Raw genomic sequence first — 45,194 nt, 5'->3', positions numbered from 1 at the left:
AGCGCGATAAGCGAGCATCGCCGGAAGCTATCCGGTTGCGCAGTTTAGTACGTGAAGCGTATCGATTGAGTGGTGGTTCTGCTGGAGCTAGAACCATATCAGACATCATTTCGAATGATGAGTCTCACGACATTACACTTAGCCGATACCGTGCAGGCAAGCTCATGAAAGAAATGAGTTTGTTCAGTTGTCAGTTGCCAAAACATACTTACAGGAAAGCTACTCAGGAACATGTTGCTATTCCTAACTTACTCGACAGGCAGTTCGCTGTTACTGCACCAAATCAGGTCTGGTGCGGTGATGTCAGCTTTATCTGGACGGGCAACCGCTGGGCTTATCTGGCAGTGGTAATCGACCTGTTTGCCCGCAAGCCAATAGGTTGGGCAATGAGTTATTCGCCTGACAGCAACCTGACCTGTCAGGCACTTACAATGGCATTTGAGTATCGTGGACAGCCAAAGAACGTGATGTTCCATAGCGACCAAGGATGTCACTACACAAGCCGTAAATTCCGTCAGTTAATCTGGCGCTATCGTTTAACGCAAAGCATGAGTCGCAGAGGAAATTGTTGGGACAATAGTCCTATGGAACGCTTCTTCAGAAGCCTTAAAACTGAATGGATCCCAACGACAGGTTACGGGAGCTTTACGAAAGCAAAGCAGAAGATAGGTGAATATATTCATGGCTATTACAGTCGACTGAGACCGCATTCTTACAACGGTGGTTTAACGCCAAATGAATCGGAGAAACGTTACTGGAATAGCTACAACGATGTGGCCAAAATGACTTGACCACTACACTACGTCAACATTTTCAACCGCTGACTTTAATTCCTGACGTAACTGAAGATTTGTAATTTGCTCTAAGCGAAGTTCAGGAACAGTATCTAAAAAATGTAAGGCCTTCAGCGTTACTAATCGCATACCAGAAGCTGCAGTTTCAATAGACAGAACCTGCCAAAGACTAACGAACGGCTCTTCACCAATCACGACTTTGGGCGTTTGCTTTGTCGCTCTCAAAAAATTCAAGCTATCGCCAATGTAAAATTTGCGGCAGGTCAGCAATTGCCGAGTCCCCTTAATGTCAGCAACTGCGATATCATGTCGTTCAGTATCGAAAACTCTCCAGCCTTCTGGTGAATGCGTCGTGGCTCGATAGACAACGCCTCTCCGAATTCGAGTAATAGGATCGAAGCTATGCTCTCTAAATACGAGCCCTCCATAAGGGTTTTCTGGTGCTTCAACTTCCACAAACTCAATACCCGAAACGATTATTGGTGAATGGACGGGTGCACCGATACTTTCCGTCCCTTCATACCAGCGACCGGTTGTTTCACAAAGCCCTATACAATGATTCATTCATCCCTCTGCTGAGTATTCAGTAAATGGCGCGCAGAAAACGTACCAAACCGAGTAATTAGTTCGTGGCTTTCTGACTTTTAATAATAATTTTCAAATCTTCAACAGCCATAGCTGGCATTTCAGAATGCAACATTGCATGGCAGTTTGGACATACGGGGATCAAATCTTCAATAGGGTTAACTTCTCTGCGATTTGAAACTAAAGCTAAATCAACTCTATGGTGGACGTGAATAAAACCTTGGCCCAACGTCCCATACGTTTTTTCAAAATCAAAACCACATACTTGGCATGTCGCACCAAAGTGCTGAATACAAGCTTTGCGGGCAGCAGGATCGCGCTCATGAACAGATAGCTCTATCGTTTTACAGCCGCCCTCATGAAAAACAGGTTGTTGCGAGTCTTTAACTACGTCACTTTCAATTGGGCTAGAAATTCTAAAAGAAGTCCAACCGTAATGCTCTCTCGCGCGCTCCTGAAACTCCACCAGCAGTCTAGCCAAAGCGCGCTGTTTTCCAGAGCCTTGCTGGTTGTAATAGCGAATATGAAGATCTACAGATCTTAGGACGTTTGCAAACTCACGACCTTCCATCAACGCTAAAAAGCGCTCTAAGTAATAACGCGTAGCTGAGTTGCTTATGGTTCTTTGATAGGCTTCGCCCAACGGCATAGCATGTAAGGCGCTTAAATAAAAAGATGCAGAACTTTCTTTAAAACCTAATGAAATGAGTTGTTCGATAGCATCTAACCGTTTGCGCCTACCCGTTCTGATCTCGGCGGCCAAGTCAAAGGCTGGTTCATATTGAGCAGGAGTAATCTTTGCCATAGTTCATCCTTGAATTTTTCAAGCAAGCCAATCAAGCATGATTTAATACCTGCGCTTAGGCTAATCTAGATTGAGAATATCTTTTACTTCTGCCAAATTTCTATGAACTCGTAAGTAAATAATTGCAGCTCTAGACAGCTTTTCTGTATCTCGTACCATACGGCGTAATTTGGCTTTTGCAGCTGGTACATCTTCATTGTTTTTTATTTTTTTAACTTGCCGTTCCACCTCTATACGGACTAAATTTCTGGCTCTAACGATTCTGCTCTCATTGAGGTGAAATATTTCAATGGAGTTTTCAACCTTAGATTTCTGCTCTGCTGTTGCGGCAGGCATAGGTTCTGGCACGCCATCGTTATCAAACCAAAGTAGTTTTTCATCATCCGGATTAAATGGGTCAAGGAAGTAAGGTCGTTCATTACGTAGTTTTATCTTATCCGCAGGAGAAAAGGCTCTATCTTCAGGATTTTCCAGAGGAAACCGACATGCTTTACCACCCTCTGATTCATCAAAAACTCTGCGGCTATTGCAGAACGTACAAGCACACCGATAGTTCTGCCAATCGAATGCTAGCCACCAGTAACCATCATGTTGCTTATCATCTTCGACCTTATTTTTAGGTCTGAAATGATCAACCGGCATATCTGAGCGTATTTCCTCAGCTTCACAATACCAACACTTACGTTTGTATACGTCAGGAAGTAAGTCATAGAAATCACGCCACACTTTTGAAGATGATACTTTTTTAAGAATAGCTTTTCTTGCTGCTTGATCTGGAGCAGCAAGTAAGTCTGTTTTTGCTTGTTCAGCCATATCTCGCCAAGCCTGAGTCAAGCATTCCTCTATCTCGTCCTTACAAATCCAGCGCATTAATGTGCCTCCGTAGTTTTCGAATGGTACTTATCACGGAGGAATTCAAGGTAATCTGGATCATCTGAAGCTAGGTTAAATCCTAAGCTCTCGAGTTCAGAGTTCAGCCTCGATAAATATTGCTCTTCATCTTCAGGTTCACGGCCTTCTTCACGAACAATTTTTTCTTTGGACAAAATTTCTTGAGCTGCAAGAGCATTTCTGGCAGTAAGCTTCTGATTCGTATCATCATCAAGCGTTGTCTGTAAACCAAAGATATCACTACGTAATATAAGGTTGATTCCCATACCCCGTGGGTTTTCAACTGGCATCTTCGCGGTTACTTGATGCTCTTCACCCCGTTTCATCACTTGAACCTGCTCTTTTTTCAGCTCAGCAATCGCAAGTGGATGATGTGTCACCATTAGCAAATGGCTGGTTTCATGGTTTGGTACAAAGTCACGGAGGAACTTCAGATACTTCACGGCCCATGAGGGATTGAGATGCGTATCGGGCTCATCGAGTAAAAATAGGGAGTCTTTACCACCAGTAAATTTGAGCAGGCCCAATACGGTAAGAAGCTGTTGCTCACCTTCACTGAGTTCTCGGAAGGTGAGAGGGTCTTTACTGCTAGTCACATTCACCCGAATACTAACTTCTGAGATGATTTCCGAAAGCAGCGTACTTTCGAGCATTTTAAACAACTCATCAGGGCTAAGATCTTTGGCAAACTCACGTAGTGCTTCTACATCGGGCAAGAATAGGTGGAAGAATTCGTTACGAATATTACTACCAGTCAAAGAGGTATCTTCTTGGCGTGTTACCTTAACCGGTGACAGCGTGTGTTTAATTAGCTCGTCCAAAAAGCGGCGAACAACACCCCGCGCCCCCCAAAACAATTCGCCCTTTTGTTTTGCCCAACCGGGTTGCCGCATCACGAAGTGAATACTGTCTAAACCTTCAATGCCTAAGTGCTCGCACAAGAACGCTTTTTCGGCGCTATCTTGATCCGATAAAAAAAAGGCCAATAGTACAAATTGACTGTGGTGGGGTTTAGCATAGAACAGCGGGCGAATATCGCCCTTTAAATACAACTCATCTTTAAGCAGGCGACGATAAAAATCGGTACGATGTTTCTTAAAGAGATTCTCTAAGCGATCACTGGGGCCAGAATAGTAAGCAAATACATAGTTTGGTAAATATGGGGCTTTCCCTTCCTTATCGCGTTTCACCTTTGAAAACGGAACGGTATTGCCTGAAGATGTCTCACCAAACATGTCTTGTGATACGTCTTCTGCCAACAAGTCGCGCACCTGTATTTGGTATTGCTTAGCGGTAGTGCCACGAGTCGGATCGGCATCAATAGTGATTTCCAGCCATCGTTCACTAGGCTGATTTGGCTTATGGGGTTCTCCAAGCCGATAAATTAACTCGTATGAAAACGGTGGTTCTTCGCCTAAATCAAGGTTCCTAAATATAGCTACTAACGCTTCCAGCACGTTGGATTTACCCGAACCATTGCGCCCCACCACCACTGTCATCAGGTGGTATTCATCAAAGTCCACCTTTACGTTTTCCAAATTTTTAAATCGAGAACGAATGTGTAATTTATCGACTTTCATCGGCTGTCCTTGGCTCGCTATTATTCTTTGGCAGACTTCTGTGCTAGGGCAAACCAGTCCTGTCCATCGTCACCGCGCTGCAACTTCACAATGGTTTTTTCGGAGATGAGCGCCTTACGAATATCCAGAAAGAACTGTTCCAGTTGTTCGGTATCGCAATCACTGGGATATCCCGCAGCGGCTAATAATTGTTGACCACTTAGCGGTTTCCCAGCCGCTTCTAATGCGTCAATGACTTTGATGACCTGCTTACTCATATGACTACCTATCTTTTTTTTTACGGCAGTGCGCTTGGATTTTGGCTGCTTTTTCATTGCCCCGCGCTCGATCTTAATCTTTTCCAACAATGCCTCGGCGCTGTTTTCACCACTAATTAAATCAGGATTAGCTGTACGCCAATCAGCCGTGAGTTCACCACGGAAAGCTTTGGCAAAAATGGACTGAGTAAGGCTATTGACCCGTGCCAGTGCTGCTGCCGCCTTTTTCTCGACGCTGTCGGCAAAGGCAAAGAGCTCTTCTACCCGGCAGACAATTTCGGCTTGTTCATTGACTGGGGGTAAATATACTTCGTGCTCAACAATATCGCTTTTAGTTAAACCGGGAATCAATCCTTTTGCCTTTAAAACGACATCGTCAGCCGATGCTTGAATAGCGAAAAGAATATAGGTGTGGTTCATATTTTCATTCGGAACAAAAGCATAAATATCGCGGCCGATTGCAGCATAACAACCAGGAAATGTAGTTCCTACACCAGCACCTTTTACAGTCACAAATATTGAACCACTTGGAGCAATGCGCTTAGGGTGTTCAGTCCATTTGTGGTGTAATATCTTTCTACCATCCCATTGTTCTGGGCCCGTTACATATGGTTCTCCTTTCCCTTCAAAGTTTACATCTGACTTACTCGGTGATTGCCCTGCAATGATTTTCCCTGCTGTATCCAGGGGCTTTACATTTCCAATTTCTTGCCCTAAAGATGCTCTCCATTCTTCCGTTAACTTTCCGCTGACAGCCGCAGAGAGGACGGATTGGCGAAAGCGTTTTAGAATGTCAGGGATACGCTCAAGGCGGGCTTTGGTGCTTTCGACCTGTGCCAGCAGTGTGTCGAGCTTATCGGCGATGACTTTTTGTTCGGCCAGAGGGGGAAGTGGTACCGGTGACTCACGCAAGATACCTAAAGAGACAAATTTTTGGTTCCCCCCACGCTGGCGCTCTTCCAAATATTTTTGATAAGGCCGTGATTTCAGCCAATAGAATGCGAAACGTCTATTTAATAACTCATCATTTTTTCGAAAAAGGCCAACATTTTTTACACTAAAATTTGTATTCTCAGGAACAACTGCAACATTACCAATAGTCCCTATCATAGAGAACAATAAATCACCCGAACTCACCGCAGAACGTTTCGAAATTTCATGATGATCATCGAAGGAAATAGTTTTTGTATTTGTAAAATCAATAACTCCATCAAGCAAATTTTTTGAAGTTACTAGCGGTACCCCAAACGCAGCTTCTTTGGGTGAATCATGAGTCCCATCACGAATTTCATTGAATGCATAATGGGCAACTTCAACTATCCAATTAGATGGAAATTGAAAGTTCACCCGAACCTTCTCACTTTCGCTTGGATTCAGTGGCATTAACTTACCCATCAACCCCCCCCTTCCAACGCCCTCAACAACGAATCTAGCTCTTTGAGCGCAGCACTCAGTTCAATCTTAGCTTCCTTAGCTAGTACATCTGGTTCAGGTAAGCTGGCGGCATCAACACTGTTTTTATCTTTGAGCCAACTGATATCAAGCGAGTCTTCTTTACTATCGCGGATCCAGTCACGGCTAAAGCAGCGCCAACGGCTATTGAGCAATTTGTCATTATTGAGGTTTTGGTTTTCTTCAACAGAAGTAACATCAACCTCAATGTCTTCGGCGTTAAAGCTGAATTCGCCTTCGGTACGCGGGCTGAGTCCACCAGCATGTTCGCCATAAACCTGTTCAAATGGTGCTAAGTGGTTATCAATAAACGGGGTACGTTTGCCAAAGCTCGGCATATTGGTGCGCAGGTCATACACCCAGACATTTTCGGTGCAGTTTTCTTGCTGATGTTTATCGGTGGCGGAGCCTTTAGTGAAGAAGAGCACGTTGGTTTTGACGCCTTGAGCGTAAAAAATACCAGTCGGTAAACGCAAAATTGTGTGCAGGTTGCACTTGTCCATTAAGTCGCGGCGGATATCGGAGCCCTTACCGGCTTCAAACAATACGTTGTCTGGCAGCACCACTGCGGCGCGGCCTCCGGGTTTAAGGTTGCGGTAAATGTGTTGTAAGAACGCCAACTGCTTGTTGCTGGTATCAAAGGTTAAGTCATCACGGGTAATGCTGGCTTCGCCGCCTTTGCTAGTACCAAACGGCGGGTTTGCCAAAATCACATCGGCCGGTTTAAGGCTTTGGCCGACATTACCGAGTGAGTTGCCTAAATGCACCACACCTTCATCATCACCTTCCATGCCGTGCAGTAAACAGTTCATTAAAGCTAAGCGACGGGTGTTGGGCACTAGCTCCACGCCAACATAGGCGTTGTAACGCTGAAAATCGGTTTGCTTGACCGTTAAATCATCGTATTCAGGCTGCGCTTTAATATATTCATGGGCGGCAATCAAAAAGCCTGCTGTACCTGCTGCTGGGTCCTGAATGTATTCGCCCGGTTGCGGTTTGATACAACGCACCATACTATTAATCAGTACCCGCGGGGTAAAGTATTGCCCAGCGCCGGATTTGGTCTCGCTGGCGTTTTTCTCTAACAGCCCCTCATAAAGATCACCCAAGCCATCGCGCTGGGCGCTAAACCAATCAATTTGGTCGAGGGTTTTAATGATCTGTTCTAAGTGGCGCGGTTCACGTAAACGGGTTTGTGCATCAGCGTAAATGGCACTGATGAGCGCATCATCATGCACTTTCACTTCTTTGGTCTGTTCTAGGTTGTTTGGGTCCAGCACTACACGTTTGCCAGTAGACAGCGCCAATAATATGGCTTTGTAATCATTGAGCAGAGTAATGCCAGATTTACCGTTTAAATCGGTCCAGCGGCAACCCTCTGGCAAAATGTGTTTGTCTAACAGTTCGGCTTCAGTATTCTCGTGCACCATTTTAATAAACAGCAGCAAGACAAGCTCAGTGACATAATCAGAATAGTTAATGCCGTCATCACGGAGGATGTCACAGAGGTTCCAGAGTTTTTGAACGATATCGTTTTGGGTCATGTTGTTCTCTAATTTTGTTGCTGTGGCTTATTCTGCCATGGTGTACGGCGTAATTTGGTTGCTATCACGGGTCATCAATTGCATTAGTTTGGGATGCACAAATAGCTTTTCTTTACCAACGGTGAGTTCTTCTAACACACCGATATCGGCCAACTGTTTTAAATACACTGAGGCGGTTTGGCGTTTGGCAATGTCGCGTTCTACCAAGTTATTGATACGGCAGTAAGGCTGCTCAAAAATGACTTGTACCAGCTCGTGGCTGTATATCTTGGGCAAAGCGGTTCTTACATGCTCGCTGGTCAATTCCATTAACTCGCGCACGGCTGCGATTTTGCCGCAGGTCCAGTTGGCCATTTGCTCAACACCCTTCAACATAAACAGCAACCACGCTTGCCAATCGCCTTCGCGGGTTACTTGATTGAGCAGTCGATAGTAATCGGCTTTATGCTGCACGATATAACGGCTGAGGTATAAAATCGGCAATGTTAGCAATTGCTGTTCAATCAAAAACAGTACATTGAGAATGCGGCCGGTTCTGCCATTACCGTCATAAAATGGATGGATAGCTTCAAACTGATAATGGGCAATCGCCATCTTTATCAGCGGGTCGATATCATCTTCACTATGAATAAACTTTTCCCAATTACTCAGCAGGTCGCGGATTACCGCCTCACCTGCTGGTGGCGTGTAAATCACTTCGCCGGTCGTCTGGTTGCTAATGGTGGTGCCGGGAATGCGACGAATTTCCATCTCGCTATCTTTGAGCGTGCTACAAACTTCTAAAGCGGTGCTTACGCATAACGGGCGCTGCGCCAACTGGCGAAAGCCTTGGTTTAACGCACTACGGTAACGCAGCGCTTCTTTCGTGGCGGGATCTGCGCCGGTGTCTTCTTGCGAATACTGAAACAGCTTATCGGTAGTGGTAACGATGTTTTCAATTTCAGAGCTGTCTTTCGCTTCAAGCAAAGGTAGCAGGTTGATGAGCAAGCCTTGGTTGGGCAATAGCTCGCCCGCTTGTTTTAGTTCAGCAAGGGCTGCACGCGCAGGAATACAGGCTTTGAGTACGGCATGCGTCTCAATGCTTTCAAGCGCTGGTGGCAATGCTGGCAGCGCGTTGTGTGGTTGGTCGGGATGCCATGTCATGTTTAAATCCCTTAAAAAATTCGACACGTATATTATTGGGATGCAGTTTATGTCGATGCTATCGACATATCAAACTTTAATGTCGATAAAAGATTAAAACATCGACACATGATAATCATATGTCGATAGCATCAACATATTAGCTTGCTTCCCAAAGGTGGGATTTAAGTTCATCCAATACGGTGTCTAGCTGATCATCCAAGCGCTTGTTAACCCCTTTAACGCCGCCATCATCACGGAAGCGCTGGTTAACAAACTGCCGATCCAATACCACTTCGTTTTTAAGTTGCTTGGCGAGCTTCTCAAGCCACTTACGCTGTACTGGCGTCCACTGATGTAGCGCATAAATCGACTGCATAGCTGTTGCGACGCGTTGCTCAAATGGGATTAATGCCTCGCCCAGTGCCGCGCGGCGAATATGCCCGACAATGCTGGCTGCTATCTCTTGGTTGGTTTGGTTACGCACGGCCGTTTGCAAATTAGCTTCGGTATAACCGGCTTTATCCAACAGCATCTTGATCTCTTTAAGCTGCTCACGGGTTAGGTCACGAGGTCGATTTACCACGACGGCGAGCGCTGTACTCAAGTTGATTTGCTGATTGATGAATTCTTCAAAGCTCTGCAAATAATCTTCTGGTCGCTGGTGGGCACCATAGCTTTGAGTGCGTTCTTTTAACTCGTCGTCATGTTCAGAGATAATTGGCTGATACTCGGTGCCTAGCAACTGCTTAACCTCTGCTAATTGCTTCAGTAACCCCGCATGCTGATTGATGAACACTGAAGCCTCTTTTGGCCCTAACTGGCGAAGGTGTGTATGCAGATTTTTAGGCTCTACGCCCCACAAGTCTTGGAGTTCACGCAGCTTTTGCCTTAACTCGGGTTTGGCCTCCGCTTTTTTTTCCGCTTTACGCAGAATACGCATGACTTTTTGACCCAGTTGGCTCAAAACAACATCCGCTTGCGTTTCACCTTGCTGTTCACCCGGTGCATTAAGCGCTTGCTCTAAAAGCTCTGGATCAGATAATTCATCAACCAATTGCTCGATGGTCACATTGGGATCTTTCACCAAGGGCTTCATGGTGTTGACGTCACTCAATGCGGCATAGATATCAACAGGGTCGTAAATACGGAAAACGGTTTTACCAATTTCATCGCAACGACGAGTCGCACGCCCGATCATCTGCTCATACAAAATGCGTGATTTAACACGCCGCATAAACACAAGATTGCAGATTTCAGGAACGTTTATGCCGGTAGTAAGCAGATCAACCGTAATGGCAATATTGGGATACCGTTCGTTTTTATAAAGCTTAATTAACTGGGTAACTTTATCGCTTTGCCCGGTGATTTTAGCAACAGCGGCTTGGTTGTAGTCGCCGTTGTACATTTCTTTAAAGGCTTCATTTAGCAAGCGCTCAACCATATCTGCATGCCGGTCGGTGGCACAGAATATCAGTGTTTTTTCATCACCAAACGGGTCGAGTTCTTTGACTAATTCTTCACAAATGACTTTATTAAATTTTTCATTGATGACGCGCCGGTTAAACGCATCGACCTCAAAATTCAATTCGTCTTCCAACTCAGAAGACTCTATTTCCCCCGTATGGGTGTTGATCGAACTTACTGTTTCACCCTTAGCGAATGAAATACCGTTTTGGGTTAATTGGGTCTCATATCTGATAGGCGGCTCATGGTCGATTAACCAATCTGCAGCAACAGCTTCACGGTAAGGATAGGTGAATACGGGTTTACCAAAAATCTCAGATGTATGCTTCGCTGGCGTTGCCGTTAATGCGATTTTTACCGCATCAAAGTAGTCTAAAACTCGTCGATAGCTAGACAGATACTGCGACGCGTCGCGAGTTGCCATCTCACCTTCTGTCATCTCTTGATCGAGCGTGTACCCACGGTGTGCTTCATCGACAATAATGCAGTCAAATTGATCCAATGGTGGCGGATTATCATTCATGAATACCCGTTGAACCATGGCCTGCACAGTGGCAACCTGAATACGCGTTTCCTTCTCGGTCGCCATTTCGCCAAGTTCAGCCATATCATAAATTGCTGCCAACGAGAGATTTTGCTCGAGTGTTACCTCTTTAAAATCCGTCTGAGCCTGATCGCCTAAAGCAAAGCGGTCAACCAAGAACAGAATTCGTTTAAAGCGTTCAGCTTTAAGGAAGCGATAAATCAACCCGATAATGGTTCGGGTTTTACCGGTACCCGTTGCCATAGCGAGTAATGCTGAACGAGCATTTTGACTTATTGCAGATTCAACGGCTTCGATTGCCTGTATTTGATAGTCGCGTAACTTAAGATAACCGAAAGGCTCTTGTTGCAACTTGGCTTGTGCTTCCTCTTTGCTTCTATCAAGCAGATCAAGCAAACCGGTTGGCGTATGGAACGAAGGCAACGCTCGCTTTAAATTACTTGGGTCCCGCACATCTCGAAACCAAGTACCGCATTGCTCAGCTAACTGAGGTACATAAGGTCGGCCATTGCAAGAATATACAAATGGGATCTTATAGTGCCCTTCTTGCTCATCAGCCCAAGCCACTGTCCGACCCGCGAGTTCCCACGGCCAATTAAAATCACCAGCTATTTTAAAACCTCGGCTATAACGCTCTGCTTGCGCAATCTTGCCTGAAACATTGACGTTTTCCCGTTTAGCTTCAACCACAGCGATAGGCGTAAGACCAGCAAAGAGTACATAATCAGCGACGCCGGTTTCTAAAGGCCACTCTGCAATGGCTTTATTTACACCTTTTTCTGGACGCGCATTTTTGGAGTAGCGAATAGTCTCGCTATTGGCATTCCAACCTGCTTCATTTAATTGCTGGTCTATCAATATTCGCGTTAATTGTTCATCAATATCGATGGCTTTACTCGCTTGATAAGCTTTGCGAGTAATCTTGTTACGTTGAGTGCGTTGCGCTTTGTCGTTTTGTTGCTTAGCCTGCTGCTGAATAGCTTTTAACTTGGCTTCATAATCTTGTTTAACCTGCTCAAGCTCTTGTTCATGAAGAGCAGCTTGGGCAGCTAAAGCTCTGGACTCCTGATCCATTGCCAGAGCCAATGCTTCATATTCATCTTTTTCTTGCTGAATAAGCTCATTCAGCTGCTGACTAGAACCTAACTCGATATCGGCCTTTTGCAGCTTAACCTTTAAGCCTTCAATTTCGCTCTGTAATGCTGCTAATTCGGCGCTAGGGTCTTTAGGTGGGACGAATGGACCGGGCTTGAATGCCTTACCGCTCTTACTGAAGGTTTGGTGAAACCAGATTGCTAGTTTTCTTGCGACTATAAGGCCATTAATAGCTTCTTTATGCCTAGTGCGGAACTGATGGTTTGCGATGTTTCCTTCAATACGTAACGTATGAAATAGCTCTCGCACCATAGGTTCGAGTTTTAGGTCACGATTAATACGGTAGAGTAAATCTGCCTGCTTTGTTTTTTCATCAAACTCAATACCAGCAAGAACAGCAATGTGCTGCGCCATTGCTTCACCTAATTGGCGGAGTTTTAGCAACGTAGTATTAGGGTCGCTAGAAAATGCAGCTTCAGCCGCATTGGCTAAATCAACAAACAGTTGGTCGTGCTCGACAAGAAAACCAAAATTTGAGGGTTCATTAGATGATGCCATCAGCCCTGAATCTCCGTTTCAGCTAAAACGGTCCATCTTTTATGTTAGTGGTGAACGTTAGCAAACACCCTAAACTACTAATGGACTTGATTTTAATGGCTCAACAGTATCAGATAGCTACAGCTTGGCAAAGATAGAGCTAATATTTTGAGAAACAACGTCGGTATTATCTCAGCTAAGCTTATGCAATTGGGAGCAGAACCAAGCGTGTTTATTGATGACAGTACCTTAGTTGTCAAAGAGAAGGAATCAACACAGCGGCGTACTTATCGTCGGTTGATTTGAATAGTGAAGAGCCTAGACCATCACCAAACGGTTACTAAAAGGGTTACTAATCCTATATGCCACTCACATCACAAAACATAAGCAACTGAATTATTTAAGTTTATACAAAACATCCAACAAGCAGATCCAGAATATTGAGTAAAGAGTCAATCTTTATGTCAACGTATTCCAGAACGGGACAACAAGACAATAAAAAGCCGGGCTAATGCCCGGCTTTTTACAACCTGATATCCGCTTATTCTGCAGCAGCTTCGGCTTCAACAGCTTCAGCAGCTTCCGGACGACCTACGAGTTCGATATAAGCCATAGGGGCTTTATCACCGGTACGCAGACCACATTTCAGGATACGAGTATATCCACCCTGGCGTTCCAGGTAGCGAGGACCTAACTCGTTAAATAATTTACCTACGACTTCTTCGTCGCGGGTGCGGGCAAATGCCAGACGACGATTTGCAACGCTGTCACTTTTAGCAAGTGTAATCAAAGGTTCAACTACGCGACGCAGTTCTTTTGCCTTCACCAGAGTCGTTACGATAACTTCGTGACGAACCAGTGAGCTAGCCATGTTGCGAAACATGGCCTGGCGGTGGCTGCTGTTGCGGTTAAGTTGACGACCACTCTTACGATGGCGCATGACTTAATCCTTATAACCTAAATCTGTACAAGTCAGAGACTTACAGGTCGTCTGCCAAACTGGCAGGTGGCCAGTTTTCCAGACGCATACCCAAAGAAAGTCCGCGAGAGGCCAAAACGTCCTTGATTTCGGTAAGGGATTTCTTACCCAAGTTAGGGGTTTTAAGCAACTCAACTTCTGTACGTTGTACCAGATCACCGATGTAATGAATCGCTTCGGCTTTCAGACAGTTAGCCGAACGTACAGTGAGCTCTAAATCGTCGACAGGACGCAACAAAATCGGATCGAATTCCGGTTTTTCTTCTTTCTTCTCTGGCTCAGAAACATCGCGCAATTCAACAAATGCATCCAGCTGTTCAGCCAGAATGGTTGCAGAACGACGAATGGCTTCTTCAGGATCGATAGTACCGTTGGTGGTCATATCGATAACCAGTTTATCCAGATCTGTACGCTGTTCAACACGAGTCGCTTCTACGTTATAGGCGATACGTTCAACAGGTGAGAAAGAAGCATCGACCAGTAAACGGCCGATAGGACGATCGTCTTCCTCGGTCTGGGCACGGGCAGATGCCGGCACATAACCACGACCACGTGCAACATTAATACGCATGTTGATGCCGTGGTTACCTGTCAGATGACAGATAACATGGTCAGGATTTACGATTGTCACATCACCGTCATGGGTGATGTCTGCAGCGGTAACAGGGCCTGCGCCGGTTTTGTTCAAGGTGAGCAAAACCTCGTCTTTACCCTCAATGATAACCGCTAACCCTTTCAGGTTAAGCAATATCTCGAGGATATCTTCTTGTACGCCTTCCTTACTGCTGTATTCATGCAGTACACCGTCGATCTCGACTTCGGTAACCGCGCAGCCGGGCATAGACGACAATAGGATGCGCCGCAACGCGTTACCCAGAGTATGACCGAAACCACGCTCCAGCGGCTCCAGTGTTACCTTGGCACGAGTTGGGTTAACCTGCTCGATATCTACGAGACGCGGTTTAAGAAATTCTGTAACAGAACCCTGCATTGTGTCCTCTCTTGTTAGTTAGCCTTACTTAGAGTAAAGCTCGACGATCAGCTGTTCGTTAATTTCCGCAGACAAATCGCTACGTTCTGGAATACGCTTGAAAGCACCTTCCATTTTTGCGCTGTCGACTTCAATCCAGGTAGGCTTTTCGCGTTGACCAGCCACTTCTAAAGCCGCTTTAATACGAGCTTGCTTCTGAGACTTTTCACGCACACTTACCACATCATTCGCAGACACTTTGAATGAAGGAATGTTAACAACACGACCGTTTACCATAATTGACTTATGGCTAACCAGCTGACGTGCTTCTGCACGAGTCGCACCGAAACCCATACGATAAACAACGTTATCCAGACGGGCTTCTAAAAGTTGCAACAAGTTTTCGCCAGTGTTGCCTTTTAAACGTGCAGCTTCTTTGTAATAGTTACGGAACTGTTTTTCCAACACACCGTAAATACGACGAACTTTTTGTTTTTCACGCAGCTGCAAACCATAATCTGACAGACGTGGCTTACGAGCGCCATGCTGTCCAGGGGCTGTTTCCAGCTTACACTTCGAATCGATTGCTCTCACACCGCTTTTCAGGAACAGGTCTGTACCTTCCCTACGGCTGAGCTTGAGCTTGGGACCCAAGTATCTTGCCATGATCTTTCTCCAACTTTCCTAATGAATCGCCATTACACGCGGCGTTTTTTAGGAGGACGACAACCGTTATGAGGGATAGGCGTCACATCAGTGATGTTGGTAATTTTATAACCAACAGCGTTCAGCGCACGGATGGCTGATTCACGACCTGGACCTGGACCCTTCACGAACACTTCAAGGTGTTTAACACCGTAATCCTGAGCAGCAGTACCTGCACGCTCAGCAGCTACCTGAGCGGCAAACGGGGTAGATTTACGTGAACCACGGAAACCTGAACCACCGGCAGTTGCCCAAGCCAAAGCATTACCTTGACGGTCTGTGATAGTTACGATTGTGTTGTTAAAAGACGCATGGATATGAGCCATGCCATCCGCAACCTGTTTACGTACGCGCTTGCGCGGAGAACGTGACGGAACTTTAGCCATTGTCTACCTTCCCGTTACTTCTTAATTGGTTTACGTGGACCTTTGCGGGTACGCGCATTGGTCTTAGTACGTTGCCCACGGACAGGCAGGCTACGACGATGGCGAAGACCACGATAACAACCAAGGTCCATAAGACGCTTGATGTTCATAGAAACTTCGCGTCGTAAGTCACCTTCTACTGAGTATTTGGCAACTTCTTCGCGTAGGGTATCAATTTGAGCGTCGCTCAATTCCTTGATCTTAGCGTCTTCGGCAATGGAGGTAGCCGCGCAAATAGCTTTAGCGCGAGTACGACCGATACCGTAGATAGCAGTCAATGCGATGACTGCATGCTTCTGATCAGGAATGTTAATGCCAGCGATACGGGCCACTATGCACTCCTTAAATTAAAGGCCATCTGTGAAAAGCCCGATAGGATACTCAACAGACGACTAATTTGCAAACAAATTTTAATAGCCAGCCCATAATTGGACTGGCTAAGTTTTATCAGCCTTGACGCTGTTTGTGTTTTGGTTCAACACAAATGACGCGAACAACGCCGTTACGTTTGACGATCTTGCAATTACGGCAGATCTTCTTCACGGAAGCTCGAACTTTCATTTCATCACTCCGTAAAGCTATCTTAACGACCGTAGCGATCGAAATTCGCTTTGGTCACTAGGTTAGCTTTCTTCATCACAGACTCATATTGATGAGACATCATATGGGTCTGAACTTGTGCCATGAAGTCCATGATCACCACTACCATAATCAGTAGTGAGGTACCGCCAAAATAGAACTGTACCTTCCAAGTGATTAACATGAACTCCGGAATTAAACAGATAAAGGTGATGTACAACGCACCGGCCAAAGTCAGGCGGGTCATCACTTTATCAATATAACGCGAAGTCTGTTCGCCGGGACGGATCCCTGGAATGAACGCACCGCTCTTCTTCAGGTTGTCTGCTGTTTCGCGTGGGTTGAATACCAGCGCGGTATAGAAGAAACAGAAGAAGATAATTGCTGCCGCGTATAACAATGAATACAGCGGCTGTCCAGGAGACACGGCCAGAGAGAAATCACTCAACCATGACAGTGCTGGATTTTGTCCGAACCACTGAGCCAGTGTACCCGGGAACAAAATAATACTGGACGCAAAAATGGGTGGAATAACCCCTGCCATGTTCACTTTCAGTGGCAAGTGAGTAGACTGCGCGGCAAACACCTTACGGCCCTGCTGGCGCTTGGCGTAGTTAACGACGATACGACGTTGGCCACGCTCTACAAATACCACGAAATAAGTGACGGCAAAGACAATCACACCTATCAACAGCAACACCAATACGTTCAAGTCGCCTTGACGAGCCTGTTCAGCAGTTTGGCCAATGGCTTTTGGCAAGCCAGCTACAATACCTGCAAAAATCAGGATTGAGATACCGTTACCAATGCCTCGTTCTGTGATCTGTTCACCAAGCCACATCAGGAACATGGTGCCAGTCACGAGGCTGATCACTGCAACAAAGTAGAACCCGAAGCCCAGGTTTACGACCAGGCCAGGTACCAAGTTAGGTAAACCTGTTGCAATACCAATAGATTGGAACGTTGCCAAAATCAATGTGCCCCAGCGCGTATACTGGCTGATTTTCTTACGTCCGGATTCGCCTTCTTTTTTCAATTCAGCAAGTGCCGGATGTACCACAGTCAGTAACTGCATGATGATCGATGCCGAAATGTACGGCATGATCCCCAATGCAAAAATAGACGCGCGGGACAGGGCACCACCCGAGAACATGTTAAACATGCCAAGAATGGTTCCCTTCTGCTGAGCAAACAGCTCTGCCAATACGGCGGCATCAATACCAGGAATTGGCACAAAAGAACCGGCACGAAACACGATAATTGCGCCAATCACGAACAGGAGGCGAGCTTTCAACTCAGAAAGTCCACCTTTCGCGCTTTTTAAATCAAGTCCTGGTTTTGCCATCGACGTATTATTCCTCGATCTTTCCACCGGCAGCTTCAATCGCTGCACGTGCACCTTTGGTAACCTTAAGACCGCGAACGGTCACTGGGCGCTCAATGGTACCTGAAAGAACAATTTTCGCAAACTGGATGTTGCGAGTAATAAGATTCGCATCTTTCAGTGCGTTCAGGTCGACGACATCACCGTTGACTTTTGCCAGTTCGCCAACACGAACTTCAGCAGTTACCATAGCGATACGCGAGGTAAAGCCAAATTTAGGCAAACGGATTTTCAATGGCATCTGACCGCCTTCGAAACCGATGCGGACTTTGCCGCCACTGCGTGATTTCAGACCTTTGTGGCCGCGACCAGCAGTTTTACCTAAACCAGAACCGATACCACGGCCTACACGCTTAGGTGCAGACTTAGCGCCTGCAGCTGGAGATAAAGTATTCAGACGCATTGATTAGTCCTCCACCTTTACCATGTAGTAGACCTTATTGATCATACCGCGGATAGCTGGAGTGTCTTCCAGTTCTACAGTGTGACCAATACGACGCAGACCAAGACCGGTTAAGGTCGCTCTGTGCTTCGGCAAACGACCGATTGCACTTTTGGTCTGTGTTACTTTGATTGTTTTAGTAGCCATGGTTCATTACCCCCGAATTTCGTCAACATTCAGGCCACGCTTGGCTGCGATCTGAGCAGGTGATTTCATATTCACCAGCGCATCAACAGTTGCGCGAACGATGTTGATCGGGTTAGTAGAGCCGTATGCTTTTGACAGAACGTTATGAACGCCTGCTACTTCCAATACGGCACGCATCGCGCCACCGGCAATAATACCAGTACCCTCGGAAGCAGGTTGCATATATACGCGAGAACCAGAGTGACGACCTTTCACCGGATGGTGCAAGGTGCCTTCGTTCAGATCTACGTTAACCATACTACGACGGGCTTTTTCCATTGCTTTTTGAATAGCAGCTGGAACTTCGCGCGCTTTACCGTAGCCAAAGCCGATCTTGCCGTTACCGTCACCCACAACTGTCAGTGCAGTAAAACTGAAGATACGACCACCTTTAACTACTTTAGAAACACGATTGACTGCAATCAGCTTTTCTTGCAGATCGTCTTTCTGCTGAGTTTCTACTTTAGCCATTGTGTAAACCCCTTAGAACTGGAGGCCAGCTTCACGTGCGGCTTCTGCCAAGGCAGCAACACGGCCGTGATACTTGAAACCAGAACGATCGAAAGCCACCACAGTGACACCTTTCTCGATCGCGCGTTCAGCAATAGCTTTGCCTACTGCCTTTGCCGCATCTACGTTGCCAGTATGTTTCAGCTGTTCTTTAACCGCACCTTCGACGGTAGACGCAGCAGCAACCACCTGAGCTTCAGGGTTGATTACCTGAGCGTAAATGTGACGCGGTGTACGATGTACAACCAGACGGTTAACGCCCAGCTCTTGGATCTTCTTGCGGGTGCGAGTGGCACGACGCAAGCGAGAAGTTTTCTTATCCATATCGCGTTACCTTTTACTTCTTCTTAGCCTCTTTACGGCGTACGTTTTCGTCTTCATAGCGAACACCTTTACCCTTGTAAGGTTCTGGTGGACGATAACCACGAATTTCAGCCGCAACCTGACCTACCAGTTCTTTGTCGATGCTTTTCAGCACGATGTCAGTTTGGCTTGGGCATTCAGCTGTAACGCCTGCTGGCAATTTGTGAACCAGTGGATGAGAGAAACCTAATGTCAGGTCCAGGCCGTTGCCGCTTACTTTGGCACGATAACCTACACCTACCAATTTCAGTTTCTTTTCAAAACCTTGAGTTACACCAACAACCATGTTGTGGACCAAGGCACGGGCAGTACCCGCTTGAGCCCACGCATTGGGGTAACCTTCAACAGGACCAAAAGTCACATGTTCATTGTCAATGGTAACGTTAACAGCGCTGTTGATTACTCGAGTCAGAGTGCCCTTACCGCCTTTGACGGTAATGCTCTGGTCGTTCAAAGTCACCTCTACGCCGGCTGGAATAGCGACTGGTGCTTTTGCTACACGAGACATTCCTAGCTCCTTATGCTACGTAGCAGATAACCTCACCACCCATGCCTGCAAGGCGGGCGGCACGATCAGTCATCAGGCCTTTAGAAGTGGACACAATTGCGACACCCAGTCCGCCCATCACTTTTGGCAATTCGTCTTTACCTTTGTAAATACGAAGACCAGGACGGCTTACGCGCTGGATAGTCTCAACAACGGGTTGACCCTGGAAATACTTCAGAGTGATTTCCAGTTCAGGCTTATTGCCTTCGTCTGCTACGGCGTAGTCAGTGATATAACCTTCTTCCTTCAGCACTTTTGCAATCGCAACTTTCAGCTTGGCGGAAGGCATCTTCACAGATACTTTGTTAGCAGCTTGGCCGTTACGGATACGGGTTAACATATCCGCAATAGGATCTTGCATGCTCATATTAGCTTACTCCGTGACTAGGGCTTACCAGCTGGCCTTACGCAGACCAGGAACTTCACCGCGCATGGTGGCTTCACGCAATTTGATACGGCTCAGGCCGAATTTGCGCAGGAAACCATGTGGGCGACCAGTTTGATTACAGCGATTGCGCTGACGCGATGCGCTGGAATCACGTGGTAAAGCTTGCAGCTTCAGGACGGCGTCCCAACGCTCTTCATCAGAAGTAGCTGGGCTTGCGATCAGAGCCTTCAGCGCCGCACGCTTTTCAGCGTACTTGGCCACGAGTTTGGCACGTTTTACTTCACGTGCTTTCATTGATTGTTTTGCCATTACGCTACCCCTTATTTCTTGAATGGGAAGTTAAAAGCGTTCAACAAAGCACGACCTTCTTCGTCAGTGTTCGCTGTGGTAGTGATAACAATATCCATACCGCGAATTTTATCGATTTTATCGTAATCGATTTCTGGGAAGATAATCTGCTCACGTACGCCCATAGCGTAGTTGCCGCGACCGTCAAATGACTTTGCACTCAGACCACGGAAGTCACGAATACGGGGAATAGCGATATCGATCAAACGCTCGAGGAATTCCCACATACGTTCGCCGCGCAGGGTCACTTTACAACCAATAGGGTAGCCTTCACGGATTTTGAAACCAGCAACTGATTTACGAGCAACAGTAACTACTGGTTTTTGACCGGCAATAGCAGTCATATCACGGACAGCATTTTCCATGACCTTTTTATCGGCGACTGCTTCGCCTACACCCATGTTCAGGGTGATTTTCTCAATCCGAGGGACTTGCATGACACTGGCATAACCGAACTTCTTAGTCAGTTCAGCGATAACAGTCTCTTGATACTTATCATGCAGTTTCGCCATCGTTTACTCCGATTACTTAACGAGTTCACTGTTCGATTTAAAGAAACGGACTTTCTTGCCGTCTTCAAACCGGAAACCAACACGATCTCCCTTGCCTGTAGCAGGGTTAAAGATCGCAACATTAGATGCTTGAATCGGCGCTTCTTTTTCAACAATACCACCGGTAACGCCTAACTGTGGGTTAGGTTTCTGATGTTTCTTGATGACATTTACGCCTTCAACAATCAACTTGCCAGTAGGCAGAACCTGGGTAACCTTACCGCGTTTACCCTTGTCTTTACCGGCCAGTACGACTACTTCGTCTTCACGACGGATTTTTGCTGCCATTTTGAAGCTCCTTACAGTACTTCTGGTGCCAGCGACACAATCTTCATGAATTGCTCGGAGCGCAGTTCACGTGTCACAGGGCCAAAGATACGAGTACCAATCGGCTGCAAGTTGCTGTTCAGCAGAACAGCTGCATTCCGATCGAAGCGAATGACAGAACCGTCTGGACGACGTACGCCTTTCTTAGTACGGACTACCACCGCGTTATACACATCACCTTTCTTCGCTTTAGCGCGAGGAATTGCTTCCTTTACAGAAACTTTGATGATGTCGCCGATACCGGCATAACGACGATGAGAGCCACCCAAGACCTTAATACACTGAACTCTGCGCGCGCCGCTGTTACATGCGACATCCAGAGTCGATTGCATTTGGATCATTTTAAGTGCTCCGCTATCGTTACATCACATCCCCACCATGGGGCTATTTTCGCCATTTTTTGACGACGAATCGTTCAAAAATGGCGCGCAAGTATAACACCATTGGAGAAGGATAGATAGTGCTAAAAATACAAACGGCCCCAACGGGGCCGTTTTACGAATGCCTAAATAACTTAGGCCTTGCTCACTACTTCAACCAGTGTCCAAGATTTGCTCTTGGACAGAGGACGACATTCACGAATAGTGACGATATCGCCTTCATTGCACTGGTTTTGTTCGTCATGTGCATGGATCTTAGTAGTACGTTTTACGTACTTACCGTAGATTGGGTGTTTCACCTGACGTTCAACGGCAACAGTGATGGATTTTTCCATTTTGTTGCTGGTTACTTTACCCTGCAAAGTACGGATTTTCTCAGACATTATGCACCTGCCTTAGAAGTAATAATGGTCTTAACGCGCGCGATGTTACGGCGCACCTGCTTCAGCTGGTGTGTTTGTGCCAGCTGGCCAGTGGCGTGTTGCATACGCAGGTTAAACTGCTCACGCAGCAGACCAAGCAATTCAGCGTTCAGTTCTTCAACGCTTTTTTCTCTCAGTTCGCTCGCTTTCATTACATCACCGTCTTAGTTACGAAGGTTGTCTTGATTGGCAACTTAGCAGCAGCAAGCTCGAATGCTTCACGAGCCAAATCTTCTGGTACGCCACCGATTTCATAGAGAACCTTGCCTGGCTGAATCTGGCACACCCAGTATTCAACGTTACCTTTACCTTTACCCATACGCACTTCAAGAGGCTTAGAGGTAATAGGTTTGTCAGGGAAAACCCGGATCCAGATTTGTCCTTGACGCTTGACAGCACGTGTCATAGCACGACGCGCAGCTTCGATCTGGCGAGCAGTCAAACGGCCGCGGCCCACTGCTTTCAGACCGAAGGTACCGAAGCTAACATCGGTACCGTTCGCCAGGCCGCGGTTACGGCCTTTGAACATTTTGCGAAACTTAGTACGTTTAGGTTGCAGCATTACCGGCTCTCCTATTTACCACGAGGTTTGCGCTTAGGTTGCTGCTTCGGTTCCTCTACGGTCTGAGGTACGATGCCGTCCAGAACTTCGCCTTTGAAGATCCAAACTTTAACACCGATCACACCGTAAGTGGTGTGACTTTCAGAGGTAGCGTAATCGATATCAGCACGCAGTGTATGCAGAGGCACACGGCCTTCGCGATACCACTCGGAACGCGCAATCTCAGCGCCGCCCAAACGGCCGCTAACTTCAACTTTGATACCTTTAGCGCCCAGACGCATGGCGTTCTGCACAGCGCGTTTCATGGCGCGGCGGAACATGACACGGCGTTCCAGCTGCTGTGCAATTGAGTCAGCAACCAGTTTACCGTCCAGCTCAGGCTTACGGATCTCAGCGATGTTAATCTGCGCTGGAGCACCGGCGATTTTTGCAACTTCGGTGCGCAACACTTCAACGTCTTCACCCTTCTTGCCAATCACAACGCCTGGACGGGCAGTGTGAATGGTAACGCGGATGCTTTTCGCTGGGCGTTCAATAACAATCTTGGATACTGATGCAGCTTTCAGTTTCTCTTCCAGAAACTTACGCACTTCCCAGTCGCCGTGCAGATTGGCTGCATAGTCAGCCTTATCAGCATACCAGGTAGAGATCCAAGGCTTAGTGATACCCAAACGGATACCATTAGGATGTACTTTCTGTCCCATTGCTCTCTCCTAGCGGTCTGATACAACCACAGTAATGTGGCTGGTACGCTTTATGATACGATCAGCGCGGCCTTTGGCACGTGGCATGATGCGTTTCATCATTGGACCTTCATCAACGAATACCTTACCGACTTTCAATTCATCGATATCGGCGCCTTCGTTGTGCTCGGCGTTAGCAATGGCAGAATCCAGTACTTTCTTGACCAGTACGGCAGCTTTCTTAGGGCTGAAGGTCAGAATTTCCAGCGCTTTTGCCACTGGCAAACCGCGGATCTGATCTGCAACCAAGCGAGCTTTCTGAGGCGACGTACGGGCAAAGCGATGTTTAGCTAAAACTTCCATCTTATTCCTCCCGTATTAACGCTTCTTCGCTTTCTTATCTGCAGCATGGCCGCGATAAGTGCGAGTTGGTGAGAATTCACCAAGTTTGTGGCCGATCATTTCGTCAGTTACGAACACTGGTACGTGCTGACGACCATTATGGACAGCGATGGTCAACCCAATCATTTGTGGGATGATCATAGAGCGGCGAGACCAAGTTTTGATTGGCTTCTTGTCGCCCGCTTCCACCGCTTTCTCTACCTTCTTCAGCAAGTGCAGGTCGATAAATGGACCTTTCTTGAGAGAACGTGGCATGGCGAATCCTCTTAATTACTTGTTACGACGACGTACAATGTACTTGTCAGTGCGTTTATTGTTACGAGTCTTATAACCCTTGGTTGGTACGCCCCATGGTGATACTGGATGACGACCACCAGAAGAACGACCTTCACCACCACCGTGTGGGTGGTCAACAGGGTTCATTGCAACACCGCGTACTGTAGGTCGTACGCCCAGCCAGCGTTTGGCACCAGCTTTACCCAGCTGACGCAGCATGTGTTCTGCATTGCCAACTTCACCCAGTGTTGCGCGACATTCTACAGGCACTTTGCGCATTTCGCCGGAGCGTAAACGCAAGGTGGCATAAGCGCCGTCACGAGCAACTACCTGAGCATAAGCACCGGCGGAACGTGCAATCTGAGCGCCTTTACCAGGCTTCATTTCGATTGCATGCACTACGCTACCTACTGGGATGTTGACCAGTGGCAAAGCGTTACCGGCCTTGATGTCTGCATCAGCGCCAGAAACAACTTTATCGCCAACCTGCATGCCTTTGGCAGCCAGGATGTAACGACGTTCACCGTCTGCATACAGTACCAGTGCGATATTCGCGGTACGGTTTGGATCGTATTCCAGACGCTCAACTTTACCGACGATACCGTCTTTGTTGCGTTTGAAGTCGATCAGACGATAGTGCTGCTTATGACCACCACCGATGTGACGAGTGGTGATACGACCAGTGTTGTTACGACCACCGGTTTTAGATTTCTTTGCCAGCAGACCAGCAAAAGGTTTGCCTTTGTGCAGGTCACTGTTAACAACCTTAACAACGCCACGACGGCCTGGAGAGGTTGGCTTACACTTAACAATTGCCATTTGAATTCTCCTTTGCTTACTCAGCGCCGCCGAGGAAATCGATATCAGCGCCCTCAGCCAGAGTTACATAGGCTTTTTTCCAGTCGCTGCGGCGGCCCATACGAGCACCGTGACGTTTGGTTTTGCCTTTGTTGACCAGAGTGCGAACACCTTCAACTTTGACTTCAAATAGTTTTTCTATGGCAGCTTTGATTTCTGCTTTAGTGGCACTCAGAGCTACACGGAAAACTACAGTGTTATTTTTCTCGGCCACAACAGTACTCTTTTCAGATACGTGCGGAGCCAAAATAACTTTCAGAATACGTTCTTCGCGGATCATGCCAGCATCTCCTCGATTTGCTTCACAGCATCAGCGGTGACAAGCACTTTGTCGAATGCGATCAGGCTTACTGGATCAATACCGGCTACATCACGAACGTCAACCTTGTACAGGTTGCGGGCAGCCAGGAACAGGTTTTCGTCAACTTCAGGAGTGACGATCAACACATCTTCCAGTTCCATTTCTTTCAGCTTGGCTTTCAGCTCTTTGGTTTTAGGAGCTTCAACACCGAATTTCTCAACCACGATCAAGCGTTCTTGACGTACCAGTTCAGACAGAATGCTTTTCAGCGCTCCGCGGTACATCTTTTTGTTAACCTTCTGACCATGATCCTGAGGCTTAGCAGCGAAAGTTACGCCACCACTACGCCAAATAGGGCTTTTCGCGTCGCCTGAACGGGCACGACCAGTGCCTTTCTGACGCCATGGTTTTTTAGCAGTGCCATGAACTTCAGCGCGGGTTTTCTGAGCACGAGTGCCCTGACGCGCGTTAGCGGCATACGCTACAACTACCTGATGAACCAGTGCTTCATTAAAGTCACGGCCGAAGGTAGTTTCGGAAACTTCAAGAGCGCTCTGCGCGTCTTTCAATACCAATTCCATTACTATCTCCTCAGACCTTAAGCTTTAACAGCAGGCTTGATGATCAGGTCGCCGTTGGTGGCGCCTGGAACAGCACCTTTGACCAGCAGCAGATTACGCTCAGCATCTACACGTACTACGTCCAGATTCTGAGTGGTCACGCGCTCGTCGCCCATGTGGCCTGACATTTTCTTGCCTTTGAATACACGACCTGGCGTCTGGTTCTGACCGATAGAACCGTTAGCGCGGTGTGACAAAGAGTTACCGTGAGTCATGTCCTGAGTACGGAAGTTCCAGCGTTTAACACCACCCTGGAAACCTTTACCTTTGGATTGACCGGTAACATCTACTTTCGCTACGTCAGCGAAGATTTCTACTTTAAGCTCAGCACCAACTTCAATGCCTTCGCCTTCACCATCTGCCAGACGCATTTCCCACAAACCACGACCGGCTTCAACGCCTGCCTTAGCAAAGTGGCCAGCTTCTGGTTTAGTGACGCGATTAGCTTTCTTGGTACCTGTAGTAACTTGAAGTGCGCGGTAACCATCGTTTTCCAGGGTTTTTACCTGGGTAACGCGGTTGGCTTCCACTTCAATTACAGTAACAGGGATAGACACGCCATCTTCGGTGAAGATGCGGGTCATACCCACTTTACGACCAATAAGACCGATAGCCATCTCTCAAACCTCTTCTAAGGATCTCAATTAACCCAAGCTAATCTGAACGTCGACACCGGCGGCCAGATCCAGACGCATCAGTGCGTCGACGGTCTTATCAGTAGGCTCAACGATATCAACCAAACGCTTGTGAGTACGGATTTCGTATTGGTCACGAGCATCTTTATTAACGTGCGGAGAGATCAAAACGGTATAACGCTCTTTGCGCGTTGGCAGTGGAATAGGACCACGTACCTGGGCGCCAGTACGTTTAGCAGTTTCAACGATTTCCGCAGTGGACTGATCGATCAAACGATGATCAAACCCTTTTAAGCGGATACGGATTCTTTGGTTCTGCATTGACCAGAGCTCCTAAAATGGACACATAAAAAATCACCCTCTAGCCATTTCCTCTTAGGGAAAGACAGAGCGAGATGATTTAACCGTTCGACTCCCAATCGGAGTCGTTTTTTTGAGTAATTTAAGGTCAACAGACCAAACTACTTAACGCCTAAGCAATTAAGCGAGCGGCCATTATACTCATCCACAGCGGGATTTCAAGGCCGTTGGCGAAGTAATCGACAGACTTTTCTGTCAAAAATTGCGCTGTAGTATACCGATATTTTTGCAGATAGCCAGTATTTATTCACTACGGAGACTGGGCAGGCGCGCCCATTTGGCAACAATAGCGATAACGAATTGATTTACAGGAGTAATGTATTTAAAACTGGAAGGGAGAATTAAAGGCTGAGCGGCATTAGCATTGAAAACAAAAAAGGAAGCCGAAGCTTCCTTTTTCATCAATCTTTCGCTGATTAGGCGATGATTTTCGCTACCACGCCGGCGCCTACTGTGCGGCCACCTTCACGGATCGCAAAACGCAGACCTTCATCCATCGCGATTGGGCAGATCAAGCTTACTACCATCTTGATGTTGTCGCCTGGCATTACCATTTCTACGCCTTCTGGCAGTTCGATGGTACCGGTTACGTCAGTTGTACGGAAGTAGAACTGTGGACGGTAGCCTTTGAAGAATGGAGTGTGACGACCACCTTCATCTTTGCTCAGGACGTATACTTCTGATTCGAACTTGGTGTGTGGAGTGATGGTGCCTGGTTTTGCCAGTACCTGACCACGTTCAACTTCGTCACGTTTGGTACCACGCAGCAGTACACCCACGTTTTCGCCTGCACGACCTTCGTCAAGCAGCTTGCGGAACATTTCAACACCTGTACAGGTGGTCTTGGTGGTGTCGTGGATACCCACGATTTCCACTTCGTCACCTACACGGATGATACCGCGTTCTACACGACCTGTTACTACTGTACCACGACCGGAGATTGAGAATACGTCTTCGATTGGCAGCAGGAATGGATGGTCGATGTCACGTACGGGTTCTGGGATGTATGAATCCAGCGCTTCGGCCAGTTCAACGATCTTCGCTTCCCACTCTGGTTCACCTTCCAGCGCTTTCAGGGCTGAACCCTGGATTACTGGCAGGTCATCGCCTGGGAAGTCGTATTCTGACAGCAGTTCACGCACTTCCATTTCTACCAGTTCCAGCAGCTCTTCATCATCTACCATGTCACATTTGTTCATGAATACGATGATGTAAGGTACGCCTACCTGACGTGACAGCAGGATGTGTTCACGAGTCTGTGGCATTGGGCCGTCGGTAGCGGCTACTACCAGGATGGCGCCGTCCATCTGCGCAGCACCGGTGATCATGTTTTTAACATAGTCAGCGTGCCCTGGGCAGTCTACGTGGGCGTAGTGGCGAGTTGGCGTGTCGTACTCTACGTGAGAGGTGTTGATGGTAATACCACGTTCACGCTCTTCCGGTGCGTTGTCGATTGACGCAAAGTCTTTTGCTTCACCGCCGTAAGTTTTGGCCAACACGTTTGTGATAGCTGCAGTCAGAGTGGTTTTACCATGGTCCACGTGGCCAATGGTACCCACGTTTACGTGGGGTTTACTACGTTCAAATTTAGCTTTAGACACGATATATTCCTTTGTTTCAAATGTGTCAGGCGCGGCCTGACGCAATCAATCAAAATAACAGTTATGCCGTTCCTAAATCAGGTACGAGCTTCGATAACTGCCTTAGCAACATTTTGCGGCGCTTCAGCATACTTCAGGAACTCCATGGAGTAGGAAGCGCGCCCTTGCGTGGCCGAACGCAAATCTGTTGCATAACCAAACATTTCAGCCAATGGCACTACAGCACGGATCAGTTTAATGCCGGCAACCCCATCGTCCATGCCTTCTATCAGGCCTCGACGGCGGTTAAGATCGCCAACCACATCACCCATGTAATCTTCTGGTGTAGTGACTTCAACCTTCATGCAAGGCTCGAGCAACACAGGGTTTGCCAGTAGCGCGCCCTTCTTGAAGCCCATAGAACCTGCAACCTTGAACGCCATTTCGTTCGAGTCCACTTCATGGTACGAACCATCGAACAGCGTGACTTTCACATCCAAAACAGGAAATCCGGCCAGAACGCCATTTTTCATCTGTTCCTGGATACCTTTGTCAACGGCCGGGATGTATTCCTTGGGAACCACACCACCAACGATTGCATTGACAAATTGATAACCGGCACCTTCTTCAATAGGTTCCAGTTTCAACCAGACATGACCAAACTGTCCACGGCCACCCGATTGACGTACAAACTTACCTTCCACTTCCACCGCTTGGCGGATGGTTTCACGGTAAGCTACCTGAGGTTTACCCACGTTACATTCAACGCTGAACTCACGGCGCATACGGTCAATGATAATGTCCAGGTGCAATTCACCCATCCCTGAGATCAGAGTCTGACCTGACTCTTCATCGGTTTCAACCCGGAATGATGGGTCTTCCATTGCCAGCTTTTGCAAGGCAATGCCCATTTTTTCCTGGTCAGCTTTCGAACGGGGTTCGACAGCGATAGTAATAACTGGATCGGGAAACTCCATGCGTTCCAGAATCACTTTATGATCCGGATCACAGAGTGTGTCTCCAGTGGTCACTTCTTTCAGGCCGATAGCCGCCGCAATATCACCGGCACGAACCTCTTTGATCTCTTTACGATCATTGGCATGCATCTGCACGATACGGCCAATGCGTTCGCGTTTTTCCTTGACACTGTTATAAACGGCTGCGCCGGATTCCAGCACCCCGGAGTACACGCGAATAAAGGTCAGAGTGCCAACAAAGGGGTCGGTCGCGATTTTGAATGCCAATGCCGCAAAGGGGGCCTTGTCATCGGAAACACGCTCTACCTCGTTGTCATGCTCATCAAGCCCTTTAATGGGAGGTACATCATTAGGTGCAGGCAAGTATTCAATAACAGCATCAAGCACTGCCTGTACGCCTTTGTTTTTAAAGGCACTACCGCAGGTTGCCAGTACAATCTCATTGTTGATAGTGCGCTGGCGCAACGCTTGTTTGATCTCTGCTTCGGAGAGGTCGCCCTCTTCGAGATATTTGTCCATCAGCTCTTCGGAAGCTTCTGCAGCACTTTCCAACAGATACTCACGCATCTCGGTGGCTTTGGCCAGCAGGTTTTCCGGGATGTCTTCATGGGTATAAGTCATCCCCTGATCCGCTTCATTCCAGTTGATGGCCTTCATTTTGATAAGGTCAATCACCCCGGAGAAGTTCTCTTCAGCACCGATATTCAGCTGAATTGGGACACAGGTAGCGCCGAGACGGGTACGGATCTGTTTGACCACGCGGTCAAAATCCGCCCCTGCACGGTCCATCTTGTTGACAAATACCAGACGGGGAACGTGATATTTATCTGCCTGACGCCATACGGTTTCAGACTGGGGCTCCACACCAGAAGCTCCACAAAATACCACGACAGCGCCATCCAGCACGCGCAACGAACGCTCTACTTCAATGGTAAAATCAACGTGACCTGGGGTATCAATGATATTGACGCGATGCATATCAAACTGAGCATCCATACCACGCCAGAAAGTGGTCACTGCCGCCGAAGTAATGGTGATGCCGCGTTCCTGTTCCTGGACCATCCAGTCAGTCGTCGCTGCGCCATCATGCACTTCGCCAATCTTGTGTGACAGACCGGTGTAGAACAGAATGCGTTCAGTTGTGGTTGTTTTGCCAGCATCAACGTGAGCACAAATACCGATGTTGCGATAACGCTCAATAGGAGTTGTACGAGCCACGATTATACCCTCTCTACCGGAACCGGAGTCCCGGTGTTGCCAGAGAATGCGCGGAACAAAATTCCGCGCACGATATTACCAACGGTAATGAGCAAAGGCTTTGTTGGCTTCTGCCATGCGATGCACGTCTTCGCGCTTCTTAACGGCAGCACCTTTGTTTTCGGATGCGTCCAGCATTTCACCGGCCAGACGCAGAGCCATAGATTTTTCACCACGCTTACGTGCAGCTTCAACCAACCAGCGCATCGCCAGTGCGTTACGACGTACTGGGCGAACTTCACATGGTACCTGGTAAGTAGAACCACCTACACGACGAGATTTAACTTCGACGGCTGGGCGGACGTTATCCAGGGCTGCTTCCAGAAGTACCAGATGGTCTTCGCCTTTTTTCTCAGCGATTACATCCAGTGCTTTGTAGATAATTTTTTCGGCAGTTGATTTTTTGCCGTCTTGCATAATGACGTTGATGAACTTCGCCAGCAACTCACTATTGAATTTTGGATCGGGCAGAATTTTACGCTGACCGACTACGCGACGTCTTGGCATGATATGACTCCGTATGCTTCAGGTTTTTCCAAAACCATAAAATGATTAAAAAAGCTTGGCCTTACTTAACGGAATACCATTAAGACTTAGGACGCTTGGCTCCGTACTTAGAACGACCCTGACGACGAGCGCTGATACCAGCACAGTCCAGAGCGCCACGTACAGTGTGGTAACGCACACCAGGCAAGTCTTTAACACGACCACCACGGATCAGAATTACGCTGTGTTCCTGCAGGTTGTGGCCTTCGCCGCCGATATATGAAGTCACTTCAAAACCGTTGGTCAAACGCACACGTGCGACTTTACGCAGTGCAGAGTTTGGTTTTTTTGGTGTAGTGGTGTACACACGGGTACAAACACCACGTTTTTGTGGGCACGCATTCAGCGCGGGTACCGCAGTCTTTTCGACTTTGGGTGCGCGAGGCTTACGTACCAACTGGTTTACAGTTGCCATGTATAGCTCCAATTTAGTTGATTAACTCAACGTATGGGTGTGAAAAATCTATATCCCACAAGAGTGGGACGCGAAATTTTAGAAAGGTCGGGCTCAGCTGTCAAGAAATAGCCAACCATGTACGACATTTCATCAAAAAAGGCGCCCTGAGGCGCCTTTTTGTCTCGGTTTTTTCGATTATTCCTGTGAACCTGCAAGATTCAACAAATCGGCCAGGTTTTGCTCGGCTTCGCTGGCACTGATACCAGGCGCTTCCTGAGCAACATCGCCTTTTGTTTGCACTCGGCTCTTGTGGTAAGCGTAACCGGTACCGGCCGGGATCAAGCGACCAACGATGACGTTTTCCTTCAAGCCACGCAGATCGTCCTTCTTGCCACCCACGGCGGCTTCTGTCAGCACGCGTGTGGTTTCCTGGAACGATGCAGCAGAAATAAAGGATTCTGTTGCCAAAGATGCTTTGGTAATACCCAACAATTCCCGTTCGAACTTGGCTGGACGTTTGCCTTCGGCTTCCAGTTCACGGTTAATGATTTTAACCCGTGAAACTTCCGCTTGTTCGCCCACCAACAGATCAGAATCGCCTGCCTCAGTGATGATGCATTTACGCAGCATCTGACGGATGATGACTTCGATATGCTTATCGTTGATCTTCACCCCTTGCAAACGATATACGTCCTGAACTTCGTTGACGATATAGTTGGCAACGTTACGAATGCCGCGCAGACGCAGAATGTCGTGAGCCGCTTCTGGACCGTCGGCGATAACTTCACCGCGTTCGACTTTTTCACCTTCGAACACGTTCAGGTTACGCCATTTAGGGATCATCTCTTCGTATGCGTCACCACCATCGGCCGGCGTGATCACCAGACGACGCTTGCCTTTGGTTTCCTTACCGAAGGAGATGGTACCCGTGATTTCAGCCAGAATGGCCGGTTCTTTAGGCTTACGCGCTTCGAACAGGTCGGCAACACGTGGCAGACCACCGGTAATGTCACGGGTTTTGGATGATTCCTGTGGAATACGCGCCAGCGCGTCACCCACGTTGATTTTGGCGTTGTCATCCAAGCTTACAATCGCATGACCCGGCAGGAAGTACTGTGCAGGCACTTCGGTACCAGGAATGGTCAGCTCTTGCCCATGATCGTCTACCAGACGCACGGCAGGACGCATGTCTTTACCGGCGGATGGACGCTGTACCACATCCATCACCACAATGGAGGACAGACCGGTCAGTTCGTCGGTTTGACGCTGAATGGTCACGCCATCAATCATGTCAACGAACTGCACGTAACCCTGCACTTCGGTAATGATTGGGTGAGTATGCGGATCCCAGTTGGCAATAATCTGCCCGGGCTCAATGGCGGCACCTTCATGTTTTTCCAGTACCGTACCATAAGGCACTTTGTAGCGTTCTTTCTCACGACCCAGCTCATCCACGATGGCCAGTTCGGAAGAACGGGAAACGATAACCAGTTTACCTTCGGTGTTCACAACGTGTTTGGCGTTGTGCAGTTTCAAGGTACCGGCATTTTTGGTCTGGATGTTGTTTTCTGCAGAAGCCCTGGATGCAGCACCACCGATGTGGAAGGTACGCATGGTCAGCTGTGTACCGGGTTCACCGATTGACTGGGCAGCAACAACCCCGATGGCTTCACCCTGGTTGATGATATGACCACGGGCCAAATCACGGCCATAACAGTGGGCACACACACCAAAGTCGGTATCACAGGTGATAACGGAGCGCACTTTCACTTCGTCCACGCTGGCTTCTTCCAGCTTGCGACACCAGGCTTCGTCCAGCAGGGTGTTACGTGGCGCCAGAACGTCTTCTGTGCCCGGATAGTAAACATCTTCTGCAACCACACGACCCAGTACCCGCTCACGCAATGGTTCAACCACGTCACCGCCTTCAATCAGCGGTTTCATGACCAAGCCTTCGTGGGTGCCGCAATCGTCTTCAATCACGACCAGATCCTGTGCCACGTCAACCAGACGACGGGTCAGATAACCGGAGTTTGCCGTTTTCAGTGCGGTATCCGCCAGACCTTTACGAGCACCGTGGGTGGAGATGAAGTACTGCAGTACGTTCAGACCTTCACGGAAGTTCGCCACGATGGGCGTTTCGATGATGGAGCCATCAGGCTTGGCCATCAGGCCACGCATACCCGCCAACTGACGGATCTGGGCGGCACTACCACGCGCACCGGAGTCGGCCATCATGTAAATGCTGTTAAAGGATGACTGTTCTTCCTCTTCGCCGTTACGGTTAATAACCGTTTCGGTGGACAGGTTTTTCATCATCGCTTTGGACACTTTTTCGTTACAGCTGGCCCAGATGTCGATGACCTTGTTGTAACGTTCACCGGCAGTCACCAGACCAGACTGGAACTGCTCCTGGATTTCCAGCACTTCAGCTTCGGCATCGGCAACCAGCTTGGCTTTTTCATGTGGGATCTGCATGTCGTTGATGCCCACGGAAGAACCGGAAATGGTCGCGTAACGGTAACCGGTATACATCAGCTGGTCAGCAAAGATAACGGTATCTTTCAGGCCCAGACGGCGATAACACAGGTTCAGCAGCTTGGCGATCTGCTTTTTACCCATGTTCTGGTTAACCACTTCAAATGGCAGCCCTGCTGGCAGGATGGTTGACAGCAAGGAGCGGCCCACAGTGGTATCCACAATGCGGCGTACAGGCTTTTTCTCACCGTTTTCATCAATCAGGGTTTCGGTAATGCGCACTTTCACCCGGGCATGCAGTTCAGCCACACCGGTGCGGTAAGCTTTTTCCGCTTCAGCCACATCACGGAACGCCATCCCTTCACCGCGGCCATTCACGCGCTCACGGCTCATGTAGTAAAGGCCCAATACCACGTCCTGTGAAGGTACGATAATGGGTTCACCGTTGGCAGGCGACAGGATGTTGTTGGTAGACATCATCAGCGCGCGGGCTTCCAGCTGGGCTTCCAGTGTCAGCGGTACGTGTACCGCCATCTGGTCACCGTCGAAGTCGGCGTTGAATGCGGTACATACCAGCGGGTGCAGGCGGATTGCCTTACCTTCAATCAGTACGGGTTCAAACGCCTGGATACCCAAGCGGTGCAGTGTTGGTGCACGGTTGAGCATGACCGGATGTTCACGGATAACTTCATCCAGTACGTCCCATACTTCCGGTACTTCACGCTCTACCATCTTCTTGGCAGCTTTGATGGTGGTGGCCAGGCCACGAGCTTCCAGCTTGCCATAGATGAAAGGCTTGAACAGTTCCAGTGCCATTTTCTTTGGCAGACCGCACTGGTGCAAACGCAGGGTTGGGCCCACAGTAATAACTGAACGGCCGGAGTAGTCCACACGTTTACCCAGCAGGTTCTGACGGAAACGGCCCTGCTTACCCTTGATCATGTCAGCCAGGGATTTCAGCGGGCGCTTGTTGGAGCCGGTAATGGCACGGCCACGACGGCCGTTATCCAGCAGCGCATCCACAGATTCCTGCAGCATGCGTTTTTCGTTGCGGACGATGATATCCGGCGCTGCCAGATCCAACAGACGTTTCAGACGGTTGTTACGGTTGATCACCCGGCGGTACAAGTCGTTCAAATCCGAGGTGGCAAAACGGCCACCGTCCAGTGGTACCAATGGACGCAGATCCGGTGGCAACACAGGCAGTACTTTCAGGATCATCCACTCCGGCTTGTTGCCGGAAGTGTAGAAGGCTTCCATCAGTTTCAGACGCTTGGTCACTTTCTTGCGACGGGTTTCTGAATTGATGGATGGCAGCTCTTCACGCATTTCGCCGATTTCTTTTTCAAGATCGATGGCTTTCAGCAGTTCCAATACCGCTTCGGCACCCATCTTGGCTTCGAATTCGTCACCGTATTCTTCCAGGGCATCCAGGTAGTTTTCTTCGGTCAGCATCTGACCGCGCTCAAGGCTGGTCATGCCAGGCTCAATCACGACGAAAGATTCAAAATACAGAACCCGTTCGATGTCGCGCAGGGTCATGTCCAGCATCAAGCCGATACGGCTTGGCAGGGACTTGAGGAACCAGATGTGGGCAACAGGGGAAGCCAGTTCAATATGACCCATACGTTCACGACGCACTTTGGTCTGGGTGACTTCCACGCCACATTTTTCACAGATCACACCGCGATGCTTCAAACGTTTGTATTTACCACACAAACATTCGTAATCTTTTACCGGGCCAAAAATACGGGCACAGAACAGACCTTCACGCTCAGGCTTAAAGGTGCGGTAGTTGATAGTTTCTGGCTTTTTCACTTCGCCATACGACCAGGAACGGATCAAGTCAGGCGATGCGAGGCCAATCTTGATGCCTTCGAACTCTTCGGTCTTACTTTGCTGTTTCAGAAACTTTAATAAGTCTTTCACGTTTCTCTCCTGAAGGAGTTAAACCGGGTACCCCGCGATGCTGCGGGGCACCAATTTCTAGCCAAACACAGTCGTACTGCGCCTTACTCTTGATCCAGCTCGATATTGATACCGAGAGAACGGATCTCCTTCAGCAATACGTTGAAGGATTCAGGCATGCCTGGTTGCATCTGGTGGTTGCCATCAACGATGTTCTTGTACATCTGGGTACGACCGTTGACGTCATCAGACTTCACTGTGAGCATTTCCTGCAGCGTATAAGCAGCGCCATACGCTTCCAGGGCCCACACTTCCATCTCACCGAAACGCTGACCACCGAACTGGGCTTTACCCCCCAGCGGCTGCTGGGTAACCAGGCTGTAAGAACCGGTAGAACGCGCATGCATTTTATCGTCTACCAAGTGGTTCAATTTCAGCATGTACATGTAGCCCACGGTTACCGGACGTTCGAATGCGTTACCAGTAAGACCATCAAACAGGGTTCTCTGACCGGAAGTTGGCAAGCCTGCCAGCTCCAGCATGTCTTTGATTTCCCGTTCTTCAGCGCCGTCAAATGCAGGTGTGGCAGTTGGCAGACCCAGCTTCAGGTGGCTGGCCAGACGCATCACTTCATCATCGCTAAAGGAGTCGATATCCACTTTCTGCTGGATACCGTCACCCAAGGCGTAAACCTTCTTGATGTAATCGCGCAGCTCTGCCACTTCGCGCTGTTCTTCCAACATGGTATTGATGCGGTTACCAATACCCTTGGCAGCAGCACCCAAGTGCACTTCCAGTACCTGACCGATGTTCATACGTGAAGGTACGCCCAGTGGGTTCAGTACGATGTCCATGGGCACGCCATGTTCGTCGTATGGCATATCTTCGATAGGACAGATCTTGGAGACCACACCCTTGTTACCGTGACGACCCGCCATTTTGTCACCAGGCTGGATGGTACGTTTAACCGCCAGGTAAACCTTGACGATTTTCAGTACGCCCGGCGCCAAATCATCACCCTGGGTGATTTTGCGGCGTTTGATTTCGAATTTCTTGTCGAAGTCGGCTTTCAGGGCTTCGTGCTGTTCAGCCAGCTGTTCCAGCTCGGTTTGCTTGGCTTCGTCATCAATCACCTGTACCAGCAAATCCTTGCGTGGCAGTTCGGCCAATTTGGCTTCGCTGACGCCGGCATTCAGCAACAGGTTGTAGGCACGGCTCAATACGCCTTCTTCAAGGATCTTGAACTCTTCGGTCAGGTCCTTGCGGGCCTGAGCAATGTGCATTTCTTCGATTTCGATAGCACGTTTGTCTTTTTCGACCCCATCACGGGTGAACACCTGCACGTCGATGACGGTCCCTTTAACGGAATTGGGCACACGCAGTGAGCTGTCTTTCACGTCAGAGGCTTTTTCACCGAAAATCGCCCGCAGCAGTTTTTCTTCCGGCGTCAGCTGGGTTTCACCCTTAGGTGTCACTTTACCCACCAGAATGTCGCCGCCTTTGACTTCAGCACCAATGTAAACGATACCGGACTCATCCAGTTTGGAGAGTGCGGATTCGCCTACGTTTGGAATGTCGGCGGTGATTTCTTCGCTGCCCAGTTTGGTATCACGGGCAATACAGGACAGTTCCTGAATGTGAATGGTGGTAAAGCGGTCTTGCTGTGCCACACGTTCAGAGATCAGGATGGAGTCTTCATAGTTGTAACCGTTCCAGGTCATGAACGCGACGCGCATGTTCTGGCCCAGTGCCAGTTCACCCAAGTCGGTTGACGGACCGTCAGCCAGTACATCACCACGGGTCACCGGTTCACCCAAATGGCAGCATGGGCGTTGGTTGATGCAGGTGTTCTGGTTGGAGCGGGTATATTTGGTCAGGTTGTAAATGTCGATGCCCGCTTCCCCAGGAAGCAGCTCTTCTTCATTCACTTTAATCACGATGCGGCTGGCATCAACGTAATCCACCACACCACCACGCTTGGCGGCAACAACCACACCGGAGTCCACGGCCAGGGTACGTTCAATACCGGTACCTACCAGTGGTTTTTCAGACAGCAATGTAGGCACGGCCTGACGCTGCATGTTCGCACCCATCAAGGCACGGTTCGCGTCATCGTGTTCCAAGAATGGGATCAAGGATGCAGCAACAGAGATGATCTGCTGTGGCGATACGTCCATATACTGGATATCTGACACGCGCATGAAGGTGGATTCGCCTTTATGACGGCAAGCCACCTGCTCGTTCAGAATGCGGCCATCTTCATCCAGGTCGATGTTTGCCTGCGCAACCACATAACGACCTTCTTCAATGGCGGACAGGTATTCCACTTCGTCGGTTACCACGCCATCCACCACTTTACGGTATGGGGTTTCCAGGAAACCGTAAGCGTTGGTACGGGCAAAGGTGGACAATGAGTTGATCAGACCGATGTTTGGACCTTCAGGGGTCTCAATCGGGCACAAACGACCATAGTGGGTTGGGTGTACGTCACGTACTTCAAAGCCGGCACGTTCACGGGTCAAACCACCGGGGCCAAGGGCTGAAATACGGCGTTTATGGGTAACTTCAGACAACGGGTTGTTCTGATCCATAAACTGTGACAGCTGTGAAGAACCGAAAAATTCTTTCACGGCAGCAGAGATAGGCTTGGCGTTGATCAGATCCTGTGGCATCAGTTCGTTCAAATCGCCCAAAGACAGACGTTCACGCACTGCGCGCTCAACCCGCACCAGACCTACACGGAACTGGTTTTCAGCCATTTCGCCCACGCTGCGGATACGACGGTTGCCCAAGTGGTCAATGTCATCCACATCATCAAAACCGTTACGGATTTCAATGATTTTTTTCATGACCGCAACGATGTCACCCTTGCTCAGAATGCCGGAGCCTTCGTTCTCGTCGATATCCAGACGACGGTTGAACTTCATACGACCCACTTTGGACAGGTCATAACGTTCTTCACTGAAGAACAGGTTCTGGAACAGGGCTTCTGCCGCATCCTTGGTTGGTGGCTCGCCAGGACGCATCATGCGATAGATTTCGACCAGCGCTTCCATCCGGTTGGTGGTGGAGTCAATGCGCAGGGTATCTGACATGTATGCACCGTGATCCAGCTCGTTCACGTACAGAGTGCTGATGTCCTTGATGCCGGCCTGAGACAGGTTGGCCAGGGCTTCCAGTGTCAGTTCATCGTTGGCAGCCAGCAATACTTCGCCAGTATCCGGGTCGATGTAATCTTGTGCGGCCAATTTGCCCACAATGTAATCAACCGGGACTTCCAGTTCGGTGGTATTGGTTTTTTCCAGCTGTTTGATGTGGCGGGCAGTGATACGACGACCCTTTTCCACCAACAGGTTGCCGGCAGAATCCTTGATGTCGTAACTGGCGGTTTCGCCACGCAGGCGTTCCGGTACCAGTTTCATTTCCAGCGCATCGTGCTTGATGCTGAAATCCACGCGATCAAAGAAGGTATCCAGAACTTCCTGGGTAGACATGTCCAATGCGCGCAGCAAAATGGTGGCAGGCAGCTTGCGGCGACGGTCAATACGGACAAACAGCGCATCTTTCGGATCAAACTCGAAATCCAGCCATGAGCCACGGTAAGGAATGATACGCGCGTTATACAGCACTTTACCGGAAGAGTGGGTCTTGCCGCGGTCGTGGTCGAAGAACACGCCTGGGCTACGGTGCAACTGGGATACAATCACACGTTCGGTACCATTGATCACAAAGGTACCGTTTTCAGTCATCAGGGGGATATCCCCCATGTAGACTTCTTGTTCTTTAATGTCTTTAACAGTACCGGCGGCGGCTTCACGATCAAACAGCACCAGGCGCAATTTAACGCGCAACGGGGCGGAGAAGGTAACACCGCGGATTTGACATTCTTTTACATCGAATACAGGTTCGCCCAGCTTGTAGCTGACATACTGCAGTTCGGAATTACCAGAAAAGCTCTTAATCGGGAAAACGCTGCGGAAAGCGGCTTCTAAGCCACGCTCACCGGTGGGATCTTGATCGGTGAACTTCTTGAATGAATCTAACTGAATCGCCAACAAGTAAGGGATGTCCAGTACCTGAGGACGCTTACCGAAGTTTTTGCGAATACGCTTCTTTTCAGAATAGGAGTAAACCATGGGTTTCCTCTGTTTGCGAGATGTGACCAAGACTGAACCAACTCTGAGGTTAATCCAGCACGTTTGCCCATCACCGATTGCTACAAGAACCTAACCAATAATCACTGCTAGGAACTGCATTTTACGAATGATTTCACGGTGAAAAAATCATCGGCGCCTACAGCGCAAAAAAGGCCGACGGTCAAAAAACCGCCAGCCTACATCCGGGCATTACACCCGAATGGTAGTAAGTTCAGTTAACTTACTTGATCTCTACAGTAGCGCCAGCTGCTTCAAGATCAGCTTTCAGAGCTTCAGCTTCTTCTTTAGAGATAGCTTCTTTAACTGCTACAGGTGCAGATTCAGCCATTGCTTTGGCTTCTTTCAGACCCAGACCAGTTGCGCCACGAACAGCCTTAATTACGGCTACTTTGTTGTCGCCGTGAGAAGTCATAACCACGTCGAACTCGGTCTTTTCTTCAGCAGCAGCAGCGCCTTCACCGGCACCACCGGCAACAACGGCAGCAGCGGCAGAAACGCCGAACTTTTCTTCCATTGCTTCGATCAGTTCAACAACTTCCATTACAGACATTTCTGCAAAGGCTTCAAGGATTTGGTCTTTAGTGATAGACATAAGAAATATTTCCTATTGTTCTGAATTCAATTCGTTTAAGCAGCAAACCTGTAATTAGGCCGCTTCTTGTTTTTGATCGCGCAGCGCGGCCAGGGTACGAACAAACTTGCCAGCAGATGCTTCTTTCAGAGTCATCATCAACTGAGCCAGTGCTTCTTCGTAAGTCGGCAGTTTTGCCAAACGATCAATGTCAGCTGCGGGGATGAATTCCCCTTCAAAAGCTGCACCCTTCACTTCAAATAATGCTTGCTCTTTCGCGAAGTCTTTTAACAGACGAGCGGCAGCACCTGGGTGCTCGTTAGAGAAAGCAATCAAAGTTGGGCCAGTGAATACTTCGCCAAGGCACTCAAAAGAGGTACCTTCTACAGCGCGACGAGCCAGAGTGTTACGTACAACACGCAAAAACACACCGTTGTCACGAGCAGCTTTACGCAAAGCAGTCATGGCGCCTACAGTCACACCGCGAGAATCCGCGACAACTGCAGACAGTGCACCTTTGGCAGCTTCGTTGACTTCAGCAACAATCGCTTTTTTGTCTTCGAGTCTTAATGCCATTGGGCTTTACTCCTGGATTCTACCCGGGGAAATTCCCCAGTATTTACCTTACTGAACAGTTTCCCATTCAGTGACTTACGGTGCAGATAATCCAGCAGAACAAATCTATCTGGGGCCTGACACCGTCTACGCAGGAAATTAAGTTTCTCAATTACCTAAGAGACACCTGCGGTCTTGGACGGAAACCCGGAAAACCGGGTTCCAACCCACAAAGTGCGCGCATTATAGGCTAATGCACGCATTTTGTAAAATTAAGCAGCGGTAGTTGTATCCAGAGTGTTCTGGTCAACAGCCACACCCGCACCCATGGTGGTAGATACGGTGATTTTCTTGATGAACACGCCTTTGGCTGCAGCAGGCTTGGCCTTTTTCAGCGCAATCAGCAGTGCTTCAAGGTTTTCTTTCAGCTTCACAGGTTCAAAGTCAGCTTTACCGATAGTGGTATGGATAATACCGTTCTTATCGTTACGATAGCGAACCTGACCGGCTTTGGCGTTCTTAACCGCTTCAGCAACGTTAGGCGTCACTGTACCGGTTTTAGGGTTAGGCATCAGGCCGCGGGGGCCCAGGATCTGACCTAACTGACCTACTACGCGCATCGCATCTGGAGAAGCGATAACCACGTCGAAGTTCATTTCACCTGCTTTTACCTGGGCAGCCAGCTCTTCCATGCCTACCAGTTCAGCACCGGCAGCTTTGGCGGCTTCAACGTTAGCACCCTGGGTAAATACAGCAACGCGAACGTCACGACCAGTACCGTGAGGCAGTACGATAGCACCACGTACGTTCTGGTCTGATTTACGAGGATCAACGCCCAAGTTTACGGCAACGTCCACACTTTCAACGAATTTGGCAGTGGCCAGCTCTTGCAGCAGTGCCAGTGCTTCATTGATTTCGTATGCTTTGGTAGCTTCCACTTTTTCGCGGATAACGCGCATGCGCTTAGTCAACTTTGCCATTGTATTAGTCCTCTACTACCAAACCCATGGAACGAGCAGTACCTTCGATTGAGCGAGTCATCGCTTCAATGTCAGCACCAGTCATATCGGCAGCTTTAGTTTCAGCAATTTCCTGAACCTGAGCGCGCTTGATAGTACCCACTTTCTGAGTATTAGGACGACCTGAACCTGATTTCAGGCCAGCAGCTTTCTTCAGCAAGAAAGAAGCTGGAGGAGTCTTGGTTTCGAAAGTGAATGAACGGTCATTGTAGACAGTGATGATCACTGGAATCGGCATGCCTTTTTCGAACTTTTCAGTACGAGCGTTAAATGCCTTACAGAATTCCATGATATTCACACCTTTCTGACCCAAAGCTGGACCAACTGGTGGTGAAGGGTTGGCAGCACCGGCTGCTACCTGGAGCTTAATATAAGCTTCAATTTTCTTAGCCATCTGAATTTCCTCAGTGTGGGTTCAAACGCCCGAGCGACATGCGCAGGCTCCCCGAAAACAACGGGTGCGGATTATATAAAAATCCACACCCGTTGCCAAACGGATTTTGTTGTAAATTTAATCAGCTTTTCTCAACCTGATTAAAATCAAGTTCCACCGGAGTGGAACGGCCGAAGATCATCACAGAGACTTTTACGCGGCTCTTGTCATAATCCACTTCTTCAACGGTGCCGTTGAAGTCGGCAAACGGCCCATCAATCACGCGAACCACTTCACCGGGCTCGTACATGACGCGATGGGTCGGAGAATCGGTAGTTTCCTGCAAGCGACGCAGAATGGCGTCAGCCTCTTTGTCGGAGATGGGAGCTGGGCGATCGGATGTACCACCAATAAAGCCCATTACCCGGGGAATGCTTTTTACCAAGTGCCAGGATTCATCGTTCATTTCCATTTGCACTAACACATAACCCGGGAAGAACTTGCGTTCGCTTTTGCGACGCTGGCCGCCACGCATTTCCACCACTTCTTCGGTAGGCACCAGTACTTCACCGAAGTACTTTTCCATGCCATGCATCTTGATATATTCGATCAGAGACTTGCAGACCCGGCCTTCATAACCAGAAAAAGCCTGAACGACATACCACCTTTTTTTAGCTTCATTCGCTTCTGTCATGAGAAAGCCTATATGCCAGTAATAAGGTTGACAATTTTTAGTAGAGCCGCATCCAGGCCCCACAGGATAATGGCTAACACCCCAGTTGCTACCAGTACGATAAAGGTAGTATTCAGCGCTTCCTGACGGGATGGCCACACCACTTTACGGACTTCGATTTGGGATTCTTTGGCAAACGCCAGTGCCTGCTTACCCTTAATTGTTTGCAATGCTACAAAGCCGGCAATGGCAAACAGCACGATCACGCCGAGAGCTCTTACCACTACGCTGGCATCGCTGTAATAGTGGTTGCCGACAATGGCAACTGCCAGCAGCACAATAGTGATCACCCACTTAAGAATATCCAGAGAGTTACCCTGGTTTTCGGTATTTGTTGTCATCGGTTCATTCCGTTACTCATTGCGACCCGAGCAGAAGGGCCTGTCAGAATTCACTAAGCCCTGTTAGGCCCTCAAGATCATCATCTGAGAACCGCCTTTTTAGGCTCAAAAAATCGGCCATAGATTGTATGCTTTATCCCTTATCCGATCAAGGCGCTGGGGCTTGCATCTTGCAAAATCCATGGGGGGCAACAAAACAAAAAAGGAAGCCGAAGCTTCCTTTTTCATCAATCTTTCGCTGATTAGGCGATGATTTTCGCTACCACGCCGGCGCCTACTGTGCGGCCACCTTCACGGATCGCAAAACGCAGACCTTCATCCATCGCGATTGGGCAGATCAAGCTTACTACCATCTTGATGTTGTCGCCTGGCATTACCATTTCTACGCCTTCTGGCAGTTCGATGGTACCGGTTACGTCAGTTGTACGGAAGTAGAACTGTGGACGGTAGCCTTTGAAGAATGGAGTGTGACGACCACCTTCATCTTTGCTCAGGACGTATACTTCTGATTCGAACTTGGTGTGTGGAGTGATGGTGCCTGGTTTTGCCAGTACCTGACCACGTTCAACTTCGTCACGTTTGGTACCACGCAGCAGTACACCCACGTTTTCGCCTGCACGACCTTCGTCAAGCAGCTTGCGGAACATTTCAACACCTGTACAGGTGGTCTTGGTGGTGTCGTGGATACCCACGATTTCCACTTCGTCACCTACACGGATGATACCGCGTTCTACACGACCTGTTACTACTGTACCACGACCGGAGATTGAGAATACGTCTTCGATTGGCAGCAGGAATGGATGGTCGATGTCACGTACGGGTTCTGGGATGTATGAATCCAGCGCTTCGGCCAGTTCAACGATCTTCGCTTCCCACTCTGGTTCACCTTCCAGCGCTTTCAGGGCTGAACCCTGGATTACTGGCAGGTCATCGCCTGGGAAGTCGTATTCTGACAGCAGTTCACGCACTTCCATTTCTACCAGTTCCAGCAGCTCTTCATCATCTACCATGTCACATTTGTTCATGAATACGATGATGTAAGGTACGCCTACCTGACGTGACAGCAGGATGTGTTCACGAGTCTGTGGCATTGGGCCGTCGGTAGCGGCTACTACCAGGATGGCGCCGTCCATCTGCGCAGCACCGGTGATCATGTTTTTAACATAGTCAGCGTGCCCTGGGCAGTCTACGTGGGCGTAGTGGCGAGTTGGCGTGTCGTACTCTACGTGAGAGGTGTTGATGGTAATACCACGTTCACGCTCTTCCGGTGCGTTGTCGATTGACGCAAAGTCTTTTGCTTCACCGCCGTAAGTTTTGGCCAACACGTTTGTGATAGCTGCAGTCAGAGTGGTTTTACCATGGTCCACGTGGCCAATGGTACCCACGTTTACGTGGGGTTTACTACGTTCAAATTTAGCTTTAGACA

At 48.6% G+C, this 45,194-nt stretch carries 51 protein-coding genes; 1 reads left to right on the top strand and 50 read right to left on the bottom strand.

Annotated elements, in window-relative coordinates; genetic code table 11:
• On the top strand, positions 1-791 hold a 791-nt coding region (locus ACIDEJ_RS14765; RefSeq protein WP_411988826.1), incomplete at its 5' end, for an IS3 family transposase.
• A 3-nt stretch (positions 792-794) separates the two neighbouring features.
• Here the strand turns inward: ACIDEJ_RS14765 and ACIDEJ_RS14760 are convergent.
• The 50 genes from ACIDEJ_RS14760 to tuf (ACIDEJ_RS14515) all read right to left on the bottom strand — a co-directional run.
• Positions 795-1,358, bottom strand: coding sequence for a hypothetical protein (locus tag ACIDEJ_RS14760; RefSeq protein WP_411988825.1), 564 nt, complete (start codon positions 1,356-1,358; stop codon positions 795-797).
• A gap of 58 nt (positions 1,359-1,416) precedes the next feature.
• Positions 1,417-2,184, bottom strand: coding sequence for an HNH endonuclease (locus ACIDEJ_RS14755; RefSeq protein ID WP_411988824.1), 768 nt, complete (start codon positions 2,182-2,184; stop codon positions 1,417-1,419).
• A gap of 60 nt (positions 2,185-2,244) precedes the next feature.
• Positions 2,245-2,997, bottom strand: coding sequence for an HNH endonuclease family protein (locus ACIDEJ_RS14750; RefSeq protein WP_411988823.1), 753 nt, complete (start codon positions 2,995-2,997; stop codon positions 2,245-2,247).
• A gap of 56 nt (positions 2,998-3,053) precedes the next feature.
• Positions 3,054-4,655 carry an AAA family ATPase gene (locus ACIDEJ_RS14745; protein ID WP_411988822.1) on the bottom strand — a complete coding sequence of 534 codons (1,602 nt, stop codon included), beginning with the start codon at positions 4,653-4,655 and terminating at the stop codon, positions 3,054-3,056.
• A 20-nt stretch (positions 4,656-4,675) separates the two neighbouring features.
• Positions 4,676-6,307: a restriction endonuclease subunit S gene (locus ACIDEJ_RS14740; RefSeq protein ID WP_411988821.1), complete on the bottom strand. Its 1,632-nt coding sequence runs from the start codon at positions 6,305-6,307 to the stop codon at positions 4,676-4,678.
• Positions 6,307-7,908 carry a class I SAM-dependent DNA methyltransferase gene (locus ACIDEJ_RS14735; RefSeq protein ID WP_411988820.1) on the bottom strand — a complete coding sequence of 534 codons (1,602 nt, stop codon included), beginning with the start codon at positions 7,906-7,908 and terminating at the stop codon, positions 6,307-6,309. The genes ACIDEJ_RS14740 and ACIDEJ_RS14735 overlap by 1 nt, the downstream gene beginning before the upstream one ends.
• 27 nt (positions 7,909-7,935) lie before the next feature.
• Positions 7,936-9,051: a protein adenylyltransferase Fic gene (fic, locus tag ACIDEJ_RS14730; RefSeq protein ID WP_411988819.1), complete on the bottom strand. Its 1,116-nt coding sequence runs from the start codon at positions 9,049-9,051 to the stop codon at positions 7,936-7,938.
• A gap of 139 nt (positions 9,052-9,190) precedes the next feature.
• A complete protein-coding gene (gene hsdR / locus ACIDEJ_RS14725; RefSeq protein WP_411988818.1) occupies positions 9,191-12,694 on the bottom strand; it encodes a type I restriction-modification system endonuclease in 3,504 nt (1,167 codons plus the stop codon).
• Positions 12,695-13,214: 520 nt separating this feature from the next.
• Positions 13,215-13,613 carry a 50S ribosomal protein L17 gene (rplQ, locus tag ACIDEJ_RS14720; RefSeq protein WP_411988817.1) on the bottom strand — a complete coding sequence of 133 codons (399 nt, stop codon included), beginning with the start codon at positions 13,611-13,613 and terminating at the stop codon, positions 13,215-13,217.
• Positions 13,614-13,653: 40 nt separating this feature from the next.
• The gene (locus tag ACIDEJ_RS14715; protein ID WP_411988816.1) at positions 13,654-14,643 is read right to left on the bottom strand and encodes a DNA-directed RNA polymerase subunit alpha; all 990 of its coding nucleotides are present in this window, start codon (positions 14,641-14,643) and stop codon (positions 13,654-13,656) included.
• A gap of 24 nt (positions 14,644-14,667) precedes the next feature.
• On the bottom strand, positions 14,668-15,288 hold the full coding sequence (rpsD, locus tag ACIDEJ_RS14710) for a 30S ribosomal protein S4 (RefSeq protein ID WP_133040254.1): 621 nt from the start codon (positions 15,286-15,288) through the stop codon (positions 14,668-14,670).
• A gap of 32 nt (positions 15,289-15,320) precedes the next feature.
• Positions 15,321-15,713 (bottom strand): 30S ribosomal protein S11, encoded by a 393-nt coding sequence (gene rpsK, locus ACIDEJ_RS14705; protein ID WP_133040253.1) that lies wholly within the window; start codon positions 15,711-15,713, stop codon positions 15,321-15,323.
• A 14-nt stretch (positions 15,714-15,727) separates the two neighbouring features.
• Positions 15,728-16,084, bottom strand: coding sequence for a 30S ribosomal protein S13 (gene rpsM / locus ACIDEJ_RS14700; protein WP_212595122.1), 357 nt, complete (start codon positions 16,082-16,084; stop codon positions 15,728-15,730).
• Between the two features lie 115 nt (positions 16,085-16,199).
• The gene (rpmJ, locus tag ACIDEJ_RS14695; protein WP_088332570.1) at positions 16,200-16,313 is read right to left on the bottom strand and encodes a 50S ribosomal protein L36; all 114 of its coding nucleotides are present in this window, start codon (positions 16,311-16,313) and stop codon (positions 16,200-16,202) included.
• Between the two features lie 22 nt (positions 16,314-16,335).
• Complete coding sequence (gene secY / locus ACIDEJ_RS14690) at positions 16,336-17,676, bottom strand: preprotein translocase subunit SecY (RefSeq protein ID WP_411988815.1); 1,341 nt, start codon at positions 17,674-17,676, stop codon at positions 16,336-16,338.
• A gap of 7 nt (positions 17,677-17,683) precedes the next feature.
• Complete coding sequence (gene rplO, locus ACIDEJ_RS14685; protein WP_411988814.1) at positions 17,684-18,118, bottom strand: 50S ribosomal protein L15; 435 nt, start codon at positions 18,116-18,118, stop codon at positions 17,684-17,686.
• Between the two features lie 3 nt (positions 18,119-18,121).
• Positions 18,122-18,304, bottom strand: a complete 183-nt coding sequence (gene rpmD, locus ACIDEJ_RS14680; RefSeq protein ID WP_213682957.1) for a 50S ribosomal protein L30 — start codon at positions 18,302-18,304, stop codon at positions 18,122-18,124.
• A 6-nt stretch (positions 18,305-18,310) separates the two neighbouring features.
• Entirely contained in the window at positions 18,311-18,814 is a 504-nt protein-coding gene (gene rpsE, locus ACIDEJ_RS14675; protein ID WP_411988813.1) for a 30S ribosomal protein S5, read from the bottom strand.
• A gap of 12 nt (positions 18,815-18,826) precedes the next feature.
• Complete coding sequence (gene rplR, locus ACIDEJ_RS14670; protein WP_411988812.1) at positions 18,827-19,177, bottom strand: 50S ribosomal protein L18; 351 nt, start codon at positions 19,175-19,177, stop codon at positions 18,827-18,829.
• A gap of 13 nt (positions 19,178-19,190) precedes the next feature.
• Positions 19,191-19,724: a 50S ribosomal protein L6 gene (gene rplF / locus ACIDEJ_RS14665; RefSeq protein WP_411988811.1), complete on the bottom strand. Its 534-nt coding sequence runs from the start codon at positions 19,722-19,724 to the stop codon at positions 19,191-19,193.
• A gap of 10 nt (positions 19,725-19,734) precedes the next feature.
• Complete coding sequence (gene rpsH, locus ACIDEJ_RS14660; RefSeq protein ID WP_411988810.1) at positions 19,735-20,130, bottom strand: 30S ribosomal protein S8; 396 nt, start codon at positions 20,128-20,130, stop codon at positions 19,735-19,737.
• Positions 20,131-20,154: 24 nt separating this feature from the next.
• Positions 20,155-20,460: a 30S ribosomal protein S14 gene (gene rpsN / locus ACIDEJ_RS14655; protein ID WP_411988809.1), complete on the bottom strand. Its 306-nt coding sequence runs from the start codon at positions 20,458-20,460 to the stop codon at positions 20,155-20,157.
• An 11-nt stretch (positions 20,461-20,471) separates the two neighbouring features.
• A complete protein-coding gene (gene rplE / locus ACIDEJ_RS14650; protein WP_411988808.1) occupies positions 20,472-21,011 on the bottom strand; it encodes a 50S ribosomal protein L5 in 540 nt (179 codons plus the stop codon).
• Between the two features lie 12 nt (positions 21,012-21,023).
• Positions 21,024-21,338 (bottom strand): 50S ribosomal protein L24, encoded by a 315-nt coding sequence (gene rplX, locus ACIDEJ_RS14645; protein ID WP_275484246.1) that lies wholly within the window; start codon positions 21,336-21,338, stop codon positions 21,024-21,026.
• 11 nt (positions 21,339-21,349) lie between these two features.
• Positions 21,350-21,718, bottom strand: a complete 369-nt coding sequence (gene rplN, locus ACIDEJ_RS14640) for a 50S ribosomal protein L14 (protein WP_411988807.1) — start codon at positions 21,716-21,718, stop codon at positions 21,350-21,352.
• Positions 21,719-21,891: 173 nt separating this feature from the next.
• Positions 21,892-22,140: a 30S ribosomal protein S17 gene (gene rpsQ, locus ACIDEJ_RS14635; protein ID WP_411988806.1), complete on the bottom strand. Its 249-nt coding sequence runs from the start codon at positions 22,138-22,140 to the stop codon at positions 21,892-21,894.
• A complete protein-coding gene (gene rpmC, locus ACIDEJ_RS14630; protein WP_011758342.1) occupies positions 22,140-22,331 on the bottom strand; it encodes a 50S ribosomal protein L29 in 192 nt (63 codons plus the stop codon). The genes rpsQ and rpmC overlap by 1 nt, the downstream gene beginning before the upstream one ends.
• Entirely contained in the window at positions 22,331-22,741 is a 411-nt protein-coding gene (rplP, locus tag ACIDEJ_RS14625) for a 50S ribosomal protein L16 (RefSeq protein ID WP_411988805.1), read from the bottom strand. Before rplP ends, rpmC begins: the two co-directional genes overlap by 1 nt.
• Positions 22,742-22,752: 11 nt before the next feature.
• Positions 22,753-23,445 carry a 30S ribosomal protein S3 gene (rpsC, locus tag ACIDEJ_RS14620; protein WP_411988804.1) on the bottom strand — a complete coding sequence of 231 codons (693 nt, stop codon included), beginning with the start codon at positions 23,443-23,445 and terminating at the stop codon, positions 22,753-22,755.
• Positions 23,446-23,454: 9 nt separating this feature from the next.
• Positions 23,455-23,787: a 50S ribosomal protein L22 gene (rplV, locus tag ACIDEJ_RS14615; protein ID WP_411988803.1), complete on the bottom strand. Its 333-nt coding sequence runs from the start codon at positions 23,785-23,787 to the stop codon at positions 23,455-23,457.
• 15 nt (positions 23,788-23,802) lie between these two features.
• The gene (rpsS, locus tag ACIDEJ_RS14610) at positions 23,803-24,081 is read right to left on the bottom strand and encodes a 30S ribosomal protein S19 (protein ID WP_011758338.1); all 279 of its coding nucleotides are present in this window, start codon (positions 24,079-24,081) and stop codon (positions 23,803-23,805) included.
• Between the two features lie 15 nt (positions 24,082-24,096).
• Positions 24,097-24,921 carry a 50S ribosomal protein L2 gene (rplB, locus tag ACIDEJ_RS14605; RefSeq protein ID WP_411988802.1) on the bottom strand — a complete coding sequence of 275 codons (825 nt, stop codon included), beginning with the start codon at positions 24,919-24,921 and terminating at the stop codon, positions 24,097-24,099.
• Between the two features lie 16 nt (positions 24,922-24,937).
• Positions 24,938-25,240 (bottom strand): 50S ribosomal protein L23, encoded by a 303-nt coding sequence (rplW, locus tag ACIDEJ_RS14600; protein WP_411988801.1) that lies wholly within the window; start codon positions 25,238-25,240, stop codon positions 24,938-24,940.
• Positions 25,237-25,842 (bottom strand): 50S ribosomal protein L4, encoded by a 606-nt coding sequence (gene rplD / locus ACIDEJ_RS14595; protein WP_411988800.1) that lies wholly within the window; start codon positions 25,840-25,842, stop codon positions 25,237-25,239. Before rplD ends, rplW begins: the two co-directional genes overlap by 4 nt.
• A 17-nt stretch (positions 25,843-25,859) precedes the next feature.
• The gene (gene rplC, locus ACIDEJ_RS14590) at positions 25,860-26,498 is read right to left on the bottom strand and encodes a 50S ribosomal protein L3 (protein ID WP_411988799.1); all 639 of its coding nucleotides are present in this window, start codon (positions 26,496-26,498) and stop codon (positions 25,860-25,862) included.
• Positions 26,499-26,525: 27 nt separating this feature from the next.
• Positions 26,526-26,837 (bottom strand): 30S ribosomal protein S10, encoded by a 312-nt coding sequence (rpsJ, locus tag ACIDEJ_RS14585; protein ID WP_133040234.1) that lies wholly within the window; start codon positions 26,835-26,837, stop codon positions 26,526-26,528.
• 282 nt (positions 26,838-27,119) lie between these two features.
• A complete protein-coding gene (locus ACIDEJ_RS14580; protein ID WP_411988798.1) occupies positions 27,120-27,278 on the bottom strand; it encodes a hypothetical protein in 159 nt (52 codons plus the stop codon).
• Between the two features lie 14 nt (positions 27,279-27,292).
• Positions 27,293-28,477, bottom strand: coding sequence for an elongation factor Tu (gene tuf / locus ACIDEJ_RS14575; RefSeq protein ID WP_411988797.1), 1,185 nt, complete (start codon positions 28,475-28,477; stop codon positions 27,293-27,295).
• 77 nt (positions 28,478-28,554) lie between these two features.
• Positions 28,555-30,651 (bottom strand): elongation factor G, encoded by a 2,097-nt coding sequence (fusA, locus tag ACIDEJ_RS14570; protein ID WP_411988796.1) that lies wholly within the window; start codon positions 30,649-30,651, stop codon positions 28,555-28,557.
• Between the two features lie 75 nt (positions 30,652-30,726).
• Positions 30,727-31,197 carry a 30S ribosomal protein S7 gene (gene rpsG / locus ACIDEJ_RS14565; RefSeq protein ID WP_212595101.1) on the bottom strand — a complete coding sequence of 157 codons (471 nt, stop codon included), beginning with the start codon at positions 31,195-31,197 and terminating at the stop codon, positions 30,727-30,729.
• Positions 31,198-31,276: 79 nt separating this feature from the next.
• Positions 31,277-31,651, bottom strand: coding sequence for a 30S ribosomal protein S12 (rpsL, locus tag ACIDEJ_RS14560; RefSeq protein ID WP_133040231.1), 375 nt, complete (start codon positions 31,649-31,651; stop codon positions 31,277-31,279).
• A gap of 177 nt (positions 31,652-31,828) precedes the next feature.
• Entirely contained in the window at positions 31,829-36,040 is a 4,212-nt protein-coding gene (gene rpoC / locus ACIDEJ_RS14555) for a DNA-directed RNA polymerase subunit beta' (protein ID WP_411988795.1), read from the bottom strand.
• Between the two features lie 83 nt (positions 36,041-36,123).
• The gene (gene rpoB / locus ACIDEJ_RS14550) at positions 36,124-40,155 is read right to left on the bottom strand and encodes a DNA-directed RNA polymerase subunit beta (protein WP_411988794.1); all 4,032 of its coding nucleotides are present in this window, start codon (positions 40,153-40,155) and stop codon (positions 36,124-36,126) included.
• Positions 40,156-40,396: 241 nt separating this feature from the next.
• Positions 40,397-40,768: a 50S ribosomal protein L7/L12 gene (rplL, locus tag ACIDEJ_RS14545; RefSeq protein ID WP_411988793.1), complete on the bottom strand. Its 372-nt coding sequence runs from the start codon at positions 40,766-40,768 to the stop codon at positions 40,397-40,399.
• Between the two features lie 54 nt (positions 40,769-40,822).
• Entirely contained in the window at positions 40,823-41,323 is a 501-nt protein-coding gene (rplJ, locus tag ACIDEJ_RS14540) for a 50S ribosomal protein L10 (RefSeq protein ID WP_411988792.1), read from the bottom strand.
• A 251-nt stretch (positions 41,324-41,574) separates the two neighbouring features.
• A complete protein-coding gene (gene rplA, locus ACIDEJ_RS14535) occupies positions 41,575-42,282 on the bottom strand; it encodes a 50S ribosomal protein L1 (RefSeq protein ID WP_411988791.1) in 708 nt (235 codons plus the stop codon).
• A 4-nt stretch (positions 42,283-42,286) separates the two neighbouring features.
• Positions 42,287-42,715: a 50S ribosomal protein L11 gene (rplK, locus tag ACIDEJ_RS14530; RefSeq protein ID WP_411988790.1), complete on the bottom strand. Its 429-nt coding sequence runs from the start codon at positions 42,713-42,715 to the stop codon at positions 42,287-42,289.
• 121 nt (positions 42,716-42,836) lie between these two features.
• Positions 42,837-43,388, bottom strand: coding sequence for a transcription termination/antitermination protein NusG (gene nusG, locus ACIDEJ_RS14525; protein ID WP_411988789.1), 552 nt, complete (start codon positions 43,386-43,388; stop codon positions 42,837-42,839).
• 8 nt (positions 43,389-43,396) lie between these two features.
• On the bottom strand, positions 43,397-43,768 hold the full coding sequence (secE, locus tag ACIDEJ_RS14520) for a preprotein translocase subunit SecE (protein ID WP_411988788.1): 372 nt from the start codon (positions 43,766-43,768) through the stop codon (positions 43,397-43,399).
• 242 nt (positions 43,769-44,010) lie between these two features.
• Positions 44,011-45,194: elongation factor Tu (gene tuf / locus ACIDEJ_RS14515; RefSeq protein WP_411988787.1), on the bottom strand; the 1,184-nt coding region annotated here is incomplete at its 5' end.

The organism is Shewanella mytili, from assembly GCF_046765975.1.
Taxonomy (GTDB): Bacteria; Pseudomonadota; Gammaproteobacteria; order Enterobacterales; family Shewanellaceae; genus Shewanella; species Shewanella mytili.
The sequence above is the reverse complement of the archived record's forward strand: the minus strand, read 5'-3'. Positions and strand labels throughout refer to the sequence as shown.

Bases quoted from the DNA above. Each gene is read 5' to 3' on its own strand.
- ACIDEJ_RS14760 (WP_411988825.1), bottom strand. From the start codon at position 1,358: ATGAATCATTGTATAGGGCTTTGTGAAACAACCGGTCGCTGGTATGAA.
- ACIDEJ_RS14755 (WP_411988824.1), bottom strand. From the start codon at position 2,184: ATGGCAAAGATTACTCCTGCTCAATATGAACCAGCCTTTGACTTGGCC.
- ACIDEJ_RS14750 (WP_411988823.1), bottom strand. From the start codon at position 2,997: ATGGCTGAACAAGCAAAAACAGACTTACTTGCTGCTCCAGATCAAGCA.
- ACIDEJ_RS14745 (WP_411988822.1), bottom strand. From the start codon at position 4,655: ATGAAAGTCGATAAATTACACATTCGTTCTCGATTTAAAAATTTGGAA.
- ACIDEJ_RS14740 (WP_411988821.1), bottom strand. From the start codon at position 6,307: ATGGGTAAGTTAATGCCACTGAATCCAAGCGAAAGTGAGAAGGTTCGG.
- ACIDEJ_RS14735 (WP_411988820.1), bottom strand. From the start codon at position 7,908: ATGACCCAAAACGATATCGTTCAAAAACTCTGGAACCTCTGTGACATC.
- fic (WP_411988819.1), bottom strand. From the start codon at position 9,051: ATGACATGGCATCCCGACCAACCACACAACGCGCTGCCAGCATTGCCA.
- hsdR (WP_411988818.1), bottom strand. From the start codon at position 12,694: ATGGCATCATCTAATGAACCCTCAAATTTTGGTTTTCTTGTCGAGCAC.
- rplQ (WP_411988817.1), bottom strand. From the start codon at position 13,613: ATGCGCCATCGTAAGAGTGGTCGTCAACTTAACCGCAACAGCAGCCAC.
- ACIDEJ_RS14715 (WP_411988816.1), bottom strand. From the start codon at position 14,643: ATGCAGGGTTCTGTTACAGAATTTCTTAAACCGCGTCTCGTAGATATC.
- rpsD (WP_133040254.1), bottom strand. From the start codon at position 15,288: ATGGCAAGATACTTGGGTCCCAAGCTCAAGCTCAGCCGTAGGGAAGGT.
- rpsK (WP_133040253.1), bottom strand. From the start codon at position 15,713: ATGGCTAAAGTTCCGTCACGTTCTCCGCGCAAGCGCGTACGTAAACAG.
- rpmJ (WP_088332570.1), bottom strand. From the start codon at position 16,313: ATGAAAGTTCGAGCTTCCGTGAAGAAGATCTGCCGTAATTGCAAGATC.
- secY (WP_411988815.1), bottom strand. From the start codon at position 17,676: ATGGCAAAACCAGGACTTGATTTAAAAAGCGCGAAAGGTGGACTTTCT.
- rplO (WP_411988814.1), bottom strand. From the start codon at position 18,118: ATGCGTCTGAATACTTTATCTCCAGCTGCAGGCGCTAAGTCTGCACCT.
- rpmD (WP_213682957.1), bottom strand. From the start codon at position 18,304: ATGGCTACTAAAACAATCAAAGTAACACAGACCAAAAGTGCAATCGGT.
- rpsE (WP_411988813.1), bottom strand. From the start codon at position 18,814: ATGGCTAAAGTAGAAACTCAGCAGAAAGACGATCTGCAAGAAAAGCTG.
- rplR (WP_411988812.1), bottom strand. From the start codon at position 19,177: ATGGATAAGAAAACTTCTCGCTTGCGTCGTGCCACTCGCACCCGCAAG.
- rplF (WP_411988811.1), bottom strand. From the start codon at position 19,724: ATGTCTCGTGTAGCAAAAGCACCAGTCGCTATTCCAGCCGGCGTAGAG.
- rpsH (WP_411988810.1), bottom strand. From the start codon at position 20,130: ATGAGCATGCAAGATCCTATTGCGGATATGTTAACCCGTATCCGTAAC.
- rpsN (WP_411988809.1), bottom strand. From the start codon at position 20,460: ATGGCAAAACAATCAATGAAAGCACGTGAAGTAAAACGTGCCAAACTC.
- rplE (WP_411988808.1), bottom strand. From the start codon at position 21,011: ATGGCGAAACTGCATGATAAGTATCAAGAGACTGTTATCGCTGAACTG.
- rplX (WP_275484246.1), bottom strand. From the start codon at position 21,338: ATGGCAGCAAAAATCCGTCGTGAAGACGAAGTAGTCGTACTGGCCGGT.
- rplN (WP_411988807.1), bottom strand. From the start codon at position 21,718: ATGATCCAAATGCAATCGACTCTGGATGTCGCATGTAACAGCGGCGCG.
- rpsQ (WP_411988806.1), bottom strand. From the start codon at position 22,140: ATGTCTGAGAAAATCCGTACTTTGCAGGGTAAAGTAACCAGCAACAAA.
- rpmC (WP_011758342.1), bottom strand. From the start codon at position 22,331: ATGAAAGCGAGCGAACTGAGAGAAAAAAGCGTTGAAGAACTGAACGCT.
- rplP (WP_411988805.1), bottom strand. From the start codon at position 22,741: ATGCTGCAACCTAAACGTACTAAGTTTCGCAAAATGTTCAAAGGCCGT.
- rpsC (WP_411988804.1), bottom strand. From the start codon at position 23,445: ATGGGACAGAAAGTACATCCTAATGGTATCCGTTTGGGTATCACTAAG.
- rplV (WP_411988803.1), bottom strand. From the start codon at position 23,787: ATGGAAGTTTTAGCTAAACATCGCTTTGCCCGTACGTCGCCTCAGAAA.
- rpsS (WP_011758338.1), bottom strand. From the start codon at position 24,081: ATGCCACGTTCTCTCAAGAAAGGTCCATTTATCGACCTGCACTTGCTG.
- rplB (WP_411988802.1), bottom strand. From the start codon at position 24,921: ATGGCAATTGTTAAGTGTAAGCCAACCTCTCCAGGCCGTCGTGGCGTT.
- rplW (WP_411988801.1), bottom strand. From the start codon at position 25,240: ATGATCCGCGAAGAACGTATTCTGAAAGTTATTTTGGCTCCGCACGTA.
- rplD (WP_411988800.1), bottom strand. From the start codon at position 25,842: ATGGAATTGGTATTGAAAGACGCGCAGAGCGCTCTTGAAGTTTCCGAA.
- rplC (WP_411988799.1), bottom strand. From the start codon at position 26,498: ATGGCTATCGGTCTTATTGGTCGTAAAGTGGGTATGACCCGCATCTTC.
- rpsJ (WP_133040234.1), bottom strand. From the start codon at position 26,837: ATGCAGAACCAAAGAATCCGTATCCGCTTAAAAGGGTTTGATCATCGT.
- ACIDEJ_RS14580 (WP_411988798.1), bottom strand. From the start codon at position 27,278: ATGAAAAAGGAAGCTTCGGCTTCCTTTTTTGTTTTCAATGCTAATGCC.
- rpsG (WP_212595101.1), bottom strand. From the start codon at position 31,197: ATGCCAAGACGTCGCGTAGTCGGTCAGCGTAAAATTCTGCCCGATCCA.
- rpsL (WP_133040231.1), bottom strand. From the start codon at position 31,651: ATGGCAACTGTAAACCAGTTGGTACGTAAGCCTCGCGCACCCAAAGTC.
- rpoB (WP_411988794.1), bottom strand. From the start codon at position 40,155: ATGGTTTACTCCTATTCTGAAAAGAAGCGTATTCGCAAAAACTTCGGT.
- rplL (WP_411988793.1), bottom strand. From the start codon at position 40,768: ATGTCTATCACTAAAGACCAAATCCTTGAAGCCTTTGCAGAAATGTCT.
- rplJ (WP_411988792.1), bottom strand. From the start codon at position 41,323: ATGGCATTAAGACTCGAAGACAAAAAAGCGATTGTTGCTGAAGTCAAC.
- rplA (WP_411988791.1), bottom strand. From the start codon at position 42,282: ATGGCAAAGTTGACTAAGCGCATGCGCGTTATCCGCGAAAAAGTGGAA.
- rplK (WP_411988790.1), bottom strand. From the start codon at position 42,715: ATGGCTAAGAAAATTGAAGCTTATATTAAGCTCCAGGTAGCAGCCGGT.
- nusG (WP_411988789.1), bottom strand. From the start codon at position 43,388: ATGACAGAAGCGAATGAAGCTAAAAAAAGGTGGTATGTCGTTCAGGCT.
- secE (WP_411988788.1), bottom strand. From the start codon at position 43,768: ATGACAACAAATACCGAAAACCAGGGTAACTCTCTGGATATTCTTAAG.